Genomic DNA, 57,671 nt, shown 5'->3' on the forward strand with positions numbered 1-57,671 from the left:
GGGCTCGGTGCTCACGGGCACCTCCAGCGTCGATGGCCCGGTCACGGTCACCAGTTTCAGCGTCGCTGGCATCGCCGGCAGTTTCACGGCCGGGCAGACCGCGAACATCGCCGGCGTCGGCACGCTGGTGATCAACGCCAACGGCTCGTACACCTTCACGCCGGCCGCGAACTACAACGGCCCGGTGCCCGTCGTCACCTACACGATGACCGATGGCTCGAGCGGCGATACCTCGACGCTCACGATCTCGGTCACGCCCGTGGACGACCCGTTCACCGATGCCGACGAGAACGTCAGCACCAACGAGGACACGGTGCTGACCGGTTCGGTCCTCACCGGGACCTCCAGCGTCGACGGCCCGGTCACCGTCACCGGCTTCAGCATCGACGGCATCGCGGGCAGCTTCACGGCCGGCCAGACGGCGAACATCGCGGGCGTCGGCACGCTGGTGATCAACGCCAACGGCAGCTACACCTTCACGCCGGCCGCGAACTACAACGGCCCGGTCCCGGTCGTCACCTACACGATGACCGATGGCTCGAGCGGCGACACCTCGACGCTCACGATCTCGGTCACCCCGGTCGACGATCCCTTCACCGACGCCGACGAAACCGTCAGCACCAACGAGGACACGACGCTGACCGGTTCGGTGCTCACGGGCACGACCAGCGTCGACGGCCCCGTCACGGTCACCGGCTTCAGCATCGCGGGCGTCACCGGCAGCTTCGCCGCGGGCCAGACCGCGACCCTCGCGGGCATTGGCACGCTGGTGATCAACGCCAACGGCAGCTACACCTTCACGCCGGCCGCCAACTACAACGGCCCGGTGCCGCTGGTCACCTACACGATGACCGACGGCTCCAGCGGCGACACCTCGACGCTGGCGATCACCGTCACGGCCGTGAACGACGCGCCGGTCGCCACCGACGACAGCAACACCACGGCCGAGGACGTGCCCGCCACCGGCAACGTGCTGGCCAACGACACCGACCTCGACGGCGACACGCTGACCGTCACGCAGTTCAGCTTCGGCGGCAGCACCTATGCCGCGGGCCAGCTCGCCAGCATCGACGGCGTGGGCACGCTGACCATCGCAGCCGACGGCAGCTACACCTTCACGCCCGCGCCCAACTACAACGGCGCGGTGCCCGTCGCCACCTACACCGTGAGCGACGGCACGACCAGCGCCAGCGGCTCGCTCTCGCTCGCGCTCACCGCGGTCAACGACGCGCCCGTCAACACGCTGCCAGCCAGCTGGAGCACCGGCGAGGACACGCCGCTGCCGCTCACGGGCCTGCAGATCTCCGACGTCGATGCCGGCAACGGCGCGATGCGCGTGACGCTCTCCGTGCCCGCGGGCACGCTCACGGGCAACTCGGCCGGCGGCGTGACGGTGACCGGCAGCGGCACCGGCACGCTGGTGCTCGAGGGCTCGCTCGCGAGCATCAACGCCTACCTGGCCGGCGCCTCGCGGCCCACCTACCAGCCCGTGCCCGACGCCAGCGGCAACGTGGTGCTGACCATGACCACCAGCGACCTCGGCAGCACCGGCGCCGGCGGTCCGCGCACCGACACCGACACGGCCACCATCGCCATCGGCTCGATCAACGACGCGCCCTCGGGCAGCGACCGCACCGTGACGCTGGCCGAGGACGGCAGCTACACCTTCTCGGCGGCCGACTTCCCGATCACCGACGCCGGCGACACGCCCGCCAATGCGCTGCAGGCGGTCGTCATCACCACGCTGCCGCCGGCCGCCGAAGGCGTGCTCACGCTCGACGGCGTGGCCGTCACGGCCGGGCAGCGCATCCCCGTGGGCAGCCTGGGCCAGCTCCGGTTCACGCCCGCGGCCAACGTCAACGGCACGGGCATCGGCAGCTTCGGCTTCCAGGTGGTGGACGACGGCGGCACGGCCGGCGGCGGCCAGGACACCGACCCGACGTCGAACACCTTCAGCTTCAACGTCACCGCGGTCAACGACGCGCCGACCGCGGGCAACGACGTGGCGAGCACGCCGATCAACACGCCGCTGACCAACATCCCGGTGCTCGCGAACGACGCCGACGTGGACGGCGACCCGCTCACGGTCACCAGCGCGACGGTGAATCCGGCGCTGGGCAGCGTGAGCATCAACGCCGACGGCACGCTGAACTTCACGCCCGCGAACAACGTGAGCGGCGCGGTGGCGATCGGCTACACCGTCAGCGACGGCAAGGGCGGCACCGCCACTGCCACGCTGACGGTCAACGTCGGCGCCAACACGCCGCCGGCCAGCGCCGATGCCACCGTCTCGGGCACCGAGGACACGCCGCTGGTGCTCACGCGCGCCAATTTCGCGTTCACCGACAGCGACGCCGGCCAGACCCTGGCCAACGTGCGCATCGACACGCTGCCGGCCAACGGCACGCTGCTGCTCAACGGCAGCGCCGTGAGCGCGGGCCAGGTGATCACGGTCGCCGACATCGAGGCCGGGCGCCTGAGCTTCGTGCCGGGCGCCGACGGCAACGGCACGGCCTATGCGAGCTTCACGTTCTCGGTGCAGGACTCGGCCGGCGCCTTCGATGCCGCGCCGAACACCCTCACGGTGAACATCGCGCCGGTCAACGACGCGCCGGTGGCCAACCCCGACACCGCCACCTTCGACGAGGACACGACCGCCACCGGCAACCTGCTGGGCAACGACTTCGATGCCGACAACGACACGCTGACGGTCACGCAGTTCAGCTTCGGCGGCACCAGCTACGCGCCGGGCCAGACCGCCACGCTGGCGGGCGTGGGCAGCCTGACGGTGGCGGTCAACGGCAGCTACAGCTTCGTGCCGGCGCCCAACTACAACGGCCCGGTGCCGGTGGTCGGCTACACGGTGAGCGACGGCACCGCGAGCGCGAACTCGACCCTCACGCTGCAGATCACGCCGGTCGACGATGCCTTCAGCGACGCCAGCGAGAACGTCTCGACCAACGAGGACACGCCGCTGTCGGGCTCGGTGCTCACGGGTACCACCAGCGTCGACGGGCCGGTCACGGTCACCGGCTTCAGCATCGCGGGCATCGCCGGCAGCTTCACGCCCGGCCAGACCGCGGCCATTCCGGGCGTCGGTTCGCTGTTCATCGATGCCGACGGCAGCTACACCTTCACGCCGGCCGCCAACTTCAACGGGCCCGTGCCCGTGGTGACCTACACGATGACCGACGGCTCGAGCAGCGACAGCTCGACGCTGACCATCGCCGTCACCGCGGTCAACGACGCACCCGTGGCCGGCAGCGACACGGTCTCGGCCACCGAGGACACGCCGCTGACCATTCCCGCGGCCACGCTGCTGGGCAACGACACCGATGTCGATGGCGACACGCTGACCATCACCAGCGTGCAGGGCGCGGTCAACGGCACGGTGAGCCTGGTGGGCGGCAACGTGGTGTTCACGCCCGCGGCCAACTTCAACGGCACCGCGAGCTTCAGCTACACGGTCAGCGACAGCAACGGCGGCAGCTCCACCGCCACCGTGACGGTCAACGTCGCCGCGGTCAACGACGCGCCGGTGGCCACTGCCGACACCGCCACCCTCGACGAGGACAGCAGCGCCAGCGGCAACGTGCTGGCCAACGACAGCGACGTCGACGGCGACACGCTGCGGGTGACCCAGTTCAGCATCGGGGGCGTGAGCTACGGCGCCGGCCAGACCGCGGTGATCGCGGGCGTCGGCACGCTGCGGATCGACGCCGATGGCGGCTACGCCTTCGTGCCGGTGGCCAACTACAACGGCCCGGTGCCGGTCGCCACCTATGCCGTGACCGACGGCACCGCCACCTCGACCGCGACGCTCACGCTGCAGGTCACGCCGGTGGCCGACGGCTTCAGCGACGCGAGCGAGAGCGTCTCGACCAACGAGGACACGCCGCTGTCGGGCTCGGTGCTCACGGGCACCAGCAGTGTCGACGGCCCGGTCGCGGTCACGGGCTTCACGATCGGCGCGACCAGCTATGCGGCGGGCGACACCGCCACCATCGCCGGCGTCGGCACGCTGACCATCGGCGCCGACGGCAGCTACACCTTCACGCCGGCACCCAACTACAACGGCCCGGTGCCGGTCGTCGGCTACACCGTGAGCGACGGCACCAGCACCGACAGCTCGACGCTGACCATCAGCGTCACCGCGGTCAACGACGCGCCCGTGGCCGGCAACGACACGGTCGCGGCCACCGAGGACACGCCGCTGACCATTCCCGCGGCCACGCTGCTGGGCAACGACACCGACGTCGACGGCAACACCCTGACGATCACGAGCGTGCAGGGCGCGGTCAACGGCACGGTGAGCCTGGTCGGCGGCAACGTGGTGTTCACGCCCGCGGCCAACTTCAACGGCACCGCGAGCTTCACCTACACCGTGAGCGACGGCAATGGCGGCAGCTCGACCGCGACCGTCACGGTCAATGTCGCGGCCGTCAACGACGCGCCCACCGCGGGCAACGACGTGGCGAGCACGCCGATCAACACGCCGCTGGCCAGCATCCCGGTGCTGGCCAACGACAGCGACGTGGACGGCGATGCGCTCACGGTCACCAGTGCCACGCTCGCGAACCCGGCGCAGGGCACGGTCACGGTCAACCCGAACGGCACGCTGAGCTTCACGCCCGCCACCGACGTGACGGGCGCGGTGCTGGTGAACTACACGGTGAGCGACGGCAACGGCGGCACCGCCAGCGCGACGCTGACGATCAACGTCGGCGCCAACACGCCGCCGCAGAGCGCGAACGTCACGGTCGATGGCACCGAGGACACGCCGCTGACCCTGACCACGGCCGACTTCCCGTTCACCGATGCCGATGCCGGCCAGCGGCTCGCGAACGTGCGCATCGACAGCCTGCCGGCCAACGGCACGCTGCTGCTCAACGGCGTGGCGGTCACGGCCGGCCAGCTGGTCTCGGCCGCCGACATCGCCAGCGGCGCCCTGAGCTTCGTGCCGGGCGCCAACGGCAACGGCGCCGGCTATGCGAGCTTCACCTTCTCGGTGCAGGACAGCGCCGGCGCCTTCGACACCACGCCGAACACCATCAGCTTCGACATCGCGGCGGTCAACGACGCGCCGGTGGCGAATCCCGACAGCATCACCATCGCCGAGGACACGACCGCCACCGGCAACGTGCTGGGCAACGACAGCGACGTCGACGGCAACCCGCTCTCGGTGACGCAGTTCGTGGTCGGCGGCAGCACCTACACGGCCGGCCAGACCGCCACCCTCGCCGGCGTCGGCACGCTGACCATCGCCGCCGACGGTGCCTACACCTTCACGCCGGCGCCCGACTACAACGGCCCGGTGCCCGTGGCCACCTACACGGTGAGCGACGGCAGCGCCACCGCCAGCTCGACGCTCACCATCGCGGTGACGCCGGTCGACGACGCCTTCACCGACGCCGACGAGAACGTGCGCGTCAACGAGGACTCGGTGCTCACGGGCTCGGTGCTCACGGGCACCAGCAGCGTCGACGGCCCGGTCACGGTCACCGGCTTCACCATCGGCAGCACCAGCTACGCCCCGGGCGACACCGCCACCCTCGCGGGCGTCGGCACGCTGACCATTGCCGCCAACGGCAGCTACACCTTCACGCCGGCGCCCAACTACAACGGAGCGGTGCCGGTCGTCACCTACACCCTGACCGACGGCTCGAGCAACGACAGCTCGACGCTGACCATCGTGGTCGATCCGGTGGACGACGCCTTCTCGGACGCCGACGAGAGCGTGACCACGCCCGAGGACACGCCGGTCTCCGGCTCGGTGCTCGTGGGCACCAGCAGCGTCGACGGCCCGGTCACGGTCACCGGCTTCGCGATCGGCGCGGCCAGCTATGCCGCGGGCGACACCGCCACCATCGCGGGTGTCGGCACGCTGACCATCGCCGCCGATGGCAGCTACACCTTCACGCCGGCCGCCAACTTCAACGGCCCGGTGCCGGTCGTCGGCTACACCCTGACCGACGGCTCGAGCGGCGACAGCTCGACGCTGACCATCGTCGTCACCGCGGTCAACGACGCGCCCGTGCCGGCCGCCGACACCGGCAGCACGGCCGAGGACACGCCGCTCGCGGGCAACGTACTGGCCAACGACACCGACGTCGACGGCGACACGCTGGTCGTCACCGGCTTCAGCGTCGACGGCAGCAGCTACGCGGCCGGCCAGACCGCCACCCTCGCGGGCGTCGGCACGCTGACCATCGCGGCCGACGGCAGCTACAGCTTCACGCCGGCCGCCAACTTCAACGGCAACGTGCCGGTGGCGAGCTACACGGTCAGCGACGGCACGGCCAGCGTGAGCGCCACCCTGACGCTGACCGTCGGGGCCGTCAACGACGCGCCGGTCAACACGCTGCCCGCGGGCTGGAACACCAGCGAGGACACGCCCGTGGGCCTGACCGGCCTGCAGGTCTCGGACGTGGATGCCGGCGGCGCGCCGGTGCGCGTCACCCTGAGCGTGCCCAGCGGCACCCTGACGGCCGCCTCGGGCGGCGGCGTGACCGTGACCGGCAGCGGCACCGGCGAGCTGGTGCTCGAGGGCTCGATCGCGAGCATCAACGCCTACCTGGCCGGCGCGGCGCGGCCCGACTACCGGCCGGTGGCCAATGCCGACGGCAACGTGGTGCTGACCATGACCACCAGCGACCTCGGCAACACCGGCGCCGGCGGTCCGCGCACCGACACCGACACGGCGGTGATCGCGATCGCGCCGGTCAACGACGCGCCCTCGGGCGTCGACCGCACGGTCACCCTCGGCGAGGACGGCAGCTACACCTTCTCGGTGGCCGACTTCCCGTTCACCGACGCCGCCGACAGCCCGGCCAACGGCCTGCAGGCGGTGGTCGTCACCACCTTGCCGCCGGCCGCCGAGGGCGTGCTCACGCTCAACGGCGTGGCCGTGACCGAGGGCCAGGTGATCCCGGCCGGCAGCCTGGGCCAGCTGCGCTTCACCCCCGCCGCCAACGTGAACGGCAGCGGCATCGGCGCCTTCGGCTTCCAGGTGGTGGACGACGGCGGCACGGCCAACGGCGGCCAGAACACCGACCCGGTGCCCAATACCTTCCGCTTCGACGTCACGCCCGACAACGACGCGCCGGTGGCCAACCCCGACACCGTGAGCGCGACCGAGGACACGCCGCTGACGATCCCGGCCGCGACCCTGCTGGGCAACGACACCGATGCCGACGGCGACACGCTGACCATCACCAGCGTGCAGGGTGCCGTCAACGGCACGGTGAGCCTGGTGGGCGGCAACGTGGTGTTCACGCCGAACGCCAACTACAACGGCCCGGCCAGCTTCACCTACACGGCGAGCGACGGCAACGGCGGCACTTCGACCGTGACCGTCACGGTCAATGTCGCGGCCGTCAACGACGCGCCCGATGCCGCGAACGACGTGGCGAGCACGCCGATCAACACGCCGCTGGCCAACATCCCGGTGCTGGCGAACGACAGCGACGTGGACGGCGACAGCCTCACGGTCACCGGCGCCACGCTGAACGATCCCGCGCAGGGCACGGTCAGCGTCAACGGCGACGGCACGCTGAATTTCACGCCGGCCAGCAACCTGAGCGGCCCGGTGGTCATCACCTACACGGTCAGCGACGGCAAGGGTGGCACCGACACCGCGACGCTCACGGTCAACGTGGGGGCCAACACGCCGCCGACCAGCGCCGATGCCACGATCGCCGGCACCGAGGACACGCCGGTCGTGCTGGCCACGGCCAACTTCGCGTTCACCGACAGCGACGCGGGCCAGACCCTGGCCAACGTGCGCATCGACACCTTGCCGGCCAATGGCACGCTGCTGCTCAACGGCGTGGCCGTGACGGCCGGGCAGTTGATCTCGGCCGCCGACATCGCCGCGGGTCGCCTGAGCTTCGTGCCCGGTGCCAACGGCAACGGCGCTGACTACGCGAGCTTTAGCTTCTCGGTGCAGGATTCGGCCGGCGCCTTCGACGCGACGCCGAACACCATCCGCTTCGACATCGCGGCGGTCAACGACGCGCCCGTGGGCAACCCCGACACGGTGGCCGCGACCGAGGACACGCCGCTGACGATTCCCGTGGCCACGCTGCTCGCGAACGACACCGACGTCGACGGCAACCCGCTGACCATCACCAGCGTGCAGGACGCCACCAACGGCACGGTGAGCCTGGTCGGCGGCAACGTGGTGTTCACGCCGAACGCCAACTACAACGGCCCGGCGAGCTTCAGCTACACCGTGAGCGACGGGCAGGGCGGCAGCTCGACCGTGACCGTCACGGTCAATGTCGCGGCCGTCAACGACGCGCCGATCGCCAATCCCGACAGCGTGACCGTGCCCGAGGACACGGTGGCCACCGGCAACGTGCTGGCCAACGACAGCGACGTGGAGGGCACGCCGCTGGTGGTGACCGAATACACCATCGACGGCACCACCTACACCGCGGGCGACACGGCCACGCTGACCGGCGTCGGCGCGCTGGTGATCAATGCCGACGGCAGCTGGCGCTTCACGCCGGCGGCCAACTACAACGGCCCGGTGCCGACCGCGAGCTACCTCGTGAGCGACGGCAGCCTGGTCTCGAGCTCGACGCTGTCGATCGTCGTCTCGGCGGTCAACGATGCGCCGGTGGGCAATGCCGACACCGGCACGCTGGCCGAGGACGGCAGCGCCAGCGGCAACGTGCTGGCCAACGACAGCGACCCCGACGGCGACGCGCTCAGCGTCACCGGCTTCGGCATCGGCGGCACCACCTATCTGGCCGGCGAGAGCGCGAGCATCGCGGGCGTGGGCACGCTGGCGATCAATGCCGACGGCAGCTGGCTCTTCACGCCCGCGCCCAACTACAACGGCCCGGTGCCCGAGGCCACCTATACGCTGAGCGACGGCACGGCCAGCGCCACCGCGACCCTGAGCCTCACGGTCACGCCGGTGAACGACGCGCCGGTGGCCGGCAACGACGTCGCGAGCACGCCGATCAACGTGCCGCTGGCCAACATCCCGGTGCTGGCCAACGACAGCGACGTGGACGGCGATCCGCTCACCGTCACCAGCGCCACGGTGGATCCGGCGCGCGGCACGGTCTCGATCAACCCCGACGGCACGCTGAACTTCACGCCGGCGGCCAACGTGACGGGCGCGGTCGTCATCGGCTACACCGTGAGCGACGGCAAGGGCGGCACGGCGAACGCCACCCTGACCGTGAACGTGGGCGCGAACACGCCGCCCACGAGCGCCGATGCCACGGTGGCCGGCACCGAAGACACGCCGGTGGTGCTGGGCACCGCCAATTTCGCGTTCACCGACGGCGATGCGGGCCAGACGCTCGCCAATGTGCGCATCGATACGCTGCCGGCCAATGGCACGCTGTTGCTCGATGGCGTGGCGGTCACGGCCGGCCAGGTGATCTCGGCCGCGGATATCGCCGCGGGTCGCCTGAGCTTCGTGCCGGGCGCCGATGGCAACGGCACGGGCTACGCGAGCTTCACGTTCTCGGTGCAGGACTCGGCCGGCGCCTTCGACGCGACGCCGAACAGGATCAGCTTCGACATCGCGGCGGTCAACGACGCACCGGTGGCGAATCCCGACACGGTGACGGCCGTCGAGGACACGCCGCTGAGCATTCCGGTCGGCACGCTGCTGGCCAACGACACCGACGTCGACGGCAACCCGCTGACCCTCACGAGCGTGCAGGACGCCACCAACGGCACGGTGAGCCTGGTCGGCGGCAACGTGGTGTTCACGCCGAACGCCAACTACAACGGCCCGGCCAGCTTCAGCTACACCGTGAGCGACGGTCAGGGCGGCAGCTCGACGGTCACGGTCACCGTGAACGTCGGTGCCGTGAACGATGCGCCGGTGGCTGGCAACGACATCGCGAGCACGCCGATCAACACGCCGCTCGCGAACATCCCGGTGCTGGCGAACGACAGCGACGTCGATGGCGACAGCCTCACGGTCACCAGCGCCACGCTGAACAATCCGGCGCAGGGCACGGTCAGCATCAACGCCGACGGCACGCTGAACTTCACGCCCGCGGCCAACGTCAGCGGCCCGGTCGTCATCAGCTACACCGTGAGCGACGGCAACGGTGGCACGGCCACGGCCACGCTGACGGTCAATGTCGGCGCCAACACGCCGCCGACCAGTGCCGACGCGACGATCGCCGGCACCGAGGACACGCCGGTCGTCCTGACGAGCGCGAACTTCGCCTTCACCGACGCCGATGCCGGCCAGACGCTGGCCGCGGTGCGCATCGATACGCTGCCGGCCGACGGCACGCTGCTGCTCAACGGCGTCGCGGTGGCGGCGGGGCAGGTCGTCTCGGCCGCCGACATCGCTGCGGGCCGCCTGAGCTTCGTGCCCGGCGCCAACGGCAACGGCACGGGCTACGCGAGCTTCACCTTCTCGGTGCAGGACTCGGGCGGCGCCTTCGACGCCGCGCCGAACACGATCCGCTTCGACATCGCCGCGGTCAACGACGCGCCCGTGGCGGCGCCCGATGCCATCACCACGCCCGAGGACACGGTCGCCACCGGCAACGTGCTGGGCAACGACACCGACGCGGATGGCGACACGCTCACGGTCACCCAGTTCGCGATCGGCGGCAGCACCTACACGGCCGGCCAGACCGCCACGCTCACGGGCATCGGCACGCTGACCATCGCGGCCGACGGCGGCTATGTCTTCACGCCCGCGGCCGACTACAACGGGCCGGTGCCGGTCGCGACCTACACCGTGAGCGACGGCAGCGCGACCGCGACGGCCACGCTGACCCTCGCGGTCGCGCCGGTCAACGATGCGCCGGTGGCCCGCCCCGACACCGCCACCGTGGCCGAGGACACGCCGGCCACCGGCAACCTGCTGGGCAACGACAGCGATCCAGACGGCAACACGCTCGCCGTCACCGGCTTCAGCATCGCGGGCGACGCCACCGCCTATGCCGCCGGCGACACCGCCACGCTCGCGGGCATCGGCAGCCTGCTGATCCGCGCCGACGGCAGCTATGTCTTCACGCCCGCGGCCAACTACAACGGCCCGGTGCCGGTCGTCAGCTACACCGTGAGCGACGGCAGCGCGAGCGCGACATCGACCTTGACGATCGGCGTGACGCCGGTCAACGACGCACCGGTGGCCGGCGACGACATCGCGAGCACGCCGATCAACACGCCGCTGGCGAACATCCCGGTGCTCGCGAACGACGGCGATGTCGACGGCGACGCGCTGACGGTCACGAGCGCGACGCTGGACAACCCGGCGCAGGGCACGGTGACGATCAATGCCGACGGCAGCTTGAACTTCACGCCCGCGGCCAACGTCAGCGGCGCGGTCACGATCCGCTACACCGTGAGCGACGGCAACGGCGGCACCGACACCGCGACGCTGACGGTCAACGTGGGCGCCAACACGCCCCCGGCCAGCGCCGACACCACGGTCGCCGGCACCGAGGACACGCCGGTGGTGCTGGGCACGGCGAACTTCCCCTTCACCGACGGCGACGCGGGCCAGACCCTGGCCGCGGTGCGCATCGACACCCTGCCGGCCGACGGCACGCTGCTGCTCGACGGCGTGGCCGTGACGGCCGGCCAGCTCGTCTCGGCCGCCGACATCGCCGCGGGCCGCCTGAGCTTCGTGCCCGGCGTCAACGGCAACGGTACGGGCTACGCGAGCCTGCGCTTCTCGGTGCAGGACAGCGCGGGCGCCTTCGACGCCACGCCGAACACGCTGCGCTTCGACATCGCCGCGGTCAACGACGCGCCGGTGGCCAATGCCGACACCGCCACCGTGACCGAGGACACGCCCGCCAGCGGCAACGTGCTGGCCAACGACAGCGACGTGGATGGCGACACCCTCGCGGTCACGGGCTTCCGCATCGCGGGCGACACCACGGTCTACCTGCCGGGCCAGACCGCGACGATCTCGGGCGCGGGCAGCCTGACGATGAACGCCGACGGCAGCTACAGCTTCACGCCGGCGGCCAACTACAACGGCCCGGTGCCGGTCGTGAGCTACACCGTGAGCGACGGCAACGGCGGCACCGCCACGGCGACGCTGACGCTGAACGTCAGCGCCGTCAACGACGCGCCGGTGGCCAACCCCGACAGCGCCAGCACCGCCGAGGACACGCCGGTGTCGGGCAACCTGCTGGGCAACGACAGCGATGCCGACGGCGACGCGCTCGCGGTCACGGGCTTCAGCGTGGGCGGCACCGCCTATGCGCCGGGGCAGACCGCAACCCTCGACGGCGTCGGCACGATCACCGTCGGCGCCAATGGCGCCTACAGCTTCACGCCGGCCGCGAACTTCAACGGCGCGGTGCCGGTCGTGAGCTATACCGTGAGCGACGGCAGCGCCAGCGCGAGCTCGACCCTCACCATCGCCGTGACGCCGGTCAACGACGCGCCGGTGGCCGGCAACGACCTCGCGAGCACGCCGATCAACGTGCCGCTCGCGAACATCCCGGTGCTGGCCAACGACAGCGATGTCGATGGCGACTCCCTCACGGTCACGACCGCCACGCTGGACAACCCGGCCCAGGGCACGGTGTCGATCAATGCCGACGGCACCTTGAACTTCACGCCGGCCAGCAACGTGACCGGCCCGGTCGTCATCCGCTACACGGTCAGCGACGGCAACGGCGGCACCGCCACGGCCACGCTCACCGTCAACGTGGCGGCCAACACGCCGCCGCAGAGTGCCGACGCGACGGTATCGGGCACCGAGGACACGCCCGTGGTGCTGGGCCTGGGCAACTTCGCCTTCAGCGACGCCGACGCGGGCCAGAGCTTCGCCAATGTGCGCGTCGACACGCTGCCGGCCAATGGCACGCTGCTGCTCGATGGCGTGGCGGTCACGGTCGGGCAGGTCATCTCGGCCGCGGATATCGCCGCGGGTCGCCTGAGCTTCGTGCCCGGTGCCGACGGCAATGGCACGGGCTACGCGAGCTTCACGTTCTCGGTGCAGGACTCGGCAGGCGCTTTCGACACCACGCCCAATCGAATCACCTTCGACATCGCGGCGGTCAACGATGCGCCGGTCGCGAACCCCGATACGGTGACGGCGGTCGAGGACACGCCGCTGAGCATTCCGGTGGGGACTCTGCTCGCAAACGACACCGACGTGGACGGCAACCCGCTGACCCTCGTCAGCGTGCAGGACGCGACCAATGGCACGGTGAGCCTGGTGGGCGGCAATGTGGTGTTCACGCCCGCGGCCAACTACAACGGGCCGGCCAGCTTCACGTACACCGTGAGCGATGGACAGGGTGGTACTTCGACCGTGACGGTCACGGTGAATGTCGGTGCGGTCAACGACGCGCCGGTGGCTGGCAACGACATCGCGAGCACGCCGATCAACACGCCGCTGGCGAACATCCCGGTGCTGGCGAACGACAGCGATGTCGATGGCGACTCGCTCACCGTGACCAGCGCCACGCTGAACAACCCGGCGCAGGGCACGGTCAGCATCAACGCCGACGGCACGCTGAACTTCACGCCCGCCAGCAATGTCAGCGGCCCGGTCGTCATCAGCTACACGATCGGCGACGGCAACGGCGGCACCGCCAATGCGACGCTGACCGTCAATGTCGGCGCCAACACGCCGCCGACCAGTGCCGACGCGACGATCGTCGGCACCGAGGACACGCCGGTCGTCCTGACGAGCGCGAACTTCGCCTTCACCGACGCCGATGCCGGCCAGACCCTGGCCGCGGTGCGCATCGACACCGTGCCAGCCAATGGCACGCTGCTCCTGAATGGCGTGGCCGTGACGGCCGGCCAGGTCATATCGGCCGCCGACATCGCCGCCGGCCGCCTGAGCTTCGCGCCGGCCGCCAATGGCAACGGCACGGGCTATGCGAGCTTCACGTTCTCGGTGCAGGACTCGGGCGGCGCCTTCGATGCGACGCCGAACACGATCCGCTTCGACATCGCCGCGGTCAACGACGCACCGGTGGCCAACCCCGACACTCTCGATGCGACGGAAGACACGCCGCTGACGATTCCGGCCGGCACGCTGCTGGACAACGACACGGACGCCGACGGCAATCCGCTGACCATCGTGAGCGTGCAGGACGCCACCAACGGCACCGTGAGCCTGGTCGGCGGCAACGTGGTGTTCACACCGAATGCCAACTACAACGGCCCGGCCAGCTTCACTTATACGGTGAGCGACGGCCAGGGCGGCAGCTCGACCGTCACGGTCACGCTCGACGTGGGCGCCGTCAACGACGCGCCCGTGGCCGGCAACGATACGGCGAGCACGCCGATCAACACGCCGCTGGCCAACATCCCGGTGCTGGCGAACGACAGCGACGTCGATGGCGACATCCTCACCGTGAGCTCGGCCAGCGTCGATCCGGCCCTGGGCACGGTCCAGGTCAATGTCGACGGCACGCTGAACTTCACGCCCGCAAGCAACGTGACGGGCCCCGTGGTCATCAGCTACACGGTGAGCGACGGCAAGGGCGGCACGGCCACCGCGACGCTCACGGTCAATGTCGGTGCCAACACGCCGCCGGCCAGTGCCGATGCCACGGTCGCCGGCACCGAGGACACGCCGGTGGTGCTGGCCCTGGCCAACTTCGCCTTCAGCGACGCCGATGCCGGCCAGAGCCTGGCAGCCGTGCGCATCGACACCTTGCCGGCCGACGGCACGCTGCTGCTGAACGGCGTGGCGGTCACGGCCGGCCAGGTGGTCTCGGCGGCCGACATCGCCGCGGGGCGGCTGAGCTTCGTGCCCGGCGCGAACGGCAATGGCACGGGCTACGCGAGCTTCAGCTTCTCGGTGCAGGACTCGGCCGGGGCCTTCGACGCGGCGCCGAACACGATCAGCTTCGACATCGCGGCGGTCAACGACGCGCCGGTGGCGAATCCCGACACGGTGACGGCCGTCGAGGACACGCCGCTGAGCATCCCGGTCGGCACGCTGCTGGCCAACGACACGGATGTCGACGGCAACCCGCTTAGCATGACGAGCGTGCAGGGCGCGGTCAACGGCACGGTCAGCCTGGTCGGCGGCAACGTGGTGTTCACACCGAACGCCAACTACAACGGCCCGGCGAGCTTCACCTACACCGTGAGCGACGGTCAGGGCGGCAGCTCGACGGTCACCGTCACCGTGAACGTTGGTGCCGTGAACGATGCGCCGGTGGCCGGCAACGACATCGCGAGCACGCCGATCAACACGCCGCTCGCGAACATCCCGGTGCTGGCCAACGACAGCGACGTCGATGGCGACAGCCTCACGGTCACCAGCGCCACGCTGAACAATCCGGCGCAGGGCACGGTCAGCATCAATGCCGACGGCACGCTGAACTTCACGCCCGCGGCCAACGTCAGCGGCCCGGTCGTCATCAGCTACACCGTGAGCGACGGCAACGGTGGCACGGCGAACGCTACGCTGACCGTGAATGTCGGCGCCAACACGCCGCCGACCAGTGCCGACGCGACGATCGCGGGCACCGAGGACACGCCCGTCGTCCTGACGAGCGCGAACTTCGCCTTCACCGACGCCGATGCCGGCCAGACGCTGGCCGCGGTGCGCATCGATACGCTGCCGGCCGACGGCACGCTGCTGCTCAACGGCGTCGCGGTGACGGCGGGGCAGGTCGTCTCGGCCGCCGACATCGCCGCGGGCCGCCTGAGCTTCGTGCCCGGCGCCAACGGCAACGGCACGGGCTATGCGAGCTTCACGTTCTCGGTGCAGGACTCGGCCGGTGCCTTCGACACGGCGCCGAACACCATCCGCTTCGACATCGCCGCGGTCAACGACGCGCCGGTGGCCAACCCCGACACGGTGGCCGCGACCGAGGACACGCCGCTCACGATCCCCGCGGCCACGCTGCTGGGCAACGACAGCGACGCCGATGGCGACACCCTGACCATCACCAGCGTGCAGGATGCGGTCAACGGCAGCGTGAGCCTGCTGGGCGGCAACGTGGTCTTCACGCCCGCGGCGAACTACAACGGCCCGGCCAGCTTCAGCTACACGGTCAGCGACGGCAAGGGCGGCAGCTCGACGGTGACCGTCACGGTCAATGTCGGCGCGGTCAACGATGCGCCCGTGGCCGGCAACGACATCGCGAGCACGCCGATCAACGTGCCGCTCGCGAACATCCCGGTGCTCGCGAACGACAGCGACGTGGACGGCGACATCCTCACGGTCACCGGCGCCAGCGTCGACCCGGCCCTGGGCAGCGTCAGCGTCAATGCCGACGGCACGCTGAACTTCACGCCGGCCGCCAACGTCAGCGGACCGATCTCGATCACCTACACGGTCAGCGACGGCAAGGGCGGCAGCGCGAGCGCGACGCTGACGGTGAACGTCGGCACCAACACGCCGCCCGACAGCACCGACGCCACCGTGGCCGGCACCGAGGACACGCCGCTGGTCCTGGGGCCTTCGAACTTCGCCTTCAGCGATGCCGACGCGGGCCAGACCCTGGCCAACGTGCGCATCGACACGCTGCCGGCCGACGGCACGCTGCTGCTCGACGGCGTGGCGGTCACCGCCGGCCAGGTGATCTCGGCGGCCGACATCGCGGCCGGCCGATTGAGCTTCGTGCCCGGCGCCAACGGCAACGGCACGGGCTACGCGAGCTTCACCTTCTCGGTGCAGGATTCGGGCGGCGCCTTCGACACCGCGCCGAACCGCCTCACCATCGACATCGCGGCGGTCAACGATGCGCCGGCCGGCGCGGCCGACACCGTCGGCGCGACCGAGGACACGCCGCTGTCGATCCCCGTGGCCACGCTGCTGGCTAACGACAGCGACGTCGATGGCGACACGCTCGCGATCGTCAGCGTGCAGGATGCCGTCAACGGCAGCGTGCGGCTCGATGGCGGCAACGTGGTCTTCACCCCGAACGCCAACTACAACGGCCCGGCCAGCTTCACCTACACGGTGAGCGACGGCAAGGGCGGCACATCGACCGTGACGGTCACGGTCAACGTGGGCGCGGTCAACGATACGCCGGTGGCCGGCAACGACGTGGCGAGCACGCCGATCAACACGCCCCTGGCGAACATTCCGGTGCTGGCCAACGACAGCGATGTCGACGGCGATTCGCTGACCGTCACGAGCGCGACGCTGAACAACCCGGCGCAGGGCACGGTGACGGTCAACGCCGACGGCACGCTGAACTTCACGCCCGCGGTCAACGTCAGCGGCGCGGTCGTCATCCGCTACACCGTCAGCGACGGCAACGGCGGCACGGCCACCGCCACGCTGACGGTCAACGTCGGCGCCAACACGCCGCCGACCAGTGCCGACGCGACGGTCGCAGGCACCGAGGACACGCCGGTCGTGCTGGGCACCGCCAACTTCGCGTTCACCGACACGGATGCGGGCCAGACCCTGGCCAATGTGCGCATCGACACGCTGCCCACCGATGGCACGCTGCTGCTCAATGGCGTGGCGGTCACGGCCGGCCAGCTGATCTCGGTCGCCGACATCGCGGCCGGTCGTCTTAGCTTCGTGCCCGATGCCAATGGCAACGGCACGGGCTATGCGAGCTTCACTTTCTCGGTGCAGGATTCGGGCGGTGCCTTCGACGCGACGCCGAACACCATCCGCTTCGACATCGCGGCGGTCAACGACGCGCCGGTGGCGAACCCCGAGACGGTCAGCGCGCTCGAGGACACGCCGCTGAGCATCCCGGTCGGCACGCTGCTGGCCAACGACACCGATGTGGACGGCAACCCGTTGACCATCACGAGCGTGCAGGACGCGACCAACGGCACGGTGAGCCTGGTGGGCGGCAACGTGGTGTTCACGCCCGCGGCCAACTACAACGGCCCGGCCAGCTTCACCTATACCGTGAGCGATGGCCAAGGCGGCAGCTCGACAGTCACCGTGACGGTCAATGTCGCCGCCGTGAACGACGCGCCCGTGGCCGGCAACGACATTGCGAGCACGCCGATCAACACGCCGCTCGCGAACATCCCGGTGCTCGCGAACGACAGCGATGTCGATGGCGACTCGCTGACCGTCACGAGCGCGACGCTGAACAACCCGGCCCAGGGCACGGTGTCGATCAACGCCGACGGCAGCCTGAACTTCACGCCCGCCAGCAATGTCACGGGCGCGGTCGTCATCAGCTACACGGTGAGCGACGGCAAGGGCGGCACCGCCACGGCCACGCTGACGGTCAATGTGGGTGCGAACACGCCGCCCACCAGCGCCGATGCCGCGATCTCGGGCACCGAGGACACGCCGGTCGTCCTTGGCACCGCCAACTTCGCCTTCACCGATGCCGACGCGGGCCAGACGCTCGCCAACGTGCGCATCGATACGCTGCCCGCGAACGGCACGCTGTTGCTCGACGGCGTGGCCGTCGCGCCGGGCCAGTTGATCTCCGCCGCCGACATCGCGGCCGGGCGTTTGAGCTTCGTGCCGGGCGCCGACGGCAACGGCACGGGCTATGCGAGCTTCACTTTCTCGGTGCAGGATTCGGCCGGCGCCTTCGACGCGACGCCGAACACGATCCGCTTCGACATCGCCGCGGTCAACGACGCGCCCGTGGGCGTGCCCGATGCCGTTGCCGCGACCGAGGACACGCCGCTGAGCATCCCGGTGGCCACCTTGCTGGGCAACGACAGCGACGTCGATGGCGACACGCTGGCCATCGTCAGCGTGCAGGACGGAGTCAATGGCTCGGTGGCGCTGATCGGCGGCAACGTGGTGTTCACGCCGAACGCCAACTACAACGGGCCGGCCAGCTTCACCTACACGGTGAGCGACGGCAAGGGCGGCACGTCGACGGTCGCTGTCACGGTCAATGTCGCTTCGGTCAACGACGCGCCGGTGGCCGGCAACGACGTGGCGAGCACGCCCATCAACACGCCGCTGGCCAACATCCCGGTGCTGGCGAACGACAGCGACGTCGATGGCGACCCGCTGACGGTGACGGCCGCGACGGTCGATCCGGCACGCGGAACGGTCACGGTCAATGCCGACGGCACGCTGAACTTCACGCCCGCGGCCAACGTGACGGGCGCGGTGGTGATCAGCTACACGGTGAGCGACGGCAAGGGCGGCACCGCGACCGCCACGCTGACGGTCAATGTCGGCGCCAACACGCCGCCGACCAGCGCCGACGCCACGGTCGCCGGCACCGAGGACACGCCGGTCGTCCTCGACCCCTCGAGCTTCGCGTTCACCGACGCCGATGCGGGCCAGACGCTCGCGAACGTTCGCATCGACACGCTGCCGGCCAATGGCACGCTGCTGCTCAATGGCGTGGCGGTGACGGCGGGGCAGGTGATCTCGGCGGCCGACATCGCGGCCGGGCGCCTGAGCTTCGTGCCGGGGGCCGACGGCAACGGCACGGGCTACGCGAGCTTCACCTTCTCGGTGCAGGACTCGGCCGGCGCCTTCGATGCCACGCCGAACACCATCAGCTTCGACATCGCGCCGGTCAACGACGCACCGGTGGCGAATCCCGACACGGTGACGGCGACCGAGGACACGGCGCTGACGATTCCCGTCGGCACGCTGCTCTCGAACGACACCGACGTGGACGGCAACCCGCTGACCCTCGTCAGCGTGCAGGATGCGACCAATGGAACCGTGAGCCTGGTGGGCGGCAATGTGGTGTTCACGCCCGCTGCCAACTACAACGGGCCGGCGAGCTTCAGCTACACGGTGAGCGACGGTCAGGGTGGTACTTCGACCGTGACGGTCACGGTGAATGTCGGTGCGGTCAACGATGCGCCGGTGGCGGGCGATGACATCGCGAGCACGCCGATCAATACGCCGCTGACCAATATTCCGGTGCTGGCCAATGACGGCGATGTCGATGGCGACAGCCTTACCGTCACTGCCGCCACGCTGAACGATCCGGCGCAGGGGACGGTCAGCATCAATGCCGATGGCACCTTGAACTTCACGCCGGCGTCCAACGTGACCGGTCCGGTCGTCATCAGCTACACGGTCAGCGATGGCAAGGGCGGTGTGGACACCGCGACCTTGACGGTCAACGTCGGCAGCAATACGCCGCCCAACAGCGCCGATGCGACGATCTCTGGCACCGAAGACACGCCAGTTGTCCTTGGCACAGCGAACTTCGCATTCACGGATGCCGATGCGGGCCAGGCGCTGGCCAATGTGCGCATCGATACGCTGCCGGCCAATGGCACGCTGCTGCTCAATGGCGTGGCCGTCACTGCCGGTCAGGTGATCTCGGCCGCCGATATCGCCGCGGGCAACCTGAGCTTCGTGCCGGGCGCGAACGGCAATGGCACGGGCTATGCGAGCTTCAGATTCTCGGTGGCAGGACTCGGGCGGCGCCTTCGACGCCACGCCGAACACCATCACTTTCGACATCGCGGCCGTCAACGACGCACCGGTGGCCAACCCCGAGACCATTGGTGCGGTCGAGGACACGCCGCTGACGATCCCCGTGGGCACATTGCTCGCGAACGACACCGATGTGGACGGCAACCCGCTCACCATCACGAGCGTCCAGGACGCGACCAATGGCACGGTGAGCCTGGTCGGCGGCAACGTGGTGTTCACGCCCGCTGCCAACTACAACGGCCCTGCCAGCTTCAGCTACACGGTGAGCGACGGCCAGGGCGGCAGCTCGACCGTGACCGTCACGGTCAACGTGGGCGCGGTCAACGATGCGCCGGTGGCGGGCAACGACATCGCGACCACCCCGATCAACACGCCGCTGGCGAACATTCCGGTGCTGGCGAACGACACCGACGTGGACGGCGATCCGCTGACCGTGACCGGCGCCTCGCTGAACAACCCGGCGCAGGGCACGGTGACGGTCAACGCCGACGGCACGCTGAACTTCACGCCGGCGGCGAACGTGACGGGCCCGGTCGTCATCAGCTACACCGTGAGCGACGGCAAGGGCGGCACGGATACCGCGACGCTGACGGTCAACGTGGGCGCGAACACGCCGCCCGACAGCGCCGACGCGACGATCTCGGGCACCGAGGACACGCCGGTCGTTCTGGGCACTGCGAACTTCGCGTTCACCGATGCCGATGCTGGCCAGGCGCTGGCCAATGTGCGCATCGACACGCTGCCGGCCAATGGCACGCTGCTGCTCGACGGCGTGGCCGTCGCCACGGGGCAGGTGATCTCGGCGGCCGACATCGCCGCGGGGCGGCTGAGCTTCGTGCCGGCCGCCAATGGCAACGGCACGGGCTACGCGAGCTTCAGCTTCTCGGTGCAGGACTCGGGCGGCGCCTTCGACACGACGCCGAACCGCATCAGCTTCGACATCGCGCCGGTCAACGATGCGCCGGTCGGCACGCCCGACACCGTCAACGCGGTCGAGGACACACCGCTGACCATTCCCGCGTCGGCATTGCTGGGCAACGACAGCGATGCCGATGGCGACACGCTGACCATCACGAGCGTGCAGGGCGCCGTCAATGGCACGGTGAGCCTGGTGGGCGGCAACGTGGTGTTCACGCCGAACGCCAACTACAACGGCCCGGCCAGCTTCACTTACACGGTGAGCGATGGCAATGGCGGCAGCTCGACGGTGACGGTGACCGTGAACGTCGCGGCCGCCAACGACGCACCCATGGCCTCGCCCGATACGGTGGCGGCCACCGAGGACACGCCGCTGACGATCCCGAGCAGCGTGCTGCTGGGCAACGACACCGACGTGGATGGCGATGCGCTGAGCATCGTGAGCGTGCAAGACGCTACCAATGGAACGGTCAGCCTGGTCGGTGGCAACGTGATCTTCACCCCGGCGGCCAACTACAACGGGCCCGCGAGCTTCACCTACACGGTGAGCGACGGGCAGGGTGGCACGTCTACCGTGACGGTCACGGTCAACGTGGGTGCGGTCAACGACGCGCCGGTCGCCGGCAACGACATCGCGAGCACGCCGATCAACACGCCGCTCGCCAACATCCCGGTGCTGGCGAACGACAGCGATGTCGATGGCGACAGCCTCACGGTCACCAGCGCCACGCTGAACAACCCGGCGCAGGGCTCGGTCAGCATCAACGCCGACGGCACGCTGAACTTCACGCCGGCGAGCAACGTGACGGGTGCCGTGGTCATCAGCTACATGATCAGCGACGGCAACGGCGGCACCGCGACCGCCACGCTGACGGTCAATGTCGGCGCGAACACGCCGCCGAACAGTGCCGATGCCACGATCGCCGGCACGGAAGACACGCCGGTGGTGCTCGGCAGCACGAACTTCGCATTCACCGATGGCGATGCGGGCCAGACGCTCGCCAATGTGCGCATCGACACGCTGCCGGCCAACGGCACGCTGCTGCTCGATGACGTGGCGGTCACGGCCGGCCAGGTGATCTCGGCCGCGGATATCGCCGCGGGCCGCCTGAGCTTCGTGCCGGGCGCCGATGGCAACGGCACGGGCTACGAAGCTTTACGTTCTCGGTGCAGGACTCGGCCGGCGCCTTCGACGCGACGCCGAACACGATCCGCTTCGACATCGCGGCCGCCAACGACGCACCAGTGGCGAATCCCGACACGGTGACGGCCGTCGAGGACACGCCGCTGAGCATTCCGGTGGCGACCTTGCTCGCCAACGACACCGATGTCGACGGCAACCCGCTGACGATCACGAGCGTTCAGGACGCGACCAACGGCACGGTGAGCCTGGTCAATGGCAATGTGGTCTTCGCGCCCGCGGCCAACTACAACGGCCCGGCCAGCTTCACATACACCGTGAGCGACGGGCAGGGCGGTACGTCGACCGTGACGGTCACGGTCAACGTGGGCGCGGTCAACGACGCCCCGGTGGCCGGCAACGACATTGCCAGCACGCCCATCAACACGCCGCTGGCGAACATCCCCGTGCTGGCCAACGACAGCGACGTCGATGGCGATGCGCTGACCGTGAGCTCCGCGACCGTGGACCCGGCCCGCGGCACGGTCAGCATCAATGCCGATGGCACGCTGAACTTCACGCCGGCCAGCAACGTGACGGGCGCGGTGGTCATCACCTACACGGTGAGCGACGGCAAGGGCGGTACCGCGACGGCCACGCTGACGGTCAATGTCGGGGCGAACACGCCGCCGAACAGCGTCGACGCCACGATCTCCGGCACCGAAGACGCGCCGGTGGTGCTGGGCACTGCCAACTTCGCGTTCACGGACAGCGACTCGGGCCAGACCTTGGCCAACGTGCGCATCGATACGTTGCCGGCGAACGGCACGCTGCTGCTCGATGGCGTCGCCGTCACGGCCGGCCAGGTCATCTCGGCCGCCGACATCGCCGCCGGCCGCCTGAGCTTCGCTCCGGCCGCCAACGGCAATGGCCCGGCCTACGCCAGCTTCAGCTTCTCGGTACAGGATTCGGGCGGCGCCTTCGACACCGCGCCCAACACCATCACCTTCGACATCGCCGCGGTCAACGATGCGCCGGTCGGCAACCCCGACACGGTGAGCGCGAGCGAGGATGTGCCGTTGACGATCCCCGTGGGCACGCTGCTGGGCAACGACACCGATGCCGACGGCGACGCACTGACGATCGTGAGCGTGCAGGATGCCGTCAACGGGACGGTCACGCTGGCCAACGGCAGCGTGGTCTTCACACCAACTGCCAACTACAACGGTCCGGCCAGCTTCACCTACACGGTGAGCGACGGCAAGGGCGGCACCTCGACCACGACCGTGACGGTCAATGTCGGCGCGACCAACGATGCACCGGTCGCCGGCGATGACATCGCGAGCACGCCGATCAACACCCCGCTCACGAGCATCCCGGTGCTTGCGAACGACAGCGATGTCGACGGCGATCCGCTCACCGTCACCAACGCCACGGTGGATCCTGCGTTCGGCACGGTCACGGTCAATGCCGACGGCACGCTGAACTTCACGCCCGCCAGCAACGTGACGGGCGCCGTGGTCATCACCTACACGGTGAGCGATGGCCAAGGTGGCACCGACACCGCGACCTTGACGGTCAATGTCGGCACCAACACGCCGCCGAACAGCGCCGATGCGACGATCTCGGGCACCGAAGACACGCCAGTGGTCCTAGGCACGGCCAACTTCGCCTTCACCGACGCGGATGCCGGCCAGACGCTCGCGAACGTTCGCATCGACACGCTGCCGGTCAATGGCACCTTGCTGCTCGACGGGGTGGCTGTCACGGCAGGTCAAGTCATCTCGGCCGCCGACATCGCCGCGGGCCGCCTGAGCTTCGTGCCCGCAGCCGATGGCAACGGCACGAACTACGCGAGCTTTACTTTCTCGGTGCAGGACTCGGCCGGCGCCTTCGACACCACGCCGAACCGCATCGGCTTCGACATCGCCCCGGTCAACGACGCCCCGATCGCCAACCCCGACACCGTGGCCGCGACCGAGGACACGCCGCTGACCATTGCGGCATCCACGCTGCTCGCCAACGACACCGACGTCGACGGCAACCCGCTGACGATCACGAGCGTGCAGGACGCCACCAACGGAACGGTGAGCCTGGTGAACGGCAACGTGGTGTTCACGCCCGCGGCCAACTACAACGGGCCCGCCAGCTTTACCTACACCGTGAGCGACGGGCAAGGCGGCAGTTCGACGGTCACCGTGACCGTCAACGTCGCGGCGGTCAACGACGCCCCCGTGGCCAGCAACGACATCGCGAGCACGCCGATCAACACGCCGCTCTCGAGCATCCCGGTGCTGGCCAATGACAGCGACGTCGATGGCGACCCGTTGACGGTCACCAACGCCACGCTGAACAACCCGGCGCAGGGCGCGGTCGGCATCAATGCCGACGGCACGCTGAACTTCACGCCCGCCAGCAACGTCACGGGCGCGGTGGTCATCAGCTACACGGTGAGCGACGGCAAGGGCGGTACGGACACCGCGACCCTGACCGTCAACGTCGGCACCAACACGCCGCCGAACAGCGCGGACGCGACCCTCTCCGGAACGGAAGACACGCCGCTCGTGCTCACGAGCGCGAACTTCGCCTTCACCGACGCCGATGCGGGCCAGACCCTGGCCAATGTGCGCATCGACACGCTGCCCGCGAACGGCACGCTGCTGCTCGATGGCGTGGCCGTCACCGCCGGCCAGGTGATCTCGGCCGCCGACATCGCCGCGGGGCGCCTGAGCTTCGTGCCCGGTGCCGACGGTAACGGCACAGGCTACGCGAGCTTCACCTTCTCGGTGCAGGACTCGGCCGGCGCCTTCGACACGACGCCGAACCGCATCACCATCGACATCGCCGCGGTCAACGACGCGCCGGTGGCCGCGCCCGACACGGTGGCCGCCGTCGAGGACACGCCGCTGAGCATCCCGGTGAGCAGCCTGCTGGGCAACGACAGCGATGTCGATGGCGACACGCTGGCCATCGTCAGCGTGCAGGACGGCATCAATGGCACGGTGGCGCTGATCGGCGGCAACGTGGTGTTCACGCCGAATGCCAACTACAACGGTCCGGCCAGCTTCAGCTACACGGTGAGCGACGGCAAGGGCGGCAGCGCGACCACGACCGTGACGGTCAACGTCGCCGCAGTCAACGACGCGCCGGTGGCCGGCAACGACATCGCGAGCACGCCGATCAATACGCCGCTGACCAACATTGCGGTGCTGGCGAACGACAGCGATGTCGATGGCGACAGCCTCACCGTGACCAGCGCCACGCTGAACAACCCGTCGCAGGGCACGGTGACGGTTAACGCCGACGGTACGCTGAACTTCACGCCCGCCAGCAACGTGACCGGCGCCGTGGTCATCGGCTACACGGTGAGCGACGGCAAGGGCGGCACCGCCACGGCCACGCTGACCGTCAATGTCGGCGGCAACACGCCGCCCGACAGCGCCGATGCCACCATCGGCGGCAGCGAAGACACCGCGGTGATCCTGAATCCGTCGAACTTCGCGTTCAGCGACGCGGACTCGGGTCAGACCCTGGCGAACGTCCGGATCGACACGCTGCCGGCCAATGGCACCTTGTTGCTCGATGGCGTGGCCGTGAGCGCCGGCCAGGTGGTCTCCGCCGCCGACATCGCGGCGGGCCGGCTGAGCTTCGTGCCCGCGGCCAATGGCAACGGCACGGGCTACGCGAGCTTCACCTTCTCGGTGCAGGACTCGGGTGGCGCCTTCGATACGACGCCGAACCGCATCACCATCGACATCGCGCCGATCAACGATGCGCCGGTGGGCAACCCCGACACCGTCAACGCGGTCGAGGACACGCCGCTGAGCATCCCGGTCGGCACGCTGCTGGGCAACGACACCGACGTGGACGGCGATCCGCTCACCATCGTGAGCGTGCAGGACGCGACCAATGGAACCGTGAGCCTGGTGGGCGGCAATGTGGTGTTCACGCCCGCTGCCAACTACAACGGCCCGGCCAGCTTCAGCTACACGGTGAGCGATGGGCAGGGCGGCACGTCGACCGTGACGGTCACGGTGAATGTCGGCGCGGTCAACGATGCGCCGGTCGCGGGCGATGACATCGCGAGCACGCCGATCAATACGCCGCTGACCAACATCCCGGTGCTGGCCAATGACGGCGATGTCGATGGCGACAGCCTCACGGTGACCAGCGCGACGCTGAACAATCCGGCGCAGGGGACGGTCAGCATCAATGCCGATGGCACCTTGAACTTCACGCCGGCGTCCAATGTGACCGGTCCGGTCGTCATCAGCTACACGGTGAGCGACGGCAAGGGTGGTGTGGACACGGCGACCTTGACGGTCAACGTCGGCACCAATACGCCGCCGAACAGCGCCGATGCGACGATCTTGGGCACCGAGGACACGCCGGTCGTTCTGGGCACTGCGAACTTCTCCTTCACGGATGGCGATGCGGGCCAGGCGCTGGCCAATGTGCGCATCGATACGCTGCCGGCCAATGGCACGCTGCTGCTCAATGGCGTGGCCGTCACTGCCGGTCAGGTGATCTCGGCTGCCGACATCGCCGCGGGCAACCTGAGCTTCGTGCCGGGCGCGGACGGCAATGGCACGGGCTACGCAAGCTTCAGCTTCTCGGTCCAGGACTCGGGCGGCGCCTTCGACACCGCGCCGAACACGATCACCTTCGACATCGCGGCCGTCAACGACGCGCCGGTGGCCAACCCCGACACCATCGGTGCGGTCGAAGACACGCCGCTGACGATCCCCGTGGGCACGCTGCTTGCGAACGACACCGACGTCGACGGCAACCCGCTCACCATCACGAGCGTGCAGGACGCCACGAACGGCACGGTCAGCCTGGTCAATGGCAACGTGGTCTTCACGCCCGCGGCCAACTACAACGGACCGGCCAGCTTCACTTACACCGTGAGCGACGGCCAGGGCGATACATCGACCGTGACGGTCACGGTCAACGTGGGCGCGGTCAACGACGCGCCGGTCGCCGGCAACGACATTGCCAGCACGCCGATCAACACGCCGCTGTCGAACATCCCGGTGCTGGCCAACGACAGCGATGTGGACGGCGACAGCCTCACGGTCACCAGCGCCAGCCTCAACAACCCGGCGCAGGGGACGGTCAGCATCAACGCCGACGGCACGCTGAACTTCAGCCCCGCAGCGAACGTGACGGGCCCGGTCGCCATCAGCTACACCGTGAGCGACGGCAAGGGCGGCAGCGCGACCGCCACGCTGACGGTCAATGTCGGCACCAACACGCCGCCCGACAGCGCGGACACGACGATCTCTGGCACCGAGGACACGCCGGTCGTTCTGGGCACTGCGAACTTCGCGTTCACCGATGCCGATGCTGGCCAGGCGCTGGCCAATGTGCGCATCGACACGCTGCCGGCCAATGGCACGCTGCAGCTCGATGGCGTGGCGGTCACCACGGGGCAGGTGATCTCGGCGGCCGACATCGCGGCTGGTCGGTTGAGCTTCGTTCCCGCGGCCAACGGCAATGGCACGGCCTATGCCAGCTTCACCTTCTCGGTGCAGGACTCGGGCGGCGCCTTCGATACTGCGCCGAACCGCATCACCTTCGATATTGCCGCGGTCAATGACGCACCGGTCGGCACGCCCGACACCGTCAATGCGGTCGAGGACACACCGCTGACCATTCCCGCCTCGGCATTGCTGGGTAACGACAGCGATGCCGATGGCGACACGCTGACCATCACGAGCGTGCAGGGCGCGGTCAACGGCACGGTCAGCCTGGTGGGCGGCAACGTGGTGTTCACGCCCGCGGCCAACTACAACGGCCCGGCCAGCTTCAGCTACACGGTGAGCGATGGCAATGGCGGCAGCTCGACGGTGACGGTCACCGTCAATGTGGGCGCGGCCAACGATGCGCCGGTGGGGAACACCAATACCGTCGATGCGACCGAGGATACGCCGCTGACGATCCCGAGCAGCGTGCTGCTGGGCAACGACACCGACGTGGATGGCGATGCGCTGACCATCACGAGCGTGCAGGACGCGGTCAATGGTTCGGTGAGCCTGATCGGTGGCAACGTGGTGTTCACACCGGCGGCCAACTACAACGGGCCCGCCAGCTTCACCTACACCGTGAGCGACGGGCAGGGCGGTAGCTCGACCGTGACGGTCACCGTCAACGTGGGCGCGGTCAACGACGCGCCGGTGGCGGGCAACGACATCGCGAGCACGCCGATCAACACGCCGCTCGCGAACATTCCGGTGCTGGCGAACGACAGCGACGTCGATGGCGACTCACTGACGGTCACCAATGCCACGCTGAACAATCCGGCGCAGGGCACGGTCACGGTCAACGCCGATGGCACGCTGAACTTCACGCCCGCGAGCAACGTGACGGGCGCGGTCGTCATCACGTACACCGTGAGCGACGGCAAGGGTGGCACCGACACGGCCACGCTGACCATCAACGTCGGCACCAACACCGCGCCGAACAGCGCCGATGCGACCCTGTCCGGCACCGAGGACACGCCGATCGTCCTGGGCACGGCCAACTTCGCCTTCACCGATGCGGACGCCGGCCAGACCCTGGCGAACGTCCGCATCGACACGCTGCCCACCAACGGCACGCTGTTGCTCGATGGCGTGGCGGTCACCACGGGGCAGGTGATCTCGGCGGCCGACATCGCCGCGGGACGGCTGAGCTTCGTACCCGCCGCCAACGGCAACGGCACGGGCTACGCGAGCTTCACCTTCTCGGTGCAGGACTCGGCAGGGGCCTTCGACACCACGCCCAACCGCATCACCATCGACATCGCGGCCGCCAACGACGCGCCGGTTGCCAACCCCGACACGGTGACGGCGGTCGAGGACACGCCGCTGAGCATTCCGTTGGCGACCTTGCTCGCCAACGACACCGACGTGGACGGCAACCCGCTCACCATCACGAGCGTGCAGGACGCCACCAACGGCACGGTCAGCCTGGTCAATGGCAACGTGGTGTTCACGCCCGCTGCCAACTACAACGGGCCGGCGAGCTTCAGCTACACCGTGAGCGACGGGCAGGGCGGAACTTCGACGGTCACCGTGACCGTCAATGTCGGAGCCGTGAACGACGCGCCGGTGGCTGGCAACGACATCGCGAGCACGCCGATCAACACGCCGCTGACCAACATCCCGGTGCTGGCGAACGACAGCGATGTCGATGGCGACAGCCTCACGGTCACCAATGCCACGCTGAACAACCCGGCGCAGGGCACGGTCGCGGTCAATGCCGACGGCACGCTGAACTTCACGCCCGCCAGCAACGTGACGGGCGCCGTGGCCATCACCTACACGGTGAGCGATGGCAACGGCGGCACCGCGACGGCCACGCTGACGGTCAATGTCGGCACCAATACCCCGCCGAACAGCGCCGATGCCACGGTCTCCGGCACGGAAGACACGCCGGTGGTGCTGGGTACGGCCAACTTCGCGTTCACGGACAGCGACTCGGGCCAGACCTTGGCCAATGTGCGCATCGACACGCTGCCTGCGAACGGCACGCTGCTGCTCGATGGCGTCGCCGTCACCGCCGGCCAAGTGATCTCGGCCGCCGACATCGCTGCTGGTCGCCTGACCTTCGCGCCCGCCGCGAACGGCAACGGCCCGGCCTACGCAAGCTTCACCTTCTCGGTGCAGGACTCTGGCGGCGCCTTCGACACCGCGCCCAACACGATCACCTTCGATATCGCCGCGGTCAACGACGCACCGGTCGGTAGCCCCGACACGGTGAGTGCGAGCGAGGATGTGCCGCTGACGATTCCCGTGGGCACGCTGCTGGGCAACGACACCGACGCGGACGGCGATGCGCTGACGATCGTGAGCGTGCAGGATGCCGTCAACGGGACGGTCACGCTGGCCAACGGCAGCGTGGTCTTCACACCAACTGCCAACTACAACGGCCCGGCCAGCTTCACCTACACCGTGAGCGACGGCAAGGGCGGCACCTCGACCACGACCGTGACCGTCAATGTGGGCGCGACCAACGATGCACCGATGGCCGGCGATGACATCGCGAGCACGCCGATCAACACGCCGCTGACCAACATTCCGGTGCTCGCGAACGACAACGATGTCGACGGCGATCCGTTGACGGTCACCGGCGCCACGCTGAACGACCCGGCGCAGGGAACCGTGACGGTCAACGCCGACGGCACGCTGAACTTCACCCCGGCCGCCAACGTCACGGGCGCGGTCGTCATCACCTACACCGTGAGCGACGGCAAGGGCGGCACGGACACGGCCACGTTGACCGTCAATATCGGCACCAACACGCCGCCCGACAGCGCCGATGCCACGATCCCGGGCACCGAGGACACGCAGCTGGTCCTGACCACGGCCAATTTCGCCTTCACCGACGCGGATGCCGGCCAGACGCTCGCGAACGTCCGGATCGACACGCTGCCCACCAATGGCACGCTGCTGCTCGATGGCGTCGCCGTGACTGCTGGCCAGGTGGTCTCCGCCGCCGACATCGCGGCCGGCCGGCTGAGCTTCGTTCCCGCGGCCGATGGCAACGGCACGGGCTACGCGAGCTTCACCTTCTCGGTGCAGGACTCGGGCGGCGCCTTCGACGCTGCTCCCAACCGCATCACCATCGACGTCGCGCCAGTCAACGATGCGCCGGTGGGCAACCCCCGACACCGTCAACGCGGTGGAAGACACGCCGCTGACGATCCCGGCCGCGAGCTTGCTGGGCAACGACACCGATGTCGATGGCGACACGCTCGCGATCGTCAGCGTGCAGGACGCCGTCAACGGCACGGTGAGCCTGGTGGGTGGCAACGTGGTCTTCACACCGGCCGCCAACTACAACGGCCCCGCCAGCTTCACCTACACCGTGAGCGACGGAAAGGGCGGCAGCTCGACCGTGACGGTCACCGTCAACGTGGGCGCGGTCAATGACGCGCCGGTCGCGGGCAACGACATCGCGAGCACGCCGATCAATACGCCGCTGGCGAACATCCCGGTGCTCGCGAACGACAGCGACGTCGATGGCGACTCTCTGACGGTCACGAATGCCACGCTGAACAACCCGGCGCAAGGCACGGTGACGGTCAATGCCGACGGCACGTTGAACTTCACGCCGGCGAACAACGTGACGGGCGCGGTGGTCATCACCTACACCGTGAGCGACGGCAAGGGCGGCACGGACACCGCGACCCTGACCGTGAACGTCGGAACCAACACACCGCCGAACAGCGCCGATGCAACGTTCTCGGGCACAGAAGACACGCCACTGGTCCTGACCACGGCCAACTTCGCGTTCACCGATGCCGACAGCGGCCAGACGCTCGCGAACGTGCGCATCGACACGCTGCCGACCAATGGCACGCTGCTGCTCGATGGCGCAGCCGTCACTGCGGGTCAAGTCATCTCTGCGGCCGACATCGCGGCTGGTCGCCTGAGCTTCGTTCCCGCCGCCAACGGCAATGGCCCGGCCTACGCAAGCTTCACCTTCTCGGTGCAGGACTCGGCCGGTGCCTTCGACGCCACGCCCAACCGCATCACCATCGACATCGCCGCGGTCAACGACGCGCCGGTGGCCGCGCCCGACACGGTGGCGGCCGTCGAGGACACGCCGCTGAGCATCCCGGTGGGCAGCCTGCTGGGCAACGACAGCGACGTGGATGGCGACACGCTCGCCATCGTCAGCGTCCAGGATGCGACCAATGGCACCGTGAGCCTGGTCGGCGGCAACGTGGTGTTCACCCCGGCCGCCAACTACAACGGCCCCGCCAGCTTCACGTACACCGTGAGCGACGGGCAGGGCGGCAGCTCGACGGTCACCGTGACCGTCAATGTCGCCGCCGTGAACGACGCACCGGTGGCGGGCAATGACATCGCCAGCACGCCGATCAACACGCCGCTGACCAACATCCCGGTGCTCGCTAACGACAGCGATGTCGACGGCGACAGCCTCATCGTGACCAGCGCCACGCTGAACAACCCGGCACAGGGCACGGTGACCATCAACGCCGATGGCACGCTGAACTTCACCCCGGCGGCCAACGTGACGGGCACGGTGGTCATCAGCTACACGGTGAGCGACGGCAAGGGCGGCACGGACACGGCCACCCTGACGGTCAATGTCGGCACGAACTCCCCGCCGAACAGCGCCGATGCGACTCTTTCCGGCACCGAGGACACGCCGGTCGTGCTGGGTTCGGCCAACTTCGCATTCACCGATGCGGATGCCGGACAGACGCTCGCGAACGTGCGCATCGACACGCTGCCGGCCAACGGCACCTTGTTGCTCGACGGCGTGGCCGTCACCGCCGGCCAGGTGATTTCCGCCGCCGATATCGCCGCGGGCCGCCTGAGCTTCGTGCCGGGCGCGAACGGCAACGGCACGGGCTACGCGAGCTTCACCTTCTCGGTGCAGGACTCGGGTGGTGCCTTCGACACGGCGCCGAATCGCATCAGCTTCGACATCGCGCCGGTCAACGATGCGCCGGTGGGCAACCCCGACACCGTCAACGCGGTCGAGGACACGCCGCTGAGCATTCCGGTCGGCACGCTGCTGGGCAACGACACCGACGTGGACGGCGACCCGCTCGCCATCGTGAGCGTGCAGGACGCGACCAATGGCACGGTGAGCCTGGTGGGCGGCAATGTGGTGTTCACGCCCGCGGCCAACTACAACGGCCCGGCCAGCTTCAGCTACACCGTGAGCGACGGGCAGGGTGGTACTTCGACCGTGACGGTCACGGTGAACGTCGGGGCCGTCAACGACGCACCGGTGGCCGGCGACGACATCGCGAGCACGCCGATCAATACGCCGCTCGCCAACATTCCGGTGCTGGCCAACGACAGCGATGTCGATGGCGACGGCCTCACGGTCACCAGCGCGACGCTGAACAACCCGGCCCAAGGCACGGTCACGGTCAATGCCGACGGCACGCTGAATTTCACACCCGCCAACAACGTGACTGGCCCGGTGGTGATCAGCTACACCGTGAGCGACGGCAAGGGTGGCGTGGACACGGCGACCCTGACGATCAACGTCGGCACCAATACCCCGCCGAACAGCGCCGACGCGACGATCTCTGGCACCGAAGACACGCCGGTCGTCCTGGGCACTGCGAACTTCGCGTTCACGGATGCCGATGCGGGTCAGGCGCTCGCCAATGTGCGCATCGATACGCTGCCGGCGAATGGCACGCTGCTGCTCAACGGCGTGGCCGTGAGCGCCGGCCAGGTGATCTCGGCCGCCGACATCGCGGCAGGCAATCTGAGCTTCGTGCCGGGCGCGAACGGCAATGGCACGAACTACGCGAGCTTCACCTTCTCGGTGCAGGATTCGGGCGGCGCCTTCGACACCACGCCGAACCGCATCAGCTTCGACATTGCACCGGTCAACGACGCGCCGGTGGCGAACCCCCGACACCGTCGATGCGGTGGAAGACACGCCGCTGACGATCCCCGCGGGAACACTGCTGGGCAATGACTCCGATGTCGACGGCAACCCGCTGACCATCACCAGCGTGCAGGACGCGACCAATGGCAGCGTGAGCCTGGTCGGCGGCAACGTGGTGTTCACGCCCGCGGCCAACTACAACGGACCTGCCAGCTTCAGCTACACGGTGAGCGATGGCCAAGGTGGCACTTCGACGGTCACCGTGACCGTCAACGTCGCCGCCGTGAACGACGCACCGGTGGCGGGCAACGACATCGCCAGCACGCCGATCAATACGCCGCTCTCGAACATCCCGGTACTGGCCAACGACAGCGATGTCGACGGCGACAGCCTCACGGTCACCAGCGCCACGCTGAACAATCCGGCCCAAGGCACGGTGACCATCAACGCCGACGGCACGCTGAACTTCACGCCCGCCGCCAACGGGACGGGCGCCGTGGTCATCAGCTACACGGTGAGCGACGGCAAGGGCGGTTCGGACACCGCCACCCTGACGGTCAACGTCGGCACCAACACGCCGCCCGACAGCGCGGACGCGACGATCCCCGGCACCGAAGACACCCCGGTCGTCCTGACCACCGCCAACTTCGCCTTCACCGACACGGATGCCGGCCAGACCCTCGCAAACGTGCGCATCGACACGCTGCCGGCCAATGGCACGCTGCTGCTCGAAGGCGTGGCGGTCACGACGGGGCAGGTGATCTCGGCGGCCGATATTGCGGCTGGTCGGCTGAGCTTCGTGCCGGCCGCGAACGGCAACGGCACGGGCTACGCGAGCTTCGGCTTCTCGGTGCAGGACTCGGGTGGCGCATTCGATGCCACGCCGAACCGCATCAGCTTCGACATCGCGCCGGTCAACGATGCACCGGTCGGTACGCCCGACACCGTCAATGCGGTGGAAGACACACCGCTGACCATTCCAGCCTCGGCATTGCTGGGCAACGACAGCGATGCCGATGGCGACACGCTGAGCATCACGAGCGTGCAGGGCGCGGTCAATGGCACGGTCAGCCTGGTGGGCGGCAACGTGGTGTTCACGCCGAACGCCAACTACAACGGCCCGGCCAGCTTCAGCTACACGGTGAGCGATGGCAATGGCGGCAGCTCGACCGTGACGGTGAGCGTGAACGTCGCGGCCGCCAACGACGCGCCCGTGGCCTCGCCGGACGCGGTGGCCGCCACCGAGGACACGCCGCTGACCATTCCCACCGGCAATCTGCTGGCCAACGACACCGACGTGGATGGCGATGCGCTCACCATCACGAGCGTGCAGGACGCGGTCAACGGCACGGTCAGCCTTGTCGGCGGCAACGTGGTGTTCACGCCCACCGCCAACTACAACGGTCCGGCCAGCTTCACCTACACGGTGAGCGACGGCAAGGGCGGCACCTCGACCACGACCGTGACGGTCAATGTCGGCGCCGTGAACGACGCGCCGGTGGCGGGCGACGACATCGCGAGCACGCCGATCAACACGCCGCTGACCAATATCCCGGTGCTGGCGAACGACAGCGACGTCGATGGCGATCCGCTCACGGTGACGGGCGCAAGCGTCAATCCGGCGCTCGGCTCGGTCACGGTCAATGCCGACGGCAGCTTGAACTTCACGCCGGCCAACAACGTGACGGGACCGGTCGTCATCAGCTACACGGTGAGCGACGGCAAGGGCGGCACGGACACGGCGACCCTGACGGTGAACGTCGGCACGAACACGCCGCCCAACAGCGCCGACGCAACGATCTCGGGGACCGAGGACACGCCGGTCGTTCTGGGCAGCGCCAACTTCGCGTTCACCGATGCCGATGCGGGCCAGACGCTCGCGAACGTTCGCATCGACACGCTGCCGGCCAACGGCACCCTGCTGCTGAATGGCGTGGCGGTCACGGCGGGCCAGGTGATCTCGGCGGCCGACATCGCGGCGGGACGGCTGAGCTTCGTTCCTGCTGCGAATGGCAACGGCACGAACTACGCGAGCTTCATCTTCTCGGTGCAGGACTCCGCCGGGGCCTTCGACACGGCCCCCAACCGCATCACCATCGACATCGCGCCGGTCAACGATGCGCCGGTGGGCAATCCCGACACCGTCAATGCGGTGGAGGACACGCCGCTGACGATTCCTGCGGGAACGCTGCTGGGCAATGACACCGATGTGGATGGCGATCCGCTCACCATCGTGAGCGTGCAGGATGCGACCAATGGCACGGTCAGCCTGGTCAATGGCAACGTGGTGTTCACGCCGGCGGCCAACTACAACGGACCGGCCAGCTTCACGTACACCGTGAGCGATGGGCAGGGCGGCACCTCGACGGTCACCGTGACCGTCAATGTCGGCGCGGTCAATGACGCACCGGTCGCGGGCAACGACATCGCGAGCACGCCGATCAACACGCCGCTGACCAACATCCCGGTGCTGGCCAACGACAGCGACGTCGATGGCGATCCGCTCACGGTCACGGGTGCGACGCTGAACAACCCGGCGCAGGGCAGCGTGACGGTCAACGCCGACGGCACGCTGAGCTTCACGCCGGCCAACAACGTGACCGGGGCCGTCGTCATCAGCTACACCGTGAGCGATGGCAAGGGCGGCACCGCGACGGCCACGCTGACGGTCAATGTCGGCACCAATACCCCACCGAACAGCGCCGATGCCACGGTCTCCGGCACCGAAGACACGCCGGTGGTGCTGGGCACCGCGAACTTCGCGTTCACCGATGCCGACAGCGGGCAGACGCTGGCCAATGTGCGCATCGATACGTTGCCTGCGAACGGCACGCTGCTGCTCGACGGTGTGGCCGTCACTGCCGGCCAGATCATCTCCGCTGCCGACATTGCAGCTGGAAGGCTGAGCTTTGCTCCGGCCGCCAACGGCAATGGCCCGGCCTACGCCAGCTTCAGCTTCTCGGTGCAGGACTCGGGCGGTGCCTTCGACACCACGCCCAACACCATCACCTTCGACATCGCCGCCGTCAACGATGCACCTGTCGGCAACCCCGACACGGTGAGCGCGAGCGAGGATGTGCCGTTGACGATCCCCGTGGGCACGCTGCTGGGCAACGACACGGATGCCGACGGCGACGCGCTGACGATCGTGAGCGTGCAGGATGCCGTCAATGGCACGGTGACCCTGGCAAACGGCAGTGTGGTCTTCACGTCGAACGCCAACTACAACGGCCCGGCCAGCTTCACCTACACGGTGAGCGATGGCCAGGGTGGGACCTCGACCACGACCGTGACGGTCAACGTCGGCGCGACCAACGATGCACCGGTGGCCGGCGATGACATCGCCAGCACGCCGATCAACACCCCGCTCACGAGCATCCCGGTGCTCGCGAACGACAGCGATGTCGACGGAGATCCGCTCACCGTCACCAGCGCCACGGTGGATCCGGCGCTCGGAACGGTCACGGTCAATGCCGACGGCACGTTGAACTTCGCGCCGGCCGCCAATGTGACGGGACCGGTGGTCATCACCTACACGGTGAGCGATGGCCAAGGTGGCACCGACACCGCGACCCTGACGATCAACGTCGGCACCAACACGCCGCCGAACAGCGCCGACGCGACGATCGCCGGCACCGAGGACACCGCCGTCACGCTGACGAGCGCGAACTTCGCGTTCACCGACGCCGACAGCGGCCAGACCCTGGCGAACGTACGCATCGACACGCTGCCGGCCAATGGCACTTTGCTGCTGAACGGAACGGCCGTGACGGCGGGCCAGGTGATCTCGGCCGCCGATATCGCGGCCGGTCGCCTGAGCTTCGTGCCCGCGGCCAATGGCAACGGCACGAACTACGCGAGCTTCACCTTCTCGGTGCAGGACTCGGCCGGCGCCTTCGATACCACGCCGAACCGCATCGGCTTCGACATCGCGCCGGTCAACGATGCGCCGGTCGCGAACCCCGACACCGTCAACGCGGTGGAAGACACGCCGCTGACGATCCCGGCCGCGAGCTTGCTCGGCAACGACACCGACGTCGACGGCAACCCGTTGACCCTCGTGAGCGTGCAGGACGCCACCAACGGCACCGTGAGCCTGGTCGGCGGCAACGTGGTCTTCACGCCCAACGCCAACTACAACGGCCCGGCCAGCTTCACCTACACGGTGAGCGACGGACAGGGCGGGACGTCGACCACGACCGTGACGGTCAATGTCGGCGCCGTGAACGACGCGCCGGTGGCGGGCAATGACATCGCCAGCACGCCGATCAACACGCCGCTCTCGAGCATCCCGGTGCTGGCCAATGACAGCGATGTCGATGGCGACTCGCTGACGGTCACCAGCGCCACGCTGAACAACCCGGCGCAGGGCACGGTGACGGTCAATGCCGACGGCACGCTGAACTTCACGCCGGCGAACAATGTGACGGGCGCGGTCGTCATCACTTACACGGTGAGCGACGGCAAGGGCGGCACCGCGACGGCCACGCTGACCGTCACCGTCGGCACCAACACGCCGCCCGACAGCGCCGACGCGACCCTCTCCGGCACGGAAGACACGCCGCTCGTGCTCACGAGCGCGAACTTCGCCTTCACCGACGCCGACAGCGGCCAGACCCTCGCCAACGTCCGCATCGACACGCTGCCGAACAACGGCACGCTGCTGCTCGACGGCGTGGCCGTCACCTCGGGCCAGCTGATCTCCGCCGCCGACATCGCCGCCGGCCGGCTGAGCTTCGTGCCCGCCGCCAACGGCAATGGCACCACCTACGCGAGCTTCACCTTCTCGGTGCAGGACTCGGCCGGCGCCTTCGACACCACGCCCAACCGCGTCACCATCGACATCGCGCCGGTCAACGACCTGCCGGTCGCGAACCCCGACGCGCAGACCATTCCCGAGGACACGGTCGCCACGGGCAATGTGCTGGGCAACGACAGCGACGCCGACGGCACCACGCTCACGGTGACGCAGTTCGTGGTCGACGGCAGCACCTACACGGCCGGGCAGAGCGCCACTCTGGCGGGCGTGGGCACGCTGGTCATCAACGCCGACGGCAGCTACGTCTTCACGCCGGCGGCCAACTACAACGGCCCGGTGCCCGTCGCGACCTATACCGTCAGCGACGGCACGGCCACCGCGAGCGCCACGCTCACGCTCGCCGTCTCCCCGGTGGCCGACGGTTTCTCCGATGGCGACGAAAGCGTGAGCACGGCGGAGGACACGCCGATCTCGGGCTCGGTGCTCGCGGGCACCAGCAGTCCCGACGGCACGGTGACGGTCACCGGCTTCAGCGTGGCCGGCGATGCGACGGCCTATGCCGCGGGCCAGACCGCGAGCATCGCGGGCGTGGGCACGCTGAGGATCAATGCCGACGGCAGCTACACCTTCACGCCGGCGGCCAACTACAACGGCCCGGTGCCGGTCGCGACCTATCGCCTGAGCGACGGCAGCAGCACCGACACCTCGACGCTGACCATCGTGGTCACGCCGGTGGACGACCCCTTCACCGACGCCGACGAGAGCGTGAGCACGCCCGAGGACACGCCGATCTCCGGCACCGTGCTCGCGGGCACCAGCAGCGTCGACGGACCGGTGACGGTCACCGGCTTCACGGTGGCGGGCGATGCCACGGCCTATGCCGCGGGCCAGACCGCCAGCATCGCGGGCGTGGGCACGCTGACGATCCGCGCCGACGGCAGCTACACCTTCACCCCGGCGGCCAACTACAGCGGCCCGGTGCCGGTCGCCACCTATGCGATGACCGACGGCTCGAGCACCGACAGCTCGACGCTGACGATCACCGTGAGCGGCAGCAACGATGCACCGGTGGCGAACGCCGACACGAACACCGTGCCCGAGGACACGCCGGCCACCGGCAACGTGCTGGGCAACGACAGCGATCTCGACGGCGACGGCCTGACGGTGACGGGCTTCACGGTCGGCGGCGCCAGCTACACGGCCGGCCAGACGGCCACGCTCGCCGGCGTGGGCACGCTGGCGATCGATGCCGACGGCAGCTACGTCTTCACGCCCGCGGCCCACTACAACGGCCCGGTGCCCGTGGCGACCTACACCGTGAGCGACGGCACCGCCACCGCGAGCTCGACGCTGACCATCGTCGTCACGCCGGTCAACGACGCACCGGTGGCGGGCGACGACCTCGCGAGCACGCCGATCAACACGCCGCTGGCCAACATCCCGGTGCTGGCCAACGACAGCGACGTGGATGGCGACCCGCTGACGGTGACGGGCGCGAGCGTCGATCCGGCGCGCGGCGCGGTCACGGTCAACCCCGACGGCACGCTGAACTTCACGCCGGCCGCCAACGTGACGGGGCCGGTGGTCATCACCTACACGGTGAGCGACGGCAAGGGCGGCACGGACACGGCCACCCTGACGGTCAATGTCGGCGCGAACACGCCGCCGAACAGTGCCGATGCGACGATCTCGGGCACCGAGGACACGCCGGTCGTGCTGGGCAGCGCGAACTTCGCGTTCACCGACGCCGACAGCGGCCAGACCCTGGCGAACGTTCGCATCGACACGCTGCCGGCCAACGGCACCTTGCTGCTCAACGGCGTGGCCGTGAACGCAGGCCAGGTGATCTCGGCCGCCGACATCGCCGCCGGCCGCCTGAGCTTCGTTCCTGCTGCGAACGGCAACGGCACGAACTACGCGAGCTTCACCTTCTCGGTGCAGGACTCGGCCGGCGCCTTCGACACCACGCCGAACCGCATCGGCTTCGACATCGCGCCGGTCAACGATGCGCCAGTGGCGAACCCCGACACCGTCAATGCGGTGGAAGACACGCCGCTGACGATCCCGGCCGCCACCTTGCTGGGCAACGACACCGACGTCGACGGCAACCCGCTGACCATCGTGAGCGTGCAAGGTGCGGTCAATGGCACGGTCAGCCTGGTGGGCGGCAACGTGGTCTTCACCCCGAACGCCAACTACAACGGCCCGGCCAGCTTCACCTACACGGTGAGCGATGGCCAGGGCGGCACCTCGACGGTCACCGTGACCGTCAATGTCGCCGCCGTGAACGACGCGCCGGTGGCTGGCAACGACATCGCCAGCACGCCGATCAACACGCCGCTGAACAACATCCCCGTGCTGGCCAACGACAGCGACGTCGATGGCGACAGCCTCACGGTGACCGGCGCCGTGCTGGACAACCCGGTGCTCGGCACGGTCACGGTGAACCCCGACGGCACGCTGAACTTCGTGCCGGCCACCAACCTCAATGGCCCGGTCGTCATCCGCTACACCGTCAGCGACGGCCAGGGCGGCACCGCCACCGCGACCCTGACGGTCAACGTCGGCGCCAACACGCCGCCGGACAGCACCGACGCGACGATCCGCGGGACCGAGGACACGGCGCTCGTGCTCACCGGCGCGAACTTCGCGTTCACCGATGCCGATGCGGGCCAGACGCTGGCGAACGTGCGCATCGACACGCTGCCGGCCAATGGCACGCTGGTGCTCAACGGCGTGGCGGTGACGGCGGGCCAGGTGATCTCCGCGGCCGACATCGCGGCGGGCCGGCTGAGCTTCGTGCCCGCGGCCAACGGCAGCGGCACGGCCTATGCGAGCTTCACCTTCTCGGTGCAGGACTCCGCCGGTGCCTTCGACGCCACGCCCAACCGCATCACCATCGACATCGCACCGGTCAACGGCGCACCGGTGGTGCGGCCCGACAGCGCCGTCTCGGCCGGCGGCGCGCCGGTCACGATCGACGTGCTGGCCAACGACAGCGACCCCGAGGGCGGACCGCTCACGGTGCGCCATATCAACGGCGTGCCGATCGCGGTCGGCGGCTCGGTCGCGGTGGACGGCGGCACGGTCACGCTCAATGCCGACGGCACGCTCACCTTCGTGCCGCTGCCGGGCTTCTCGGGCACGCCGAGCTTCTCGTACACCGCGGTCGACCGCGACGGCGCCACCGCCACCGGCACGGTGAGCCTCACGGTCTCGCCGGCCACGCAGCCGCCGGCGCCACCCCCGCCACCCGTCCCGCCGCTGGCCGAGGTGCCGCCGAGCGTCGGCCAACTGCTCGAGTTCGGCCAGCCCGACTGGCCCGCGGGCTGGGACATCCGCACCGAGTGGGGCTACAAGGCCTACGAGCTCAAGCCGATGGCGGTGCCGCTGCATATCGACGAGGCGGTCAATGCGATCCGTCCGCTCTACGGCATCCAGTTCCTCGACGGCAAGGAGCCGCTGCGCATCGCGCTCGAAGGCATCCGCCCGCTCGACGGCATCCCGCGGCTGGACAGCGGCACGCCGATCCTCGACGTGGTCGAGAGCCTGCAGCGCCGCTTCGTGGTGCTCGACCCGGCGCGCGCCATGTTCTCGCGCCAGGGCGATGTGCGGGTGCTCGAGGCCATGCGCCCGGGCCAGGAGCTGCTGGTCGGCGACACCGCGGACCGGCCAGACGGCGCGTCGGGCCTCGGCGCGCTCGGCGCCGCGGCTTCGGAAGCCTCGAACGACCCGCGCATCGGCAACGAGCGCACGCCGCCGCAGCGCCTGGCACCGCCGGCGCCGCGCGCGGCCGGGCTGCCGGTCGGCGACGTGGGCGGGCTGCTCTTCAGCGAGCAGATCGCGTTCCACGTCAACCAGTCGGCCACCGAAACGGAGCAACTGGCTGCCGCCCTGCGCGCGCAGCCGGTTGTGGAGATCACCCCTTGAGAAACCGAACTCGAAGAAAGACGTCCGCCATGCCATCGATCCAACGCACGACCCGCACGACCCGTCCACGCGCCGCCGCTCCTGCCGCCACATCGAGGCTGCGCGCCGCCGCTCTCGCCGCCGCCTCTATCGCCGTGCTGGCGGGCTGCAGCGTCACGCCCGCGCCGCTGACCAAGACCGAGCTGACGCTGCGCGTGGACCGCAACCTCAAGTCGCTGACGGCCGACCAGGAGCCGGTGGGCGGTGCGATCGGCCTCTACGAGGCGATGGCGCGCGCGCTCAAGTACAACCTCGACTACAAGGTCGCGATGATGGAGGAGGCGGTGCGCGGCCGCGAGCTCGACCGGGCGCGCTTCGACATGCTGCCGCAGCTGGTGGCCAATGCCGGCTACAACGGGCGCAGCAACGACAGCGGCGCGAGCAGCCGTTCGCTGCTGACCGGGCGACAATCGCTGGAGCCCTCGACCTCGTCGGAGCGCCAGACCACGGCGGCCGACCTGAGCCTGAGCTGGGACGTGCTGGACTTCGGCGTTTCGTACGCGCGCGCCAAGCAGACCGCCGACCAGCGGCTGATCTCGCTCGAGAACCGCCGCAAGGTCGCCAACCGCATGGTGGAGGACGTGCGCACCGCCTATTGGCGCGCCATCAGCGCCGAGCGGCTGATCCGCAAGCTCACGCAGCTGTCGGGCGACGTCAACAACGCGCTCGGCGACTCGGAGGAGATCGCGCGCCGGCGCACCACCAGCCCGCTGGCCGCGCTGACCTACCAGCGCGACCTGATCGACGTGCAGCGCCAGATCCAGGCGCTGCAGCGCGAGCTGGTGATCGCCAAGGCGCAGCTCGCCGCGCTCATGAACCTCGCGCCCGGCACCGAGTTCTCGCTCGTGGTGCCGCAGCGCAGCGCGCTGTCGACCGAGTTCTGCCTCTCGGGCGAGGGGATGGTTCGCGCGGCGCTGGAGAACCGCTCGGAGCTGCGCGAGATCGCCTACCGGCTGCGCATCAACGAGAGCGACGGCACGGTCGCGCTGCTGCGCAACCTGCCGAGCGTGCGTGCCTTCATCGGCACCAACTACGACTCCAACGACTTCCTCTACAACAACAACTGGTCGGGCGTGGGCGTGCGCGCGAGCTGGAACCTGGTGAGCCTGTTCCGCTATCCCGCCGACAAGCGGCTGATCGAGACCCAGGCCGAGTGGCTGACCGAGCGCGAGCGCGCGCTGACCATGGCCATCATGACCCAGGTGCACGTGAGCCGCGCGCAGTTCGCGTTCGCGCGCCAGTCGCTGATCACGGCCGGGCGCTACTCGGAGGTGCAGGGCGGCATCACCACGCAGATGCAGTCGGCCTTCAAGGCCAACCAGGAGAGCCGCCAGCGCGTGATCCGCGAGGAGATGAACGGCCTGCTGGCCGAGGTGCGCTACGACCTGGCCTATGCCGACATGCAGAACGCCTTCGCCAACGTCTACAGCGCGATCGGCCTCGACAGCTTCACGCCCGAGGTCAGCAGCCGCGACTCGGTGGCGCAGCTCGCGGGCGGGCTGCAGCGGCTGTGGCAGAGCCGGCAGCACACGACCGGTGCCACCGCGGCCGCGGCCTGCGGCGCGGCGTCCTGACGCGCGACTTCTCTCATTCCACCACCGGGCCCTCGCTCCATGAACCTCGACGATCCCACCCCCGAGCCGTCCCGCAGCCCCTCGCCCGACCGCGCGCGCTGGCGAACGCTGGCGATCGGCGCCGCCTTCGCGGTCGTGCTGGTCGCGATCGCCTGGGGCTACCTGGGCGGAGGCGGGGCGAAGAAGCGCGAGGCGGTGCCGCCGGTGGCCGCGGCGCCCGCGCCGACCCCGGCACCGGCACCGGCACCATCATCCGCACCTGTGGCAACCGCGGCCAAGCCCGCGCCCGCCGCCGAACCGGTCGTGGCGCCGGGCACCGCGCTCGCCGCGATGGCGCCGCCCGCGGCGCCGTCCACGCCCGCGCCGCCCGCGGCCGCCACGCCGCCCCAGGGCACCGGCAATGCCGCCGCCGTCGCCGCGGCCGCCGCCCCCGGCGCGCTGGCCGCGATCGCGCCGGCCGATGCACCGCGCGCCGATGCGAGCGCGGTGCGCGGCGTGGTCAAGCCCAAGGACGAGGTGCTGTTCTCGGCCAAGATCGCCGCGCGCATCGCGCAGATGCCCTTCAAGGAGGGCGAGCGCTTCCAGAAGGGCGCGGTGCTGGTGGCCTTCGACTGCTCGCGCATCCGCGCCGAGGCCAATGCCGCCTGGGCCGCCAACCGCGCGAGCCAGACCATCCTCAAGCAGAGCCAGGAGCTCGACCGCTACGAGGCCATCGGCAAGAGCGACGTGCAGATCGCCAAGGCCAAGGCCGAGCAGACCGGCGCCGAGGCGACCGCGCTCGAGGCCCAGATGCGCGACTGCACCATCGTCGCGCCGTTCTCGGGCATCGTGGTGGAGAACATCTCGCACCAGCACGAGAACGCCGCGGCCGGCAAGGAGCTCACGCGCGTGCTCAACGACAGCGAACTCGAGATGCACCTGATCGCCCCCTCGGCCTGGCTCGGCTGGCTCGCGCCGGGCAGCCCCTTCAGGTTCAGGATCGACGAGACCGGCCGCAGCTACGAGGCCAAGGTCACCCGGCTCGGTGCCGCGGTCGACCCCGTGAGCCAGACGGTGCGCGTGGTCGGCCAGTTCGCGGGCGGCCGCGAGGCGGTGCTGCCCGGCATGAGCGGCAGCGCGGAATTCGCGCAGAACCCGGCCTCGCGGCAGCGCGCGCAGGCCACCCCATGAGAAGGCGGACAGCACCATGAGCGCAGCACCTTTGGGAGATGGTCCCGCAGGCCCGTCACCGAAGCCGGCACAGGCGGCGCCGGCCGGCGCGCGCGTGGTCGACGCCACGCCGCGCTTTCGCGACGGCACGCTGGTGTTGCTCGAGCTCGAGGCCGAGATCCGGCGCCAGCAGACCGAGAAGGAGCTGGTCTTCCACCTGCTCAACGAGGCCAAGCGCATCCTGCCGTTTCGCCAGGCCTTCTGCCTGCGCCGGCGCCATGCGGACGCGGCCTTCCAGGTCATCGGCGTGTCGAGCCTGGCCGCGGTCGACCGCAACGTGCCGCTGATCCGCTGGATCGAGCGGCTGGTGGCGAGCCTGCCGGCCGAGGCCTCGCGCACCGAGGCGCCGCTGGCCTTCGGCCGCGAGGCCTACGTCGACCCCGAGGAGCGCGACGCGGCGGCCTATCCGTTCGCGCATGCGCTGTGGCTGCCGATGCGCATGAAGGACGGCGATGCGCTCGGCGGCGTGCTGCTGTTCGCGCTCGAGCCCTGGAGCGAGCCGCAGCAGAAGGTGGCGCGCCGGCTGGCCGAGACCTATTCGCACGCCTGGGGCGCGCTGACCGGGCCGACCCGCTTCTGGGAACGCTGGCGCTTCGAGCGCCGCACGCGCTGGCTGATCGCCGCGGCGGTGCTGCTGGCCTGCATCTTCCCGGTCTCGATGAGCGCGCTGGCGCCGATGGAGGTGGCCGCGGCCGACCCGGCCGTGATCGCCGCGCCGCTCACCGGCGTGGTGGCCGAGATCCTCGTGCCGCCGAACACGCCGGTGAAGGCCAACCAGCCGATCCTGCGCTTCGAGGACACCAAGCTGCGCAACGAGCTCGAGCTCGCGCAGCGCAAGATGCAGGTGGCGACCGCGCGCTTCGCGAGCACTTCGCAGGCCGCGATCGACAGTGCCGACGCCAACCGCGAGGTGGCGATCAACAAGGCCGAGCTCGACCTCGCCACCGCGCAGTACGACTATGCGCGCGACCTGATGGCCAAGTCGGTGCTCAGCGCGCCGGTCGACGGCATCGCGGTCTACAGCGACCGCCGCGACTGGCAGGGCCGGCCGGTGGAGACCGGCCAGCAGATCATGAAGATCGCCAACGCCGAGCGCATCGAGTTCAGCATCTTCCTGCCGGTGCAGGACAGCATGCTGATCGAGGACGGCGCGCGCGTGAAGATCTACCTCGACAGCGATCCGCTGCGCCCGATCGAGGCCCACCTGCTGCGCGCCGGCTACCAGGCCGAGAAGACCGACGGCAGCACGCTGGCCTTCCGCCTTGCGGCGCGTGCCGACGATGCCCAGGCCCTGCACCAGCTGCGCATCGGCACGCGCGGCACCGCGCAGGTCTACGGCGGCAAGGTGCCGCTGCTGTTCTACGTGCTGCGCCGCCCGATCACCGTGGCGCGCCAGACCCTGGGCTGGTAGGAGGCCGTCGCCCATGGCCCCCAAGCCCGCCATCGCCCAGGGCGAACTGCCCGACGACGCGCTGCTGCCCGAGCTGCGCGAGGAGCTGCGCTTCGACCGCAGCTCGCCGCTGCTCGACGGCGCGCCGAGCTGGAGCATCTTCGACCCGGTGCGGCATGCCTACTTCCAGATCGGCCAGGTCGAGCTCGCGCTGCTGTCGGCCTGGCGCGGCCGCACGGTCGGCGAGATGCGGCGGCTGTTCGCGCAGCAGCAGGGCGCCGAGCCCGAGCCCGGCGCCATCAAGGCGCTGCTGCAGTTCCTCGCGAGCAACAACCTCACGCGCGCGCCGCTGGGCGACGCGGTCAAGAGCCTGAGCGCCCAGGCCCGGGCGCACGACCAGGCGTGGTGGAAATGGCTGCTGCACCACTACCTGTTCATCCGCGTGCCGCTGGTCAAGCCCGACCGCTTCCTGCGCCGCACCGTGCACTGGGTGGCGCCGCTGTTCACGCGCGGCTTCGCGCTGCTGATCGTCGCGCTCGGGCTGGTGGGTCTGTACTTCGTCTCGCGCCAGTGGGACGAGTTCCTGCACACCTTCCCGTACTTCTTCTCGCTGCAGGGCATCGCGATCTACGGCCTGAGCCTGGCCTTCACCAAGACCCTGCACGAGCTCGGCCATGCCTATGCCGCCACGCGCTACGGCTGCCGCGTGCCGACCATGGGCGTCTCGTTCCTGGTGATGGTGCCGGTGCTCTACACCGACACCACCGACACCTGGAAGCTGCGCTCGCGCAAGCAGCGGCTGCTGGTCGACGGCGCCGGCGTGCTCACCGAGCTGTGCCTGGCGAGCATCGCGACCTTCCTCTGGGCCTTCCTGCCCGACGGGCCGGTGCGCAGCGCCGCCTTCGTGATCGCCACCACGAGCTGGATCAGCACGCTGGCGATCAACCTGAGCCCGTTCATGCGCTTCGACGGCTACTACTTCCTGTCCGACATGATCGGCGTGCCCAACCTCAGCAGCCGCTCGCAGGCCTTCGGCCAGTGGCAGCTGCGCGAGTGGCTGTTCGGCCTGCGCTCGCCGATGCCCGAGCCGGTGGCGCCGCGCACCGCGCGCCTGTTCGCCTTCTTCGCCTGGGCGACCTGGCTCTACCGCTTCTTCCTGTTCCTCGGCATCGCGCTCGTGGTCTACCACTTCTTCTTCAAGGCCGTGGGCATCTTCCTGTTCGCGGTCGAGATCGGCTGGTTCATCGTGATGCCGGTGGCGCGCGAGCTCGGCCACTGGTGGCGCATGCGCGAGCGCATCGTGCCCGGGCGGCGCGGCATCGCGAGCCTGGCGATCCTCGGCGCGCTGCTGCTGGCGGCCTTCGTGCCGCTCGACGTCAACGTCAAGGTGCCGGCCGTGCTCGGCGCCACGCGCGAGGAGCCGGTGTTCGCGCCCGAGGCGGCGCAGGTCGCCGAGCTCAAGGTGCGCCCCGGCGAGCGCGTGCGCGAGGGCCAGGTGCTGTTCACGCTGGCCTCGCCGATGCTCGAGCAGGAGCAGCGCGAGGCGCGCATCCGGCTCGCGCTGCTGCAGGCGCGGCTCGCGCGTTCGGTGGCCGACAAGATCGACCGCGCCCAGACCCAGGAGCTGCTGCGCGGCGTGGTGGCCGAGCAGGAGAACCTCAGCGGCCTGGCCAAGCGGCGCGCGCTGCTGCAGGTGAAGGCCCCGTTCGCCGGCACCGTGGCCGACTACGACGCCGAGCTGCATCCGCAGCGCTGGATCACCGGCAAGCAGCTGCTGGCGCGCATCGTCGACGAAGGCGGCGCGCAGGACCTGCGCGGCTATGTCGAGGGCCAGCATGCCTGGCGCCTGCGCGACGGCGCCGTCGGCCGCTTCGTGCCCGACGATCCGCGCCAGGCCAGCTTCGAGGTGCGGCTGGTGGGCCTGTCGTCGGTCGCGGCCGAGGAGATCGATTCGGCCTACCTGCAGTCGGTGCACGGCGGCCCGATCGCGGTCAACGTCACCGACAAGGGCAAGGCGGTGCCCAACCAGAGCCAGTACCCGCTGCTGATGCGGCCGCTGGAACCGCAGCGCGACGCGATCTACCTGCACCAGATCGTGCGCGGCGTGGTCACGCTCGACGCGCAGGGCGAGAGCTTCTTCGCGAAGGTGGCGCGGCAGGTGTTGCGGGTGCTGGCGCGGGAGAGCGGGTTGTGAGGGCGGTGCGAGCCGCACTGTGGCCCGTTCGTGTGAAGCCGGCGTGACGACGAGGCCGCGCGGGCGCGCGCGCCAAGCTCCCGAGGATTTTCAATCGGACTGACATCTGCCGCTGCGAGCATGGACCGGACCGCTGAAGTCCAATGTTCGGGAGCGAAAGATGACCGCAGTTTCAAGCCGTCGCCGCACGGATCGGCAGACCCGTCTTGAGGCGGCCTTCACCCTCATCGAACTGATGGTGGTGCTCGTCATCATCGGCGTGCTGGCGGCGCTGATCGTGCCCAGCCTGATGGACCGTCCCGACCAGGCACGCGCCACCGCGGCGCGCCAGGACGTGGCGGCCGTCATGCAGGGGCTGAAGCTCTACCGCCTCGACAACGGCGCCTACCCGAGCGCCGCGCAGGGGTTGCGCGCCCTGATCGAGAAGCCCTCGGCGGGCAAAGTGCCGGCCAACTGGCGCCCCTACCTGGAACGGCTGCCCGCCGACCCCTGGGGCAATGCCTACCAGTATCTCAACCCCGGCACCCGCGGCGAGATCGACGTGTTCTCGCTCGGCGCGGATGGCGAGCCCGGCGGCGAGAAGGCCAACGCGGACATCGGTTCCTGGTGATCGCGGGCCCACACGTGCGCGGCTCGATCGTCATCGCGGCAAGGGGGCACCGCGCGCGGCAGCGCGGCATGGCGGTCGTGAGCGCGCTCTTCATCGTGGCGCTGATCGCCGCGCTCGCCGCCGTGATGATGAACCGCCAGAGCGCCGCGATCCGCGACACCCAGGGCGAGCAGTCGCGGGTTCAGGCGCGCTGGCTGCTGCGCGGCGAACTCGGCGCGGCGCAACAGCTTCTGCGCGCCGAGGCCACGCGCGATCCCACCACCCGGCTCGACGGCGCCTGGAGCCGGCCCTCGGTGCGGCCGGCCGGCGGCCTGCTGGCGGTGGAGGGCGGCGCCCGCCTGGTGAGCGAGATCAGCGACGAACAGGGCAAGTACAACCTGCGCAACCTGGTCGAGCGCGGGCGCATCGACCCGATCGAGCTCGGGATCTTCCAGCGCCTGTGCGCCTCGCTCGGCGTGCCGGCGACCGCATCGCAGGCAATCGCGCGGCGCATCGCGCTGAGCTTCGGTGACGACGAGTCCGCCACCTCGGGGAGCTTCGCGGCGCAGGAAGGCGCGGTCGATCCGGCGGCCGCGGCCGCCGCGTCGCTGGGCCTGCCGCTCGACCTGCCGCGCCAGCCCAGGGCGCCGCGCCCGCGCGCGGTGGAGGACCTGCTCGCCACTGCCGGCGTCGACGCCGCGGCGGTCGCCAGGCTGGCTCCCTTCGTCACGGTGCTGCCGTTTCGCACCTGGATCAACGCCAACACCGCGAGCGCCGAACTGGTGGCCGCGGGCGTGCCGGGCCTCTCGCTCGAACGCGCGCGCGAACTCCTGGCCGCGCGCGACCGTGGCCAGTGGTTCATCAACACGGGCGATTTCTCCAACCGACTCCGGATGCCGGAACTCGACGCCCTGGCCCTGCGCATCGGCGTCACCAGCAACTGGTTCCGCGTGGCCAGCATGCTCGAGACGCCGCGCACGAAGTTCTTGCAGACGGTGCTGCTGCTCGACGACAAGGCTTCGCTGCCGCGCGTGATGTGGTTGCGGGAGGGCGCATGAAAGCCCGCCCCGTGCAGCGCCTGCGGCTGCGGCTGCCCGCATGGGCGGGCGAGGGCGGCGGCCCGGTGCTGGCGCACTGCGGCTGGCGCGCGGAAGACGGCAGCTGGCACGACGAGGGCGAGATGGCGCTGGCGGCCATCGCCGGGCTCTTCGCGGCCCAGCGCGTGGAAGCGGCGCTGCACCCGGCCGACACGCCGATGCGGACCTTCGTCCTGCCGCCGCTCACCGGCCGCCGGCTGCGCGAGGCCGTGCTGGGTGCCGTGGAACCCTGCGCGCTGCAACCGGTGGAACAGCTCGTGGTGGCCTTCGGCCCGCGCGATGCGCGCGGCCAGGTGCCGACCGCCTGGGTGGCGCGCGACACCATCGAGGGCTGGCGCGTGCTGCTGCATCGCCACGGTCTGCCGGTGCGCGAGCTGCACCTGCCGACCGCCTTCCTTCCCGTGGCCGCCGAAGGCGCGACGGCCTGGCCCATCGAGCGCTGGCTGATCGTGCGCATGGGCACGGCCCAGGGCTTCGTGCACTGGCTGCCCGAGGGCGAGGACCGCGCGCTGGCGCTCGCCGCGCAGGCGGGCGATGCGGCGCCGGAGGCGATCCGATGGCTGGACGACGAGCCGGCGGATGCCGCGCACTGGTCGGGCGAGGGCTGGGGCTGGGCACTGCCCGCGGGCGAGGCAGCGAGCGATGGCATGGCCGCCTCGCTCGCGCTGCCCGCGCTGGGCTGGGGGGCGCTCGCGCTCGTGGTGTGGCTGACCGTCCTCAACGTGCAGGCCGACCGCCTGGCGGCACGGGGGCAGGGCCTGAAGCGGCAGATGGCGGCGCGCGTGCAGGCCGCCTTCCCCGACATCCCGGTCGTGGTCGATCCGCTGAAGCAGGCGCGCCAGCACAAGGATGCGCGCGCCGCCGGCGACCTGCCCGCCACCGGGAGCGACTACGCGGGCCTTTCGCAGGCCGCCGCGAGCCTGCTGGCCGAGGTGCCCGCGGGACAGGTGCAGCGGCTCGACTACGCCGCGGGAACGCTGCGCCTGCGCTGGCGCGAGGGCGGCGCGCCGGTGGGCGAGGCATGGCGTGCGTTGCAGGCCCGGGGCCGCGAACGAGGATGGGTGCTCGAGGGCGATGCGGCCGAGCTGCGCCTCGGTGTCGCGGTGGGCGACAAGGCTGCGGCGCCGGCGGCACAGGGCGGCCCATGACGCGGTCCATGAACGCCGTCCCGCGGCGCCTGCACGCGCTGGCCGGCCGATGGCATGCGGCGGCACAGCGGCTGCGCGCGGGCAGCGCGCGCTGGCGCGCCTTGCCCGCGCGCGACCGCCTGGCGGTGGGCATCGCGGCGCTGGTGATGGTGCTGGCCCTGCTGTGGCTGCTCGCGGCCCAGCCCGCGCTCGAGCGGCGCGCGCGCTGGCAGCGCGAACTCCCGCTGTTGCAGGCCCAGTCCGCCGAGCTCGAGCGGCTGCTGGCCGACGTGCCCTCGGCACGTCCGCTCGACGCACCGCGGCGCGGCGGCACGGCGGATGCCGACGGCCTGCGCGAACCGCTCGCCGTCGGGCTCGACCGTGCCGGCCTGCGCGGCCTCTATCGCATCGACGCCGTCGTCGCCGATGCGCCCGGCGCCACCGGCAAGCCGGCCCCGGCCAAGACCTGGCGGATCGAATTCGACGCACCCGTTCCGCCGGGACGCGTGCTTTCCTGGCTCGCGGAAGTCGCCGCGCGCGGCGACCTCGAGGTCGGCGCCGCGATGCTCGAGCGTGTCGCACCTGTCGCTTCCGGGAACGGCGGCGATGGCGGGGCGCAAGGCAGCGTGCGCGGCCGGGTGGACCTGCGGTCCACCCAACTCATCAAGGACGGTCAGTGATGCGAGATCGAATGGGCCCGGCATGGCGCCGATGGGCAACGGCGTGCGGCCTGGCATTGGCCGCCGCGGGCAGCGGCGCGGCGCCGGCCACGGACACCCAGGGCGTGGCGGCCGCCGCCGCGCCACAGCCCGCGCGCGGCGGTCGCGACGAGCGCGTGGTGCTCAACTTCGTCGATGCCGACATCGCCTCGGTGGTCTCGGCGCTGGCCCGCTTCCTTGGACGCAGCTTCCTGTTCGACCCGCGCGTGAAGGGCCAGATCACCCTGGTGTCCGAAGGCGAGGTGTCCGCGCCCACGGCCTACGCGATGCTGTCCTCGGCCTTGCGCATGCGCGGCTTCGCGATCGTCGACGTGGGCGAGGTGAGCCGCGTCGTGCCGGTGGCCGACGCGAAGCTGCAGGGCGGCAGCGTCAACACCCGCAGCCCCGGTGGCGGGCTGGCCACGCGCACCTTCCGGCTCGCCTACGAGGACGCCGAGGCGATGCTGCCGGTGCTCAAGCCGTTGATCGCGGCCGAGAACAGCATCGCCGCCTATCCGGCCAACAACACGCTGGTGGTGACCGACTACGTCGACAACCTCGAGCGCCTGGCGCGCATCATCGAGAGCATCGACACGCCGACCTCGCTCGACGCCGACATCGTCAAGCTGCGCAACGGCGTGGCCACGGACGTGGCCGCGCTGGCGTCGGAACTGCTCGAAGGCAGCGGTGGCGAGAAGGGCCGGCGCGACATCATGGTGCTGGCCGATCCACGCTCCAACAGCATCGTGATCCGCTCCAGCAGCCCGGGACGCACGGCGCTCGCGCGCGAGCTGATCGCCAAGCTCGAGAACGCGCAGAGCGATCCGGGCAACCTGCACGTGGTCTACCTGCGCAACGCACAGGCGGTGAATCTCGCGGGCGTCCTGCGCGGACTTCTGACCGGCGAATCGCCGGATAGCGCCACCAGCGGCAGCGGCTCGGTGCGCGCGGCACTCGGCGCGGGCGGCATGCTCGCGGGCGCCGGGGCCGCGAACAGCGGCGGCACGGCGGGAACGAACGGCACCGGGGGAGCAGCGGCGGCAACACCTCGGGCGGCAGCAACGGCAGCCGCTTCGGCGGCGGCGTGTCCGGCACCGCGGGCGGCACCGGCGGCCGTGGCGGCTCGGCGAGCGGTGGCGGCCTGGGCGGCGGCGGCGGGGCCACCGCGTTCTCCGCGGGCGGCGTGACGGTGCAGGCCGATGCCACCACCAACACCCTGCTGATCGCCGCGCCCGAACCCATGTACCGCAGCCTGCGGCGCGTGATCGACACGCTCGACCAGCGGCGCGCGCAGGTGCTGGTCGAAAGCCTGATCGTCGAGGTGACCGAGACCGATGCGGCCGAGCTCGGCATCCAGTGGATGGCCACCGGCCGCAACGGCCAGGTGATCGGCGGCGCGAACTACGGCGCGGCCGCGCTCAACGCGGCCGCGCGCAATTCCATCGAGGCCTTGCCGCGCGGACTCAACATCGGCATCGTCGACGGCACCGTCAACCTGCCGGGCGTGGGCGAGATCCTCAATCTCAAGATGCTCGCGCGCGCGCTGCAGGCGAAGAACGGCGCCAACATCCTCTCGACCCCGAACATCCTCACGCTCGACAACGAGCCCGCGTCGATCATGGTGGGCAAGACCGTGCCTTTCGTGAGCGGCCAGTACATCACCAACGGCACCACCAACAACAACCCGTTCCAGACCATCCAGCGCGAGGACATCGGCCTGAAGCTCAACATCCGCCCGCAGATCTCCGAGGGGGGAACCGTCAAGCTCGACATCTACCAGGAGGTCTCGAGCATCGACGAGCAGAACTCAGGCCTCTCGGGGATCGTCACCAACAAGCGCGCGCTCGACACCAGCGTGCTGGTGGACGACGGCCAGATCATGGTGCTCGGCGGTCTGATGGAAGACAGCGTGACCCACGGCAGCGAAGGCGTGCCGGTACTCGGCGACGTGCCGGTGCTCGGCAGCCTGTTCCGCTACGACAAGCGCCAGCGCGCCAAGACCAACCTGATGGTGTTCCTGCGGCCCTACGTGATCCGCGACGCGAACGCGGGCCGCGGCCTCACGCAGGACCGCTACGACTTCATGCGCATGCAGCAGGGCCGCGTGCGGCCGCCCGCGCGCGGCCTGCTGCCCGGCATGGGCGCGCCCGCGTTGCCGCCTTCGGACGTGCCGGTGGCCGCGCGCACGCGCTCGCTCGACCTGCGGCCCGAAGGCTGGGAGCGCACACGCGAGCAGGCGCCGCCCGCCACCCTCACCGACAGTGCCGTGCGCCAGCGGCCCGCGCCGCCGCCGCAGGCCGCCGAGGACGCGGTGCGCACCCGGCTTCCGCTGGGCCTGACCGTCGCCTCCGATCCTTCGGCGCTCTACGGGGGAACCAACGACAAGGTCACGGTGATCCAGATCGCCGATGTGCGCGCCGACCAGGATGCGCAGCGCATCGTCCAGCGCGTGCGCATCAGCGGCATCGCCGCCTATGTGGTCGGCGGGCCCGGCGGCGAGGGCAACCTGGTGCGTACCGAGGTCGCGCGCGACCCGCAGGCCGTGGACAACGCCATCGCGCTGCTGCGCGAACTGGGCTTCCGCCCGGAACTGGTGATCTCCCCATGAGCCCCGCGCTTCCCCACGCCTGGGCGCGCAGCCAGCGCATCGTCCTGCAGCCGGCCGACGAGGCGGCGGCCGAGGGCGCGTGCATCGTCGTCTGCCGCCGCACGCCGGGCTGGGCCGTGGCGGAGGTGCGGCGGCGCTTCGGCGCGCTGCCGCTGCACCAGGTCGGCGACGGCGAGATGGACCGGCTGCTCGAGCGCGGCTACGCCGAAAGCGACGATGCCGCCTCGGTGGTGGGGGGCGGTCGAGCAGCAGGTCGACCTCGACCGCCTGATGCAGGACATTCCGGCCGTCACCGACCTGCTCGACGCCCAGGACGACGCGCCGGTGATCCGGATGATCAACGCGCTGCTGGCGCAGGCCGCGCGCGATGGCGCGAGCGACATCCATCTCGAGTCGTTCGAGACCCATTCGGTGGTGCGCTACCGCGTCGATGGCACGCTGCGCGACGTGGTGGCGCCGCGCAAGGCGCTGCATGCGGCGCTGATCTCGCGCATCAAGATCATGGCGCAGCTCGACATCGCCGAGAAGCGGCTGCCGCAGGACGGCCGCATCACCCTGCGCGTGGGCGGCCGCCCGATCGACGTGCGCGTGTCGACCGTACCCACCGCGCATGGCGAGCGCGCCGTGCTGCGCCTGCTCGAGAAGGACGCTGGCCGCCTACAGCTCGAGCGCCTGGGCATGGCGAGCGACACCCTGGCCGAGCTCACGCGGCTGGTGCGGCAGCCGCACGGCATCGTGCTGGTCACGGGGCCGACCGGCAGCGGCAAGACCACCACGCTCTACGCGGCACTCGGCCAGCTCGACCTGTCCACGAGCAACATCCTCACCGTCGAGGATCCGGTCGAGTACGACCTGCCGGGCATCGGCCAGATCCCCGTCCACGCGAAGATCGGCATGACCTTCGGCGCCGCCTTGCGCGCCGCGCTGCGGCAGGATCCCGACAACATCATGATCGGCGAGATCCGCGACCTCGAGACCGCGCAGATCGCGGTGCAGTCCTCGCTGACCGGGCACGGCGTGCTGGCCTCGCTGCACACCAACGACGCCGTGTCGGCCGTCACGCGCATGAGCGACATGGGCATCGAGCCCTTCCTGCTGTCGTCCTCGCTGCTGGGCGTGCTCGCGCAGCGCCTCGTGCGCCGTCTCTGTCCCGAGTGCAAGACCGCGCACCCGCAGGCCGACGGGTGCACCGTCTACCGGCCGGCGGGCTGCCCCGCCTGTGGCCACTCGGGCTTCAAGGGCCGCACCGGCATCCACGAGCTGTTCGTGATCGACGACGAGATCCGGCGCCTGATCCACCAGGGCGGCGACGAGCAGGCCATGCGCGCCGCCGCGGCGCAGCGCGGCATGCGTTCGATGCGCGAGGATGGCCAGCGCTGGGTCCGCGAGGGCGTGACCACGGCCGAGGAGATCGTGCGCGTGACGCGCGACGCCTGAGCTTCGCCATGGCACGCTTCGAGTTCGAGGCCGCGAACGGCGCGGGCGAGATCCAGCGCGGCAGCGCCGAGGGCGAGTCCGCCCGCGCGGTGCGCGCGCAGTTGCGCGAGCGCGGCCTGACGCCACTGCAGGTGCGCGAGGCCACGGCCGGCGGCGGCGCCTTCTCCTTCCTGAACCCGGCGCTCGGTGCCGCCGACCTGTGCTGGGCCACGCGAGAACTCGCGAGCCTGCTGGGCGCGCGGCTGCCGCTCGAGGCGGCGCTGGTCGCCACCATCGAGCAGGCCGAGCGTCGGCATGTGGCCGAGGCGCTGCGCGCGGTGTGCGATGGCGTGCGCGCCGGCATGCGGCTGGCCGACGCGCTCGGCGAGCGGCCGCGCGACTTCCCGGCGATCTATCGCGCGCTGGTGAGCGCGGGCGAGGACTCGGGCGACCTCGCGCGCGTGATGGAACGGCTGGCCGACTACCTCGAGAACCGCGACAACCTGCGCGGCAAGGTCCTGACCGCCTTCATCTACCCGGCCGTGGTCGGCTTCGTCTCGCTGTGCATCGTCGTCTTCCTGCTCGGCTACGTGGTGCCGCAGGTGGTGGGTGCCTTCGCGCAGGCGAAGCAGGAGCTTCCCGCGATCACGCGCGCGATGCTGGCGGCCAGCGCCTTCGTGCGCGAATGGGGCTGGCTGAGCGCGGGCGTGCTCGCGGCCGCCTGGATCGCCGCGCGTGCCGCGTTGCGCGACGCGACGAGGCGCATGCGCTGGCATGCCGCGATATTGCGCATGCCGGTCGCGGGCCGCTTCGCGCTCGGCGTCGACACCGCGCGCTTCGCCTCCACGCTGTCGATCCTGATGGATGCCGGCGTGCCGCTGCTGCGTGCGCTCGAGGCCGCGCGGCAGACGCTCGGCAACGAATGGATCAAGCGCTGCGTGCTCGAGGCCACCGGCCGCGTGAAGGAGGGCACGCCGCTCGCCGCCGCGCTGAAGGCGCAAAAAATATTTCCCTCGAACCTCGTCCACCTGGTCGCCAGCGGCGAGAAGACGGGAGCGCTCGCGGCGATGTTCGAGCGTGCCGCGCAGAACCTCTCGCGCGACCTCGAACGCCGCGCGATGCGACTCACCACGCTGCTCGAACCCCTGATGATCCTTGGCATGGGCGGCGTCGTGATGGCCATCGTGCTGGCCGTGCTGATGCCGATCATGGAGATGAACCAGATGGTGCGCTGAGGACAAAAGTCCTCGCGCGATCGTCTTCGCGCGATCTCGCGTGTTGCCGGATGCAGCGCGAACTCGGGAGTTCTTCACCGCGTCTTCCCGAGCTTTTTTCGG

12 protein-coding genes and 5 pseudogenes (1 of these 17 running past the window's edge) are annotated in these 57,671 nt (G+C 70.0%); all 17 read left to right on the plus strand.

Going from position 1 to position 57,671, the window contains the following annotated elements; all coding sequences use genetic code 11:
- Positions 1–19,936, plus strand: a pseudogene (locus ACHMXE_RS11465) (Ig-like domain-containing protein); its annotated part reaches 2,369 nt to the left of the window's first position; the annotation flags it as partial.
- Positions 19,937–20,243: 307 nt separating this feature from the next.
- Entirely contained in the window at positions 20,244–22,478 is a 2,235-nt protein-coding gene (locus ACHMXE_RS11470) for an Ig-like domain-containing protein (RefSeq protein ID WP_395347358.1), read from the plus strand.
- A pseudogene (locus ACHMXE_RS11475) lies at positions 22,475–30,568 on the plus strand (Ig-like domain-containing protein); the annotation flags it as partial. The gene ACHMXE_RS11470 and the pseudogene ACHMXE_RS11475, both read left to right, overlap by 4 nt.
- A 430-nt stretch (positions 30,569–30,998) precedes the next feature.
- The gene (locus ACHMXE_RS11480) at positions 30,999–33,794 is read left to right on the plus strand and encodes an Ig-like domain-containing protein (RefSeq protein ID WP_395346069.1); all 2,796 of its coding nucleotides are present in this window, start codon (positions 30,999–31,001) and stop codon (positions 33,792–33,794) included.
- The gene (locus ACHMXE_RS11485; RefSeq protein ID WP_395346071.1) at positions 33,745–42,393 is read left to right on the plus strand and encodes an Ig-like domain-containing protein; all 8,649 of its coding nucleotides are present in this window, start codon (positions 33,745–33,747) and stop codon (positions 42,391–42,393) included. Before ACHMXE_RS11480 ends, ACHMXE_RS11485 begins: the two co-directional genes overlap by 50 nt.
- Before the next feature lie 29 nt (positions 42,394–42,422).
- Positions 42,423–44,006, plus strand: coding sequence for a TolC family protein (locus ACHMXE_RS11490; RefSeq protein WP_395346073.1), 1,584 nt, complete (start codon positions 42,423–42,425; stop codon positions 44,004–44,006).
- 39 nt (positions 44,007–44,045) lie between these two features.
- Complete coding sequence (locus tag ACHMXE_RS11495) at positions 44,046–45,176, plus strand: efflux RND transporter periplasmic adaptor subunit (RefSeq protein WP_395346074.1); 1,131 nt, start codon at positions 44,046–44,048, stop codon at positions 45,174–45,176.
- 16 nt (positions 45,177–45,192) lie between these two features.
- Positions 45,193–46,626 (plus strand): efflux RND transporter periplasmic adaptor subunit, encoded by a 1,434-nt coding sequence (locus tag ACHMXE_RS11500; protein ID WP_395346076.1) that lies wholly within the window; start codon positions 45,193–45,195, stop codon positions 46,624–46,626.
- A gap of 13 nt (positions 46,627–46,639) precedes the next feature.
- Positions 46,640–48,799 carry a site-2 protease family protein gene (locus ACHMXE_RS11505; RefSeq protein WP_203207406.1) on the plus strand — a complete coding sequence of 720 codons (2,160 nt, stop codon included), beginning with the start codon at positions 46,640–46,642 and terminating at the stop codon, positions 48,797–48,799.
- A gap of 160 nt (positions 48,800–48,959) precedes the next feature.
- Positions 48,960–49,409 carry a type II secretion system major pseudopilin GspG gene (gspG, locus tag ACHMXE_RS11510; RefSeq protein ID WP_395346078.1) on the plus strand — a complete coding sequence of 150 codons (450 nt, stop codon included), beginning with the start codon at positions 48,960–48,962 and terminating at the stop codon, positions 49,407–49,409.
- The gene (gene gspK / locus ACHMXE_RS11515) at positions 49,406–50,446 is read left to right on the plus strand and encodes a type II secretion system minor pseudopilin GspK (RefSeq protein WP_395346079.1); all 1,041 of its coding nucleotides are present in this window, start codon (positions 49,406–49,408) and stop codon (positions 50,444–50,446) included. Before gspG ends, gspK begins: the two co-directional genes overlap by 4 nt.
- Positions 50,443–51,633, plus strand: a complete 1,191-nt coding sequence (gene gspL / locus ACHMXE_RS11520; RefSeq protein WP_395346080.1) for a type II secretion system protein GspL — start codon at positions 50,443–50,445, stop codon at positions 51,631–51,633. Before gspK ends, gspL begins: the two co-directional genes overlap by 4 nt.
- 8 nt (positions 51,634–51,641) lie before the next feature.
- Entirely contained in the window at positions 51,642–52,292 is a 651-nt protein-coding gene (gene gspM, locus ACHMXE_RS11525) for a type II secretion system protein GspM (RefSeq protein WP_395346081.1), read from the plus strand.
- 11 nt (positions 52,293–52,303) lie between these two features.
- Positions 52,304–53,068 (plus strand): annotated as a pseudogene (locus ACHMXE_RS11530) (secretin N-terminal domain-containing protein); the annotation flags it as partial.
- A gap of 287 nt (positions 53,069–53,355) precedes the next feature.
- Positions 53,356–54,918 (plus strand): annotated as a pseudogene (gspD, locus tag ACHMXE_RS11535) (type II secretion system secretin GspD); the annotation flags it as partial.
- A pseudogene (gene gspE, locus ACHMXE_RS11540) lies at positions 54,915–56,355 on the plus strand (type II secretion system ATPase GspE). The pseudogenes gspD and gspE, both read left to right, overlap by 4 nt.
- An 8-nt stretch (positions 56,356–56,363) precedes the next feature.
- Entirely contained in the window at positions 56,364–57,569 is a 1,206-nt protein-coding gene (gene gspF / locus ACHMXE_RS11545; RefSeq protein ID WP_395346082.1) for a type II secretion system inner membrane protein GspF, read from the plus strand.
- Positions 57,570–57,671 lie beyond the last annotated feature (102 nt).

It is taken from the genome of Variovorax sp. UC122_21, assembly GCF_044056785.1.
GTDB lineage: Bacteria > Pseudomonadota > Gammaproteobacteria > Burkholderiales > Burkholderiaceae_C > Variovorax.

Excerpts from the sequence above, each read along its gene's own strand:
- gspF (WP_395346082.1), top strand. The coding sequence starts at position 56,364 with ATGGCACGCTTCGAGTTCGAGGCCGCGAACGGCGCGGGCGAGATCCAG.
- gspM (WP_395346081.1), top strand. The coding sequence starts at position 51,642 with ATGAACGCCGTCCCGCGGCGCCTGCACGCGCTGGCCGGCCGATGGCAT.
- gspG (WP_395346078.1), top strand. The coding sequence starts at position 48,960 with ATGACCGCAGTTTCAAGCCGTCGCCGCACGGATCGGCAGACCCGTCTT.
- ACHMXE_RS11470 (WP_395347358.1), top strand. The coding sequence starts at position 20,244 with ATGCGAGCTTCAGATTCTCGGTGGCAGGACTCGGGCGGCGCCTTCGAC.
- ACHMXE_RS11500 (WP_395346076.1), top strand. The coding sequence starts at position 45,193 with ATGAGCGCAGCACCTTTGGGAGATGGTCCCGCAGGCCCGTCACCGAAG.
- gspL (WP_395346080.1), top strand. The coding sequence starts at position 50,443 with ATGAAAGCCCGCCCCGTGCAGCGCCTGCGGCTGCGGCTGCCCGCATGG.
- ACHMXE_RS11505 (WP_203207406.1), top strand. The coding sequence starts at position 46,640 with ATGGCCCCCAAGCCCGCCATCGCCCAGGGCGAACTGCCCGACGACGCG.
- ACHMXE_RS11495 (WP_395346074.1), top strand. The coding sequence starts at position 44,046 with ATGAACCTCGACGATCCCACCCCCGAGCCGTCCCGCAGCCCCTCGCCC.
- ACHMXE_RS11490 (WP_395346073.1), top strand. The coding sequence starts at position 42,423 with ATGCCATCGATCCAACGCACGACCCGCACGACCCGTCCACGCGCCGCC.